Annotated in this window: 50 protein-coding genes, 2 tRNA genes and 4 pseudogenes (1 of these 56 cut by a window edge); 26 read left to right on the top strand and 30 right to left on the bottom strand. The window is 69.2% G+C overall.

Annotated elements, in window-relative coordinates:
- A protein-coding gene (locus FCI23_RS29940) for a PP2C family protein-serine/threonine phosphatase (protein WP_246144158.1) crosses the window boundary here: on the bottom strand, positions 1-234 show its 5' end (the start). It extends 864 nt beyond the left edge of the window; the window shows 234 of its 1,098 coding nt (coding positions 1-234); its start codon is at positions 232-234; its stop codon lies off the left edge, out of view.
- Positions 235-430: 196 nt separating this feature from the next.
- Here FCI23_RS29940 and FCI23_RS56770 point away from each other — a divergent pair, with 196 nt between their 5' ends.
- From FCI23_RS56770 to FCI23_RS29920, 5 genes are all read left to right on the top strand, one after another.
- The gene (locus tag FCI23_RS56770) at positions 431-598 is read left to right on the top strand and encodes a hypothetical protein (RefSeq protein ID WP_169316990.1); all 168 of its coding nucleotides are present in this window, start codon (positions 431-433) and stop codon (positions 596-598) included.
- Positions 595-1,257: a hypothetical protein gene (locus FCI23_RS29935; RefSeq protein ID WP_246144157.1), complete on the top strand. Its 663-nt coding sequence runs from the start codon at positions 595-597 to the stop codon at positions 1,255-1,257. Before FCI23_RS56770 ends, FCI23_RS29935 begins: the two co-directional genes overlap by 4 nt.
- Before the next feature lie 129 nt (positions 1,258-1,386).
- Positions 1,387-2,286, top strand: a complete 900-nt coding sequence (locus FCI23_RS29930) for a helix-turn-helix transcriptional regulator (protein ID WP_136727068.1) — start codon at positions 1,387-1,389, stop codon at positions 2,284-2,286.
- A complete protein-coding gene (locus FCI23_RS29925) occupies positions 2,283-3,338 on the top strand; it encodes an NAD(P)-dependent alcohol dehydrogenase (protein WP_136727067.1) in 1,056 nt (351 codons plus the stop codon). Before FCI23_RS29930 ends, FCI23_RS29925 begins: the two co-directional genes overlap by 4 nt.
- Before the next feature lie 15 nt (positions 3,339-3,353).
- A complete protein-coding gene (locus FCI23_RS29920; protein WP_136727066.1) occupies positions 3,354-4,325 on the top strand; it encodes an aldo/keto reductase in 972 nt (323 codons plus the stop codon).
- A 42-nt stretch (positions 4,326-4,367) separates the two neighbouring features.
- Here the strand turns inward: FCI23_RS29920 and FCI23_RS29915 are convergent, their stop codons facing one another.
- On the bottom strand, positions 4,368-5,507 hold the full coding sequence (locus FCI23_RS29915) for a hypothetical protein (RefSeq protein ID WP_169316984.1): 1,140 nt from the start codon (positions 5,505-5,507) through the stop codon (positions 4,368-4,370).
- A 131-nt stretch (positions 5,508-5,638) separates the two neighbouring features.
- Between FCI23_RS29915 and FCI23_RS29910 the strand changes: the two genes are divergently transcribed.
- Positions 5,639-6,007, top strand: coding sequence for a VOC family protein (locus FCI23_RS29910; RefSeq protein ID WP_136727064.1), 369 nt, complete (start codon positions 5,639-5,641; stop codon positions 6,005-6,007).
- 54 nt (positions 6,008-6,061) lie between these two features.
- Here FCI23_RS29910 and FCI23_RS29905 read toward each other — a convergent pair whose 3' ends face one another.
- From FCI23_RS29905 to FCI23_RS29885, 6 genes and pseudogenes are all read right to left on the bottom strand, one after another.
- Entirely contained in the window at positions 6,062-7,678 is a 1,617-nt protein-coding gene (locus FCI23_RS29905; protein ID WP_136727063.1) for a hypothetical protein, read from the bottom strand.
- A 188-nt stretch (positions 7,679-7,866) separates the two neighbouring features.
- On the bottom strand, positions 7,867-8,097 hold the full coding sequence (locus FCI23_RS29900) for a hypothetical protein (protein WP_136727062.1): 231 nt from the start codon (positions 8,095-8,097) through the stop codon (positions 7,867-7,869).
- A gap of 368 nt (positions 8,098-8,465) precedes the next feature.
- A complete protein-coding gene (locus tag FCI23_RS29895) occupies positions 8,466-8,732 on the bottom strand; it encodes a hypothetical protein (protein ID WP_136727061.1) in 267 nt (88 codons plus the stop codon).
- Positions 8,729-8,986 carry a phiSA1p31-related protein gene (locus FCI23_RS63940; RefSeq protein ID WP_407646046.1) on the bottom strand — a complete coding sequence of 86 codons (258 nt, stop codon included), beginning with the start codon at positions 8,984-8,986 and terminating at the stop codon, positions 8,729-8,731. Before FCI23_RS63940 ends, FCI23_RS29895 begins: the two co-directional genes overlap by 4 nt.
- A gap of 22 nt (positions 8,987-9,008) precedes the next feature.
- Positions 9,009-9,482, bottom strand: a pseudogene (locus FCI23_RS63935) (BN159_2729 family protein); the annotation flags it as partial.
- Positions 9,479-10,084 carry an RNA polymerase sigma factor gene (locus FCI23_RS29885; RefSeq protein WP_246144181.1) on the bottom strand — a complete coding sequence of 202 codons (606 nt, stop codon included), beginning with the start codon at positions 10,082-10,084 and terminating at the stop codon, positions 9,479-9,481. The gene FCI23_RS29885 and the pseudogene FCI23_RS63935, both read right to left, overlap by 4 nt.
- Positions 10,085-10,347: 263 nt before the next feature.
- Between FCI23_RS29885 and FCI23_RS29880 the strand changes: the two genes are divergently transcribed.
- Complete coding sequence (locus FCI23_RS29880; RefSeq protein ID WP_211265515.1) at positions 10,348-10,776, top strand: hypothetical protein; 429 nt, start codon at positions 10,348-10,350, stop codon at positions 10,774-10,776.
- Positions 10,777-11,230: 454 nt separating this feature from the next.
- Here the strand turns inward: FCI23_RS29880 and FCI23_RS60265 are convergent, their stop codons facing one another.
- The 3 genes from FCI23_RS60265 to FCI23_RS29865 all read right to left on the bottom strand — a co-directional run bounded on the left by FCI23_RS60265 (position 11,231) and on the right by FCI23_RS29865 (position 13,288).
- The gene (locus FCI23_RS60265; protein ID WP_246144156.1) at positions 11,231-11,839 is read right to left on the bottom strand and encodes a hypothetical protein; all 609 of its coding nucleotides are present in this window, start codon (positions 11,837-11,839) and stop codon (positions 11,231-11,233) included.
- A 45-nt stretch (positions 11,840-11,884) separates the two neighbouring features.
- The gene (locus FCI23_RS29870) at positions 11,885-12,445 is read right to left on the bottom strand and encodes a hypothetical protein (protein ID WP_136727058.1); all 561 of its coding nucleotides are present in this window, start codon (positions 12,443-12,445) and stop codon (positions 11,885-11,887) included.
- 285 nt (positions 12,446-12,730) lie between these two features.
- Positions 12,731-13,288 carry a hypothetical protein gene (locus tag FCI23_RS29865; protein WP_246144154.1) on the bottom strand — a complete coding sequence of 186 codons (558 nt, stop codon included), beginning with the start codon at positions 13,286-13,288 and terminating at the stop codon, positions 12,731-12,733.
- Positions 13,289-13,434: 146 nt separating this feature from the next.
- On the opposite strand from FCI23_RS29865, the gene FCI23_RS29860 reads away from it, so the two are divergent.
- From FCI23_RS29860 to FCI23_RS29845, 4 genes are all read left to right on the top strand, one after another.
- Positions 13,435-13,935 carry an Asp23/Gls24 family envelope stress response protein gene (locus FCI23_RS29860; protein ID WP_136727057.1) on the top strand — a complete coding sequence of 167 codons (501 nt, stop codon included), beginning with the start codon at positions 13,435-13,437 and terminating at the stop codon, positions 13,933-13,935.
- Positions 13,936-14,332: 397 nt separating this feature from the next.
- Positions 14,333-16,663 (top strand): FUSC family protein, encoded by a 2,331-nt coding sequence (locus FCI23_RS29855; RefSeq protein ID WP_136727103.1) that lies wholly within the window; start codon positions 14,333-14,335, stop codon positions 16,661-16,663.
- A gap of 151 nt (positions 16,664-16,814) precedes the next feature.
- Entirely contained in the window at positions 16,815-17,807 is a 993-nt protein-coding gene (locus tag FCI23_RS29850) for a L,D-transpeptidase (protein WP_246144152.1), read from the top strand.
- 262 nt (positions 17,808-18,069) lie between these two features.
- Positions 18,070-18,888, top strand: a complete 819-nt coding sequence (locus FCI23_RS29845; RefSeq protein ID WP_136727055.1) for an SAM-dependent methyltransferase — start codon at positions 18,070-18,072, stop codon at positions 18,886-18,888.
- A gap of 19 nt (positions 18,889-18,907) precedes the next feature.
- Here FCI23_RS29845 and FCI23_RS29840 read toward each other — a convergent pair whose 3' ends face one another.
- On the bottom strand, positions 18,908-20,374 hold the full coding sequence (locus FCI23_RS29840; protein WP_136727054.1) for an aminotransferase-like domain-containing protein: 1,467 nt from the start codon (positions 20,372-20,374) through the stop codon (positions 18,908-18,910).
- On the opposite strand from FCI23_RS29840, the gene FCI23_RS29835 reads away from it, so the two are divergent.
- On the top strand, positions 20,373-21,269 hold the full coding sequence (locus tag FCI23_RS29835; RefSeq protein WP_136727053.1) for a DMT family transporter: 897 nt from the start codon (positions 20,373-20,375) through the stop codon (positions 21,267-21,269). The genes FCI23_RS29840 and FCI23_RS29835 overlap by 2 nt on opposite strands.
- 45 nt (positions 21,270-21,314) lie before the next feature.
- Here FCI23_RS29835 and FCI23_RS29830 read toward each other — a convergent pair whose 3' ends face one another.
- Positions 21,315-25,328 (bottom strand): Pls/PosA family non-ribosomal peptide synthetase, encoded by a 4,014-nt coding sequence (locus FCI23_RS29830; RefSeq protein WP_136727052.1) that lies wholly within the window; start codon positions 25,326-25,328, stop codon positions 21,315-21,317.
- Complete coding sequence (locus tag FCI23_RS63930) at positions 25,285-25,785, bottom strand: twin-arginine translocation signal domain-containing protein (protein ID WP_407646045.1); 501 nt, start codon at positions 25,783-25,785, stop codon at positions 25,285-25,287. Before FCI23_RS63930 ends, FCI23_RS29830 begins: the two co-directional genes overlap by 44 nt.
- Positions 25,786-26,131: 346 nt before the next feature.
- On the opposite strand from FCI23_RS63930, the gene FCI23_RS29820 reads away from it, so the two are divergent.
- Positions 26,132-29,137 (top strand): S53 family peptidase, encoded by a 3,006-nt coding sequence (locus FCI23_RS29820; RefSeq protein WP_169316987.1) that lies wholly within the window; start codon positions 26,132-26,134, stop codon positions 29,135-29,137.
- A gap of 151 nt (positions 29,138-29,288) precedes the next feature.
- Here the strand turns inward: FCI23_RS29820 and FCI23_RS29815 are convergent, their stop codons facing one another.
- Positions 29,289-29,948, bottom strand: a complete 660-nt coding sequence (locus FCI23_RS29815; RefSeq protein WP_169316986.1) for a TetR/AcrR family transcriptional regulator — start codon at positions 29,946-29,948, stop codon at positions 29,289-29,291.
- Positions 29,949-30,049: 101 nt separating this feature from the next.
- On the opposite strand from FCI23_RS29815, the gene FCI23_RS29810 reads away from it, so the two are divergent.
- Positions 30,050-30,514: an SRPBCC domain-containing protein gene (locus FCI23_RS29810; RefSeq protein WP_169316985.1), complete on the top strand. Its 465-nt coding sequence runs from the start codon at positions 30,050-30,052 to the stop codon at positions 30,512-30,514.
- 51 nt (positions 30,515-30,565) lie between these two features.
- Here the strand turns inward: FCI23_RS29810 and FCI23_RS60260 are convergent, their stop codons facing one another.
- Positions 30,566-31,231, bottom strand: coding sequence for an MFS transporter (locus FCI23_RS60260; RefSeq protein ID WP_169316983.1), 666 nt, complete (start codon positions 31,229-31,231; stop codon positions 30,566-30,568).
- On the opposite strand from FCI23_RS60260, the pseudogene FCI23_RS29800 reads away from it, so the two are divergent.
- A pseudogene (locus FCI23_RS29800) lies at positions 31,154-31,750 on the top strand (NPP1 family protein); the annotation flags it as partial. The gene FCI23_RS60260 and the pseudogene FCI23_RS29800 sit on opposite strands and share 78 nt — an antisense overlap.
- A 61-nt stretch (positions 31,751-31,811) precedes the next feature.
- Here FCI23_RS29800 and FCI23_RS29795 read toward each other — a convergent pair.
- The 8 genes and pseudogenes from FCI23_RS29795 to FCI23_RS29760 all read right to left on the bottom strand — a co-directional run.
- Positions 31,812-32,264: pseudogene (locus tag FCI23_RS29795) on the bottom strand (MmyB family transcriptional regulator); the annotation flags it as partial.
- Positions 32,265-32,350: 86 nt separating this feature from the next.
- Entirely contained in the window at positions 32,351-33,484 is a 1,134-nt protein-coding gene (locus FCI23_RS29790) for a cytochrome P450 family protein (RefSeq protein ID WP_246144178.1), read from the bottom strand.
- Complete coding sequence (locus tag FCI23_RS29785; protein WP_246144149.1) at positions 33,466-34,902, bottom strand: cytochrome P450; 1,437 nt, start codon at positions 34,900-34,902, stop codon at positions 33,466-33,468. Before FCI23_RS29785 ends, FCI23_RS29790 begins: the two co-directional genes overlap by 19 nt.
- On the bottom strand, positions 34,899-35,504 hold the full coding sequence (locus FCI23_RS29780) for a GTP-binding protein (RefSeq protein ID WP_136727045.1): 606 nt from the start codon (positions 35,502-35,504) through the stop codon (positions 34,899-34,901). Before FCI23_RS29780 ends, FCI23_RS29785 begins: the two co-directional genes overlap by 4 nt.
- On the bottom strand, positions 35,482-35,841 hold the full coding sequence (locus tag FCI23_RS29775; RefSeq protein WP_136727044.1) for a DUF742 domain-containing protein: 360 nt from the start codon (positions 35,839-35,841) through the stop codon (positions 35,482-35,484). Before FCI23_RS29775 ends, FCI23_RS29780 begins: the two co-directional genes overlap by 23 nt.
- Complete coding sequence (locus FCI23_RS29770) at positions 35,838-36,272, bottom strand: roadblock/LC7 domain-containing protein (protein WP_136727043.1); 435 nt, start codon at positions 36,270-36,272, stop codon at positions 35,838-35,840. Before FCI23_RS29770 ends, FCI23_RS29775 begins: the two co-directional genes overlap by 4 nt.
- On the bottom strand, positions 36,269-37,675 hold the full coding sequence (locus FCI23_RS29765; protein WP_136727042.1) for an ATP-binding protein: 1,407 nt from the start codon (positions 37,673-37,675) through the stop codon (positions 36,269-36,271). Before FCI23_RS29765 ends, FCI23_RS29770 begins: the two co-directional genes overlap by 4 nt.
- Positions 37,676-38,324: 649 nt before the next feature.
- Positions 38,325-38,397: transfer RNA gene (locus FCI23_RS29760), tRNA-Lys, on the bottom strand.
- A 205-nt stretch (positions 38,398-38,602) separates the two neighbouring features.
- Between FCI23_RS29760 and FCI23_RS29755 the strand changes: the two genes are divergently transcribed.
- Positions 38,603-39,049, top strand: a complete 447-nt coding sequence (locus tag FCI23_RS29755) for a TOBE domain-containing protein (RefSeq protein WP_136727041.1) — start codon at positions 38,603-38,605, stop codon at positions 39,047-39,049.
- 27 nt (positions 39,050-39,076) lie between these two features.
- Here FCI23_RS29755 and FCI23_RS29750 read toward each other — a convergent pair whose 3' ends face one another.
- From FCI23_RS29750 to FCI23_RS29740, 3 genes are all read right to left on the bottom strand, one after another.
- A complete protein-coding gene (locus tag FCI23_RS29750; RefSeq protein ID WP_136727040.1) occupies positions 39,077-40,603 on the bottom strand; it encodes an amino acid permease in 1,527 nt (508 codons plus the stop codon).
- A gap of 59 nt (positions 40,604-40,662) precedes the next feature.
- Positions 40,663-43,701 carry an FG-GAP-like repeat-containing protein gene (locus FCI23_RS29745; protein WP_136727039.1) on the bottom strand — a complete coding sequence of 1,013 codons (3,039 nt, stop codon included), beginning with the start codon at positions 43,699-43,701 and terminating at the stop codon, positions 40,663-40,665.
- Between the two features lie 695 nt (positions 43,702-44,396).
- A complete protein-coding gene (locus tag FCI23_RS29740) occupies positions 44,397-46,634 on the bottom strand; it encodes a DEAD/DEAH box helicase (protein WP_136727038.1) in 2,238 nt (745 codons plus the stop codon).
- Positions 46,635-46,895: 261 nt separating this feature from the next.
- Between FCI23_RS29740 and FCI23_RS29735 the strand changes: the two genes are divergently transcribed.
- The 7 genes and pseudogenes from FCI23_RS29735 to FCI23_RS29705 all read left to right on the top strand — a co-directional run bounded on the left by FCI23_RS29735 (position 46,896) and on the right by FCI23_RS29705 (position 50,885).
- Positions 46,896-47,468, top strand: a complete 573-nt coding sequence (locus tag FCI23_RS29735; protein WP_136727037.1) for a hypothetical protein — start codon at positions 46,896-46,898, stop codon at positions 47,466-47,468.
- 96 nt (positions 47,469-47,564) lie between these two features.
- Positions 47,565-48,065: a fluoride efflux transporter CrcB gene (crcB, locus tag FCI23_RS29730; RefSeq protein ID WP_136727036.1), complete on the top strand. Its 501-nt coding sequence runs from the start codon at positions 47,565-47,567 to the stop codon at positions 48,063-48,065.
- A complete protein-coding gene (locus FCI23_RS29725) occupies positions 48,062-48,418 on the top strand; it encodes a DUF190 domain-containing protein (protein WP_136727035.1) in 357 nt (118 codons plus the stop codon). The genes crcB (FCI23_RS29730) and FCI23_RS29725 overlap by 4 nt, the downstream gene beginning before the upstream one ends.
- Positions 48,415-48,785 (top strand): annotated as a pseudogene (gene crcB, locus FCI23_RS29720) (fluoride efflux transporter CrcB). The gene FCI23_RS29725 and the pseudogene crcB (FCI23_RS29720) overlap by 4 nt, the downstream one beginning before the upstream one ends.
- Positions 48,786-48,795: 10 nt before the next feature.
- The gene (locus FCI23_RS29715; RefSeq protein WP_136727034.1) at positions 48,796-49,146 is read left to right on the top strand and encodes a metallopeptidase family protein; all 351 of its coding nucleotides are present in this window, start codon (positions 48,796-48,798) and stop codon (positions 49,144-49,146) included.
- Between the two features lie 42 nt (positions 49,147-49,188).
- Positions 49,189-50,733, top strand: a complete 1,545-nt coding sequence (locus FCI23_RS29710; protein WP_246144147.1) for a metallophosphoesterase family protein — start codon at positions 49,189-49,191, stop codon at positions 50,731-50,733.
- A 79-nt stretch (positions 50,734-50,812) separates the two neighbouring features.
- Positions 50,813-50,885, top strand: a tRNA-Glu gene (locus FCI23_RS29705).
- A 999-nt stretch (positions 50,886-51,884) separates the two neighbouring features.
- Here FCI23_RS29705 and FCI23_RS29700 read toward each other — a convergent pair.
- The gene (locus FCI23_RS29700; protein ID WP_136727032.1) at positions 51,885-52,799 is read right to left on the bottom strand and encodes an NAD(P)-dependent oxidoreductase; all 915 of its coding nucleotides are present in this window, start codon (positions 52,797-52,799) and stop codon (positions 51,885-51,887) included.
- 308 nt (positions 52,800-53,107) lie between these two features.
- Here FCI23_RS29700 and FCI23_RS29695 point away from each other — a divergent pair, with 308 nt between their 5' ends.
- Entirely contained in the window at positions 53,108-53,503 is a 396-nt protein-coding gene (locus tag FCI23_RS29695; protein WP_136727031.1) for a GlcG/HbpS family heme-binding protein, read from the top strand.
- A gap of 41 nt (positions 53,504-53,544) precedes the next feature.
- On the opposite strand, the gene FCI23_RS29690 is transcribed toward FCI23_RS29695, so the two are convergent.
- The gene (locus tag FCI23_RS29690; RefSeq protein WP_136727030.1) at positions 53,545-54,063 is read right to left on the bottom strand and encodes a MarR family winged helix-turn-helix transcriptional regulator; all 519 of its coding nucleotides are present in this window, start codon (positions 54,061-54,063) and stop codon (positions 53,545-53,547) included.
- A gap of 104 nt (positions 54,064-54,167) precedes the next feature.
- Between FCI23_RS29690 and FCI23_RS29685 the strand changes: the two genes are divergently transcribed.
- A complete protein-coding gene (locus FCI23_RS29685; protein ID WP_136727029.1) occupies positions 54,168-54,392 on the top strand; it encodes a hypothetical protein in 225 nt (74 codons plus the stop codon).
- Positions 54,389-55,027, top strand: coding sequence for an NAD(P)-dependent oxidoreductase (locus FCI23_RS29680; protein WP_136727028.1), 639 nt, complete (start codon positions 54,389-54,391; stop codon positions 55,025-55,027). Before FCI23_RS29685 ends, FCI23_RS29680 begins: the two co-directional genes overlap by 4 nt.
- A gap of 90 nt (positions 55,028-55,117) precedes the next feature.
- Here the strand turns inward: FCI23_RS29680 and FCI23_RS29675 are convergent, their stop codons facing one another.
- On the bottom strand, positions 55,118-56,008 hold the full coding sequence (locus tag FCI23_RS29675; RefSeq protein ID WP_246144177.1) for a D-alanyl-D-alanine carboxypeptidase family protein: 891 nt from the start codon (positions 56,006-56,008) through the stop codon (positions 55,118-55,120).
- Between the last annotated feature and the right edge of the window lie 276 nt (positions 56,009-56,284).

Genomic DNA, 56,284 nt, shown 5'->3' with positions numbered 1-56,284 from the left:
CACACCGTGGTAGGCCGCCAGCCCGACGGCGGCGACACAGGCTGCCGCTCCGGCGGCCAGGGTCGTCCGCAGCGGGAGCAGCGCCGCGGCGACCATGGGCGCCGCGGCGAACAGCGGCGAGGCGGTGAACTCCACCGGCGTCGTGAGGTCGAAGATCACCCCGCCGACGATGAGCAGCGCCGGTAGCCAGCGCAGCATGAGGCCGGCGTCGCCCTCATCGGGTCCCTTCCCCACCTGGTGCTCCTGCTCGTTCGCCCCGTCTGCATCCCAAGGCCGCACCTCCAGGCTGGCAGCTGTGGGCGCCTCCGGCGAGCCGGGCGTAACCGGCCGGGCGACACTGGTGTGGACACCGCGCGACGGAGGCGCTCTGGTGCGGAGCCGTGCGGCTGGGTCACCATGCTGGGAGCGCCCACATCTGCAGGAGGCTGCCATGAAACTCGGCAAGGCACTCGCCACCGGATTCGCCGAAGAAGTGGAAACAGACACGGAAGTGGAGTCCGGCCTGGCCCGGGTCATGGCCAAGGCCGCGGAAGGGGCGGCACCGGACACCGTGACCGTCCCCCAGGCCTACGAGGAGCCCGTGGCCGAGATCCGGTGACTCTGTTCCGGAAGCGGTTGCCGGAGGAGCGTCCCGCCGTACCGCCCACCGGATACAAGGTCGCGTTCCCGATGCTGTCCGGGGACGGCACCCGGGTGGGCTTCCGCGGGGTCTCACTCGGCGGCCGGCTCGTGTACGGGACGGTGGACGACGCCCGGTGCGGCTACGGGCGGCGGCATCTCAGCCCCGCCCGTGGCTGCGACTGCGGCTTCTACTGCCTGCACTCGTCAGCCGAGGCACAGGCGCTGACCTGCGCGACCGACTGCCAGGAGGCGGTCGTCCTCACCGTCAGCGTGCTCGGCGCGTACACCCGGTACGAGCGCGGGATGCGCTACGCCCGGCAGCGCATACGGTCCGTACGGGTAGGCAGCTGCGGCTGCGGGCGTCCGGCCGAGGCCTTCAGATACGCCGGCACCGGGCTGCCCGGCTGGCGGGCTGTCGCGGCGACCTGCCGGAATTGCGCGGCGGGGCTGAAGCTGCTGCCGTTCCCGGAGTTCGCCCGGCTCGCGGGGCCGGCCGTGATGCTGACGACCGACGCGGCGCCCGATCGTGCCGTAGGCCCTGACCTGCTGCTTCCGCAGCTCGCGGCCGAGGCGGCGCTGCTCCAGGCGCGCCTCGACCTCTTCCAGGAGAGGCTGAACCGGCTGGCCGACCCGTAGACCGGTGGGGTTTGCCCCCGGTCCGTGGCCTTCAAACGCCGGGCCGGCCGCCCTTGACGGCGTTACGGGGGTTTGACAGACCTACCTTGGACTGCCTGCCTGCCATGCCATCCACCGATACTGGATGGCATGGACCAAAATGCCGAGCTCAGGGAGTTCCTACGGTCCCGCCGGGCGCGGCTCAGCCCGGAGGACACCGGGGTTGCGACCACCGCGACCACCCGCCGGGTACCGGGATTGCGACGCGAGGAGCTGGCGCGGCTGGCCGGGGTGAGTACCGACTACTACACCCGCCTGGAGCAGGGCCGGCATCTGAATGTGTCGGAGACCGTGCTGGACGCCGTGGCCAGGGCGCTGCAGCTGGACGCCACCGAGCGGGCCTACCTCTTCGAGCTGGCCCGTCCCAAGCCGCGCCGGGCGGTACGCGCCCGTCCGCAGCGGGTGCGCCCGGGTGTGCACAGCATGCTGCGGATGCTGGACGACCGGTCGCCGGCGTTCGTGCTGGGGCGCCGGATGGACGTACTGGCGTCCAATCGGCTGGCGCGGGCGCTGATCACGGACTTCGACGCGGTGCCGCACCGGGAGCGGAACCTGGTGCGGTTCATGTTCCTGGACGAGACCGCCCGCGAGTTGTACCGCGAGTGGGAGACGTACGCCGCCGAGATGGTCGCCACCTTGCGGATGGACGCGGGCCGCCATCCGGACGACCGGCTGCTCAACCAGCTGGTCGGCGAGCTGGCCATCAAGAGCCCGGAATTCAGGTCCTGGTGGGCGGACCACAATGTGCGGGACAAGTCGCACGGTGTGAAGCTCTACCACCACCCCCTGGTCGGGGACATGACCCTGGCCTACGAGACCGTCATCTTCCCTGGCGACGACGACCAGATGATGTGCGTCTACACCGTCGAGCCGGACTCGCCTTCCGAGGCCGCGCTGCAACTGCTCGCCAACTGGACCGGCACCACCGGGGCGGCCGGCCCCCAATTCCCGCTTCGAGAGCGAATACCCCAGGGAGAAACCCACCCATGACGAGCGTCACCGCCACCGCCTACGCGGCCCCCGCACCCAAAGCACCGCTCGAGCGCACCACCATCGAGCGCCGCGACCTCCGCGAGCACGACGTGCTGATAGATATCGCCTACGCCGGCATCTGCCACTCCGACATCCACCAGGCCCGTGAGGAATGGGGCCGGGGTTCCTTCCCCATGGTGCCGGGCCACGAGATCGCAGGTGTCGTCAGCGAGGTCGGCCCGGGCGTGACCAAGTACGCGGTCGGCGACCGCGTCGGCGTCGGCTGTTTCGTCGACTCCTGCCGCGAGTGCGAGCAGTGCCAGGCCGGCCTGGAGCAGTACTGCCAGGTCGGCGGTATGACCGGGACCTACAACGACACCGATCGCCAGGGCGAGAAGACGTACGGCGGCTACAGCACCCATATCGTCGTCGACGAGAACTACGTGCTGCGCATCCCCGAGGGCCTGTCCCTCGACGTCGCCGCCCCGCTGCTCTGCGCCGGCATCACCCTCTACTCCCCGCTCGCCCACTGGAACGCCGGCCCCGGCAAGAAGGTCGCCATCCTCGGTGTGGGCGGCCTCGGCCACATGGGTATCAGGATCGCCCACGCCATGGGCGCCGAGGTCACCGCGCTCAGCCAGTCGCTCCGCAAGAAGGAGGACGCGCTACGGCTCGGCGCCGACCACTACTACGCGACCAGCGACCCGGAGACCTTCTCCGCCCTCGCCGGATCCTTCGACCTGATCGTCAACACCGTCTCGGCCGTCCTCGACCTGGACGCCTACCTCTCCCTGCTGAAGGTGGACGGCTCCATGGTCGTCGTCGGCGCGCCCGAGAACGCCAGCAGCCTGAATCTGTTCTCGCTCATCGGCGCCCGCAGGTCGCTGTCCGGCTCCTCCATCGGCGGTATCCGGGAGACCCAGGAGATGCTCGACTTCTGCGCGGAACACGGGTTCGGTGCCGAGATCGAAGTCATCAACGCCGACCGGATCAACGAGGCGTACGAGCGCGTTATGGCCAGTGACGTTCGTTACCGCTTCGTCATCGACATCGCTTCTCTGCGCGACTGACACCCTAGGGAGATCATGCGCTACGTAAAGCTCGGCTCCACCGGTCTTGACGTCTCACCGCTCGTGCTCGGCTGCATGAGTTACGGCAAGCCCCACCGCGGCAACCACACCTGGACCCTGGACGAGGAGGAGTCCCGTCCCTTCATCCGGCGGGCGGTCGAGGCGGGGGTCAACTTCTTCGACACCGCGAATGTCTACTCCGACGGCACCAGCGAGGAGATCGTCGGGCGCGCGCTGGGCGACTTCGCGCGCCGGGACGAGATCGTGCTGGCCACAAAGGTGCACGGCCGGATGCGCCCGGGGCCGAACGGCGGCGGGCTGTCCCGGAAGGCGATCCTCACCGAGATCAACCACAGCCTGCGGCGGCTCGGCACCGACTATGTGGACCTCTACCAGATCCACCGCTGGGACCCGCACACCCCCATCGAGGAGACGCTGGAGGCGCTGCACGATGTCGTGAAGGCGGGAAAGGCTCGCTATATAGGGGCGAGTTCGATGTACGCCTGGCAGTTCTCCAAGGCGCTCCACGTCGCGGAACGGCACGGCTGGACGCGTTTCACGACCATGCAGAACCACTACAACCTCCTCTACCGGGAGGAGGAGCGCGAGATGATGCCGCTCTGCATGGACGAGGGCATCGGCGTGATCCCCTGGAGCCCGCTGGCGCGCGGCAAACTCACCCGGGACTGGGACGAATCCAGCACCAGGAGCGAGACCGACGAGTTCGGAAAGACGCTCTATAAGGACGAGGACCGGGTCATCGTCGAGCGTGTCGCGGAGATCGCCGCCGAGCGCGGTATCCCCCGTGCGCAGGTGGCGCTTGCCTGGCTCGCCCAGCAGCCGGGGGTGACGGCGCCGATTGTCGGCGCGACCAAGGCGCACCATCTGGACGACGCGCTGGCGGCGCTTGATGTGCGGCTCACGGAGGATGAGTTGAAGCGGCTCGACGAGCCTTACACTCCGCGGGCGGTGGCGGGCTTCGCGTAGCCCGCGTGGGCCCGGTCCGCCGGGTGGACGGTGCACCGGGGTTCACTTGCGGTCCACAGCTGTGTAGACGGCGCCGATCTGGAAGCCGTCGTCCAGTGTGGAGAAGGTGAGGGTGAGCCCGGTGTCCCCCGGCGACACGGCGTTGTGGATGTCGAACTCGTCGGCGTCATAGCCGAAGGTGTTGACGTCGGCCGGGGTGCGGGACATGCCATCGGCCGTGGAGTTCATCAGGTCCCCGGCCGGATTGTCGGGGCCGGAGAGCGGGGTGGCCACGCCGGTCGTGGACCGCACCTCGGCGTGCTCCCCGCCGAGGGTGCGGTCGCCGTCGTAGGCGATGTAGTCCAGCTTGGCGCCGGTCGGACTCTCGGCCGGCACTCCCAGGCCGTCCAGGGTGAGGACGACGGGCGGTGAGTCGACTTTGACGGTGCGATAGCCGTCCCAGAGGTGGAGGTGGCGAAGGGGTTCGCGATCATTCTCGTACGCGACGACGAGGGTCCAGGAGCCCCAGGCGTACGGCATCACCACCGCGTTCAGATTCGCGACCGTATAGCTTCCCGCGCCGGCCGCGCGGACGATGGCCGTGACATCGGCGGTGGCCTGGTAGCCGTACTCCATCTCGCCCTTCATGTAGCCGACGTCGCTGTCGGCGGTGACGGTGCGGTAGAAACCTTCGCCAGGGATCTTGAGGGCGACGGACCGGACCTGCGCCAGGCCCAGCACCTGAGGGCCGTTCAGGGTGTCCATGCCACGCGTCGCACCCCAGTAGAGGCGGGCGTACTCGATCCGCTTCGCACCGCTCGGGAGGCGGAGGGCGGCCTCGCTGGCGGAGCGGATGGGGACGCCGCCCGGGCCGGTGGCACCGGGGTCGGTGTTGACGTACTTCATTTGGTAGTTGTTGTTGAGGATGCCCCGGCCGATGCCCTTGCGGGCGTCCGCGCACGTGGCCGTCCCGGGTACTCGGTACTCATCGAGGGCTTCGTCGCAGGTCACGACCGAATTGCCGGTGCGGACGATTCCACCGTGCAGGTCGGCGGCATAGCGGGAGGCGAAGGGGATGTCGTGCTGCTCCGGCTCCCCGGCCGGCGGTGGGGCGGCGGCCAGCAGGGCCGGAACGAGAACGACGACGGCGACGATACCGACGGCCCTTCTGGCCGCCATTGCCAGGCTTTGTGTACGGCGCATCCGGTGACTCCCCGTGCGAGCTAGCATGACATGACGTGACATGACGGACGGTTATACGACTATCACCTCTTGTCACTGCCCGCTGGATCATTGGGCCGCCCGGGGCGGTCCAGCCGTAGGAGAATCGGCGCATGCTGAGTATCGGGACGGTCATCATGGGCGTCGGCGATGTGCGCCGCGCCACCGAATTCTGGATGCGCGCGCTGGACTACGTGCCCCGGGAGGAGCCGGAGGACGACTGGGTGGTCCTCGTCCCCTCCCAGGGTCCTGGTACCGCGCTCGCGCTGGGCCTGAGCGAGACGCCGGTGCAGGAGCACCCGCGGATCCACCTCGACCTGTACGCCGGCGACGCGGCCGACCAGGCCGCCGAGGTCGCCCGGCTGATCGCCCTCGGTGCGGAAGAGGTCGACTGGGACCTCTATCCCGAGGACGCCGACTTCATCGTCCTCGCCGACACCGAGGGAAACCGTTTCTGCGTCATCGACACGGCGCACGGCTGAGGCCCCGGGCCCGGGAGCTTCACCCCCGGGCCCGGGGCCTCAAGTCCGGCCCGTTCAGGCCTGGGATCCCCGGACCTCGGCAACCGCAGCGCCGAGGGCTTCCTTGATACGCGGACCGATCCGGGCGAAGCCGAGCTCCTTCATGGCGGCGCGGAGGAGCTCGTCGTCCGTCCGCTCGACAAAGTCGCTGTCGATCCACCGTACGAGGCCGGCGAGCTCACTCGCCGAGTACGCGGTGATGGGACGCCCCGGCGTCAGGGACGGCTTCCGGGGCCGCCGCAGCCGCTGGGCCTTCGCCGCGGCCTCGACGACCTCGGCGGCCTCGACCGCCTCGGGCTCAGTCGACTCCGACTCCGGCTCGGCCGCCTCGGGCTCGGTGAGCGCGGACGCCTCGGGCTCGGCGGGCTCGGTGAGCGCGGACGCCTCGGGCTCGGCGGCCTCGGGCGCAGCAACGACCTCCGGCTCCGGCTCGGCCATGGGCGCGGCCTCGGCCGCAACAGCAGCCTCCGGCTCCGGCTCGCCGAGATCGCTAGCGGCCGCCTCGGGCACAGCAGCAACCTCCGGCTCCGGCTCGGCCATAGCGGCCGCCTCGGCCGCAACAGCAGCCTCCGGCTCCGGCTCGGCCATAGGGGCCGCCTCGGCCGCAACAGCAGCCTCCGGCTCCGGCTCGCCGAGATCGGCCATAGCGGCGGCCTCGGCCGCAGCAGCGACCTCCGGCTCCGGCTCGGCCATCGGGGCCGCCGTCGCTTCCGGGACCGGCGCGGTCTCGACCGCAGCCACAGCCTCCTCGGCGCGGTCGGCGCCGTACGCGGCCTCCGCTTCGGCGGCGTCGGCGCGGCGGGCGGTGAGTTCCGCCAGCAGGTCGGTGAGCCCGTGCTCGCTGAGGCGGTCGCGCAGTGTCCGGAGGGTGGGCAGCCGGTAGAGGGTGCCCTCGTCGGCCGCGAGGCCTTCGAGGCGGGCGGCGAGGTCGTCGAAAGAGAGGGTCTCCAGGCTGGGATCGGCCAGGAGGCGGCCCAGTTCGCGCAGGCCCGCACCGGCGGCCTCGGTGGCGCGGCCGGCGTCCTCCAGGAAGGCGGCGTCGGACGGAAGCGCGGGGTGGCCGCCTTCCGCGGCGAGCGCGGTCCACTCCGTACGCGCGGCGGCGGCGGCCACGAGGGCGGTGTGCAGGGCGTCCCGGCGGATCCGCTTGGAGAGGGCGAGGCCGCGCGCCTGGCTGGGGATGCTCCGACGTCGTATCCAGGAGAACTTGGCGTTCGCCGTGGCGGCGGCCAGGGCGTCCAGATCGGCCTCGTAGGCTGTGGGGCGCAGCGTCGTCAGGGTGTCCCGTACGCGCTGCAGCAGCGCGACGGCGCCGCTGGTCGCGCCGACGGTGGTAGTCGTGCCGAGGGCCGTCCCTTCGGCCAGCCGGGTCGCGGCGTCGCGGACGGCGAGCAGGTCGCGTCCGCGCAGCTCCGCTAGGACGGTTGATGCGGCGCGGGCCTCCTCGGGGCTGCCGATGGTGTCCACGGCCGCGTACCACGGGTGGGTCTGGGCGCTCAGCGTGAAGCCGCCGAGCTCGGCGTAGGTGCGCAGGTCCTCCCGTGCGCCCGGCTGGGCGCCGCCGTCCGGCGCTGCTTCCGGGGACGGGGACGGGGACGGTACGTCGGCGGTGCGCACGGGGATTGCGGTCATATGAGATCCGGTTCCTGGCAAGGTGGGCTGAAGCGGCGGCAGGTGACGAACGTGCGGCGGGCGACCCGATGTCGGGCGGCTCCCGTCAAGCGGAAGCGCCCGGCCCGCTCCGCCGTACCTCGCGAACGCCTACCATACGGGCGCGCCTCCGGCCCGCGCACGCGCCGGGGCCTCATATTGAGACCGGTTCAACCGGTACTGCCGCCGAAGCTGATGGCCCCGAGGACGGACTCGACCTGTCGAAGGGTCGCGTCGGAAGGTCTGTTGAGGCAGACGGCCACGTTGAACACCCAGTCCGGCGCGCGGCCGCGTCCGTCCTGCTCGCCGATTCCGCGCTGGTAGCCGCTCAGGGTGCGGCGTCGCCGCCCCCGGACCTCGGACGGCGTCCAGGGGCGGCTCCCGGGCCATGGCTCCGTCATCCGGACGGAGCGGCGTGCCTCGCGCCAAACACGCCGTTCCCGGCCCGCCCGGCCATACGCGCGCGTCGGGCGCGCGGACGGCCGAAGGCGGGCAGCCGGCCGGACGGACTGGAGTGGGAATCCGGCCGGCTGCCCTGCTTTTGGGGCGGGATGCCCTGTCCGGGCATCCCGCGTACGATCCTCGCCGCCAGGCCCGGTCAGGGCGATCTCCGCGGCGTCGCGTGCCCTGGCACCGGGGGCACCTCCCCAACCAAGCTCTCGGCTCCGGTCGAGCAGGGGGACCCCCATCGCGTCGCTTCCTTCCTCCGCCTTGCGATCGCAGGCACCAGACCCCGCTCCTTCTCCCACGGAGACCGCCCGGACAGGGCCTAGGGCGGGTCCGCGTCAACGAGGTAGCCGCAAAGGAACCGGACCAGGTACAGGTGCGAGGCGGACTCGGCGCGGTAGCGGTCGCAGCCCCGGACGGCGCGTTCCAGGCGGGTGGTGAGGCGGAGGCGGGCGCGCTCGGCCTGGGCCAGATCGTTCAAGTGGTCGCTGTACGCGTCCACGAGCACCTGGTTGAGCTCGCGGACGGTGTTCTCGTATTGCGTGACGGTGATTCTGTACCGACGGCTGGGTACGAGTCCGAACATCATGTCGCCCCTGTTGTGCTGTCAGCACTGACCGCGCCGACGGCGGCTGCCGCGCCGCGGATCACGGGACCGTGGGCGCGGCGCAGTGCGACGAGCGGCCCTGCCTGCTCGACGACGTTCGTGATCCGGCACGGTTCCGGTCTGCCGGCCAGGGAAAGCAGGGGAACTCCGTCGGACGCCTGGTCCCCGTCGTACTGCCAGTGGTTGCCCTGCGCGTCCTGGTGCGACGCCGCGAGATCGTAGACCTGATCCCACAGCCGGTACGGCAGCCACGGCGTCCAGCAGCAGGGGGACGCCGAAGCCGACGACCTGCAGGGGTACTCCGTCGTTCCCGCCGACGGCGACGCACGCGTCCTCGTAGAAGACCACGTCCTCGGCGCGGGCCCCCATCGCGGCCCGCCAGACGTACCAGGCTCGTAGCTCTGTGATCCGTACCGCGACAACCGCCTGGTCACCGTCCGCCGTCACGGACACCACATCGGGGTGGGCGCTGTAGGCCGCCGCCAGATCGGCGGCCGTGCGGCGTGCCCGGGCGCAGGCCAGGGCCCACGCCAGGGCCGCCTGTTCGAGCCGGCTGTTCGGCGGCGGGGCCGGTGTGGAGGGTCCGTAGGCGGCGTCCGCCGGGGCCCATCCCGTGGCGGTGCGCTTCAGGGGCGTGACCCGCGACGGCAGGGCGAGACGCTCACCGGGCCCGGCGGGCCCCGGGAACAGGGCGGGCGGCGGCCGGTGGAACCGGGGACGGATCCGGCTCATGCGAGTTCACCGACCTCGCGAGTCCTCATGGCACTGCGAAGGTCGCATGTCGCGCGGTGCTGCAGCGACTTGACGGCCCCTACCGAGCAGCCCATCCTCCGTGCGACCTGCCGACCAGGCAGGTCACGCCAGTAACGCAGCGATACGACGGTCTGTTTACGGGAGGTCAGACCGGCCACCGCCGCCAGGAGCCGGCGGTACTCGAACGCGTCGAGGACCTGGTCCTCCGGGCTGCGGGCTGCGGTCTGTCCGGACTCGGGCACCTCGTACATGGAAACCTCGCATCGCGAAGGCCAGGATCTGTAGTGATCGGCGACGAGATTGCGGGCGATGGTGATCAACCAGGCGCGGACACCGCACCGCCGCCAGGCGAAAGAACCGATGTGGCACAACGCGCGCAGGAATGTCTCGCTGACAAGGTCGTCGGCGAGATAGCGATCTCCGCGCACCCGCCGGTACACGTACTGGTGCACTGCTGCCTGATGTTCGTCATAAAGAATGGCGAAAGCTTCTCGATCACCGTTGCGAGCCCGCGTCACAAGGACGGGTTCACTTCCGGACACCCGAAAGGCGGCGCTCGCGCGAACGTGCACCACCGGCATCACCTCATTCACTCATGCCGTTCTTTTATGATCGTCCGCGATCGTGGGCACACAGCTAAGCACAGCCGGAACTCAGCTGTCCATAAACATGGACAGTCGATCGATCAGTAAGCTGTCCATCTCTTGCAAATACACGTGCACACCGCCTTGATCATGGAGAATGACCAACGGTTCCATTGCGGCCGAAGCCTTGACCTGCGCATTCCAATACGAAATAAATTGACTGTTCGAGTGGTCATCCGACCGGGGGTAAGGCGGTGCAAGTGGGTGAGCAGCAGCCGGGACAGCGGGACGCACTGACCGAGTTGGTCAAGTCCGTCGTCGGCAGAGGCAAGCGGTGGAGCACGCGGGAGTTCGCCACGCTCGCCGTCGACCCCGGGACCGGTTGGTCACCGAGCAAGTCACTGCTCGGGAAAATCATCAACGGCGAGGGCTACAAGGTCGAACCACGCCTGGTGTCAGCCTTCGCGGTCGGGCTGGGCCTGCCCCGCGAAGTCGTGGCGACCGCCGCTCACTGGCAAGTCATCGGTTACAAGCAGGAAGAGCTTGACGCACCCGCACCCGCGACGCTGCTGCGCCACTTGATGCCCGCCTGCGACGGCAACAGCAACGGCAACGTTGACCGGGCACCCCGGGCAGAGGCCGTGGCCGAACGCTGGAACGATGACGAAAACGAGACCATCGCGGAATAATACGATGACGCGCAGAGGATGACGCCAAGAGTAAGATGACGGGCGCAGTTCCGACGCGCCTATTCGGGGAATCCTCGGAAACCCCCCTAGAGTGACCAGATCTCGCGCTGACCGAATCCGCGTCCGCTCCCGCCGATACGGGAACGGACGGGAGAGGAAAGGACGTGACTGACGTCCACGTGGAGAGCGCTCGCCTTGATGACGGGGTTGCCCTCATGTACCGGGACTTAGGAGAGCGGGTCCGCCTCGCCTTTGATCCACGCCAGATAAGCGAGGACGCCGCTATCGCCGTCCTCTGTATCCACCTGCCCCAATTGATCGGAAGCGTCCGGGTGTACCGGTCCCCTCCGGACGCCCCGCCGCAGCGGTCCCGGTGAGGGGGGCAGCGCCGCGGCGCTGCCCCCTGGGCCGCCGCCGTCCGGGATCTCTGACCTCCGGGAACTCTGAGCAGGTATCAGGTGCTGAGGAGACGGACGAAGAAGGACCGGTACTGCCGCAGCGCTACCCGCAGATCCTCGGTGGGAACCTCCTCACCCCGGTGCCATTGGCCTTCGAGCCCCTGCTTGTGGTCGGCGAACGTGGTGGCGAGCAGCTGCATCACCTCGGCGACGAGCCCGTCCGCCGCGCGCACCGACGCCTGCGGGTCATCGACGAACCCGCCCTGGATCTCCTGCCACCGGGAACGGAGGTCCTCCGCCCTCTTCGATTCGAGGAGCGGCTCGGCCTCGGGCTCGCGGGACGACTGGTCCGAGGCCGTGCTCCGTTCGACCGATGCAGCCTCGGGCTTGCCTTTGTCTCCTGCCGTGTCGGCCGTGTCAGCCGTCCGGGTCCTCGGCTCCGCGCCCTCGGCGTCCCGGGCCGCGGCCGGGCCACCAGCCGGGCCACCCGACCTTGCGGGCTGCTCCTGAGCGCGGTCCTGGGTCGTTTCAGCCTGGGTCTTGCTCCCGGTCTCGGCCTGGGGGGTCTTGGTCTCGGTCTCGGTCTGGGCGATGTCCTCGGTGGACAGGGCCTTTTCGGCGGGCGCGGCTGCCCCGCGCTGCCCGAATCCGCCTTCTCGTTGCATGTACCTCACCTCAGTTGTGTGGTGACTGTCGTGTGACTGCGGCGCTCAAGAGCGGCCTCCGCCCGACGAGGCGGCGTCGTCCTTCAACAGCGCCTCGAACATCGCGCGGTAGTGGATCATCGCGTTCCGCATCTCTTCCGTCGAGCTGTCTCCGCCGCCGACGCGCCCGTTGATCTCATGGGCGATGCGGTAGTGCTTCAGCGTTTCGGCGTGTTCGACCGAGAGGTCGCGCTCCTGCTGCTCGTATCCCTCGGTCGGGTAGCCGCGCTCGCTCATCAGAGTGTTCACGAGCTGGTCCGCCTCGCTCACCGCCCGGTCCGGGCTGTCCACGAAGTGCTCCTGCACGCTGTTCCAGTCCTGGGCGTAACGGCTCCGGACGGTCGAGGGCAGTGGCCTGATCTTCAGGTCCTGGTGCCGCTGCTCCCGCTCATTCAGCTCGCGCTCGGCTGCTCGGCGGTTGTGCTCGGCGTCGACCGTGCGCTCGTACTCCGATCCGAACCGCTCCTGCAGGTGCCGGCGCCGCATCATGGTCCGCAGGGCCATCGCGACCAGCGCCACGATGACCACGACGGCCACGATGATGACGATGAGGATCCCTGTCGACATCGCATCCTCCACTCTTTGGCAGCAGGCCAGTGCGCCCCTTCCGGCCTCTCGGCCTGACAATTCGCTCATACCCTCAACAACAGATAAAGAACACACTAAATCGTCTCCCTTTGGGTACTCCTTGCTGATCCTTCACCGCGACCGAGGCGGCTATACACACTGCGTATACGTGGTGTGTATAGCCGTCGCCGACACCACTCGGCTGGTCGGTGCTCTGGCAGACCGCCATCCCCGTGGTGCTCGGTCTGGCCCTCTCGGTCGCGGGCCTCGCGCTGGGTTACGTCGTCACAGGGGTGAACTGGGCGCCGTGACGAAGGCCGCCGCCGCGGCGCGGACACGCATCTCCTCCAGGGCGGTCGCCTGCCGGTACGCCCGGTCGAGGAGGCCGGCCAGCTTCTCGGCCAGGCCTTGGTGGGTGTCCGCGAGCACGACGAGGGTGCGCCACAGACTCACCTTGCCCTCCACGCCCAGCCACAGGGCCTCCAGCTCGATCAACGTGTCCAGCCGGGTGCGCCGCAGCATGCTGCCGTGCGGCTTCAGGCGGGCCACCTTCTCGCCGACCCATCCGGCACCGACCTTGTAGTACCGCACCGGGACCGACAGCGCGGACATGATGTCCAGCAGCGCGGAGCGGTCCTGATCGATCTCCTCGGCGAGACGCTCCAGCGTCTCGCCGATCCCCAGCGATCCCCCGCGCTCGGCCTCGGCCAGGTGACGGCAGAGCTCGACGCCCGCCGTGGAGCCGGCCAGATGGTCATTGAGGTAGATGGCAAGGAACGTGGATTCATCCTGCTGACGATCACCGCGTCGAAGCATGGTCTGCGAGCCGAAACGGTCCTTCATGACTTCTCCTTCCGGATCCTTTCGGATGCTTTTCAAGGAGTCCCGGCTCCACACCTGCCCACTTTCTCAGGCATTAAGGATCAAATAAGCCTAATCTGGACGATGTACGGCAAGCCGCTTCTCATCTCGGAAGGGGATGACCGGCGATGACCGATACCGGACAGCAGAACCGCCATGAAGCCTCCGGCCCGGTGTCCACGGGCGACAGCGCCAGGAGGACCGACGGAGCGGAGCGCCGTGGTGAGCCCGGCTCCCGGGGTCGGACCACCATCGCCGACGGCGTGGTGGCGAAGATCGCCGGAATGGCGGCTCGCGACGTGCCCGGCGTCCATGCTCTGGGCGGCGGACTCACCCGGGCCCTCGGGGCCGCGCGGGAACGGGTACCGGGCACGGCCAAGTCCGTGTCGCGCGGGGTCAAGGTCGAGGTCGGGGAGGTGCAGACGGCAGTCGATCTGGAGATCGTCGTCGAGTACGGCGTCTCGATCAGGGACGTGACCAGTGCCGTTCGGGAGAGCGTGATCTCCGCCGTCGGATGGATGACCGGCCTGGAAGTCATCGAGGTCAACATCGCGGTCGGTGATGTGAAGCTGCCCGACGAAGGGGACGAAGAAGCCGGGGAGGAAGAACAGCCGCCACGCGTCAGGTAGCCGGACGCCAGGAATCCGGACGTCCGCTATCCGGACATCAGTGACCGGGATCCACGAGCGAATCGCGTCGGCACGGATACTCCCGCTACTCCCGCCGTCGTACGGCGAATGCCGCCCGCCGTACGACGCTCCGTGATCCGTCCCCCGGCAGGGTGGGTGTCATCACCCCACTCGGAGGAGCCCGACTGTGAGGACCTCGGCGGCCGACAGCGCACGGGCGGCCGGTCGCAAGTAGGGTGACGACGCAGTATGCGGGGCGGCAGCCAGCGGAAACAGCCGGCGCGGCGTCGGAGATTCCGTGAAGCATCGGTTGATCCGGGCCCCTGCGCGGCATCGCCGCCGATGCACAACGCCCGGCAAGCACACCGTCATCGGACACGAGGAGCGCGTCAGCGGTATGGGACGGCTACGGCAGGCGGGGGCAGATCTGTGGGACCGCTTCATTGCCTCCGATCCCGGGTTGATCCGGCTGCTGTCCGCGTTGAACACAGTCGGCGCGATCATTGTCACGCTCGGCGTCCTGGCGGCCCTTGGCACTTCGGTGACGCTTCTGGTCGCCGGGGCGCTGGCCGCCATGGTGTCCTCCTTCGCGATCAGCGAGCCGCGGCTCCGGGACCAGGCGGTGACCCTGGCCCTGGGGCTGCCGACGGCACTGGCATCGGTGAGCCTCGCGACGATACTGACCCCTTACCGCATCACCGCTGACCTGGTGTTCATCGCGTTGATCTTCGCCGCCGTCTACGTCCGGCGGTTCGGGGAGCGTGGCACCAGCCTGGGAGTGATCGCCTTTCAGCTGTTCTTCGTCGTGCAGTTCCTCCGGGCCGGTACGGCCCTGTTGCCGAAGCTGTGCGAGGTCGTGGTGATCGCCTTCTGCAGCTCCGGGTTCGTCCGCTTCGGCGTACTGCGGGCCACCCCCGACCGGGTGCTGGGACAGCTGCAGCGAGCCTTCCGGGTGCGCCTGGCCCGGGTCCTCGACGCGTATATCGACGTACTCGAAGCAGAGCCCGAGTCGGTGCCCACCGACCGGGCCGCCGCCGAGCTGCACCGGCACCTCACCCGGCTGCACAGGTGCGCCCTGATGATCCAGAACCGGCTGGAGTCCGGCGCCCATGACCCCAAAGTGGCCGATCTGGTCCAGCGCCGGGTGGCCGAGGCCGAGATCGCCGCGGAGCGGCTGGGCATCTTGCTGCTGCGGGCCCTGCGGCAGGACGACGCCGACTACACACTGACCCTGCACCTGCCCGGCCATCCCCCCGGGACGAAACCGGTGCCCGGCCCCGGCGAAGGGCGCGACGCCGCCGCCCTGCGGAAGCTGGCGGCAGAGCTGCGCGCGCTGCGCCTGCTCATCAGCCGCACCCCCCAGGAGAGCGCCGGAACCGGCAACGCCTTCGTACGCAACCGGCTGCTCGGCTACCGCGACGACGAGCGGATACCGGACGCCTCACCGGCGGTGCAGGACGCCTTCCGGGCGGTCGGCGAGTTCGCCCGGGCCATGCTCGGCCTGCGGATGGTGCTCGAAGAAGACGGCGTCTCGGCCGACGACAGCCCGGAGACCGTACGGTCGCGCGAGGAGCTGGAGGCGGAGGACGCCCTGGCGACGGCCGGAGAGGACAGGGAGGAACCGGAACACCGGACCGGTCTGTCCCGTCCGTCCACCCGCGCCGCCTTCCAGGTCGCGACCGGCTCCGCGCTGGCCATCCTCGGCGGCGAGCTCCTCTCCCCGCAGCGCTGGTACTGGGCCGTACTGACCTGCTGGGTGGTGTTCATCAACACCTCCTCCACCGGAGAGATCCTGATCAAGGGCTACCGGCGGCTGATCGGCACGGTGGTCGGTGTCGTCGCCGGGCTCGGGCTCGCAAGCCTGGTCGGCGGTGACACCTGGCTGGCCTTCGCGCTGGTGATCATCTGCGTGTTCGGCATGTTCTTCACCGCGCCGCTCTCCTACACGCTGATGTCGTTCTTCGTCACCATGATGCTGGGCCTGCTGTACACGCTGCTGCACACCTTCAGCCCCGCCGTGCTGGTGTTGCGAATCGAGGAGACGGCGCTCGGGGTCACCTGCGGGCTGATCGCAGCCGTACTGGTGCTGCCGGTCCACACCCAGGACCGGACCGACGCCCAGTTGCGCGAGGTCCTGCAGCAGCTGCGCGAGGTAATCGCCCAGGCTGTCGCGCAGCTGAGCGGCGCCCCCGCCGGCGACCTGCTGGACAAGGCCCGCGACCTCGACATCGCCCTGGACGGCCTGAACCGGACGCTGAAGCCACTCACCCACCCGAACAGCCCGCTGCGCACCCGGCGGCGCAACGCCCGCTACATTCTGGGACTGCTGGAAACCTGCGCCTACCACGCCCGGAGCCTGGCAGCCACCGCTGAACAGATCCCGGACAGCCTGCGGATCGGCGCCGATCCGCGCCTGGCGGAGGCGGCGCGCCGGATCGACCACAACCTCCAGACGCTGATCCGCCATCTGGCCGGCAACGGGGACAAGCACGCCAGACTCGAGAGCGAGCCGAGCATCGCGTCGCTGCTGAAGTCCGCCGACGGCGCGGACCGGGAATCCCCCGACGGCGACGTGCACTCCACCGTCACCCTGCGGGTGCTGCGCCACCTGCAGCGCCTGGACGAGCTCATCCTGGGCCTGGCCCGGCCGCTCGGCCTGACCACCTCGGACGGCGAGCCGCAGGAGAGCGGACGGCGGCCGAAGCCTCCGGAGCGGATCTCGGCATAAGAGGCCGCGCAAGGGCCCGCGCAAGGCCGGGTAGGTAAAAATCCGCCTTGCATGACCAACCTTTACTTGTCTCTCGCAACCACTTGCCCAGAGTCCGGTGTCTCTCGCGATGTCGGATCTCCGACGAAGTGACGCGGGAGGGAACACGGGCGTGGGACGGATCAAGAGCAACCTCGGGGTCGCACTACTGGTCGGCGCGATACTGGCAAGCGCGAGTGCCTGCGGCGGCAACGCCTCGGCCTCCGCCGCGAAGTCGTCTTCGCAAGCCGGTACGGGCAGCAACTCCGGTTCCAGCGCGAGTGCGAGCCCCTCGCCGACCCGGCCGCCCGGGCCACCGATGCTGCTGAACACGATCACCCCGCTGACCGGCGCCAGCGTCGGGGTCGCCATGCCGATCTCGGTCGTATTCACCAACCCGGTGGCCTCCTCGGCCCGGGCCACGATCGAGCGGCACCTCAAGCTCTCCACCTCGGCGCCGGTCAACGGCGCCTGGCACTGGTTCAGCAGCACCCGGGTCGACTGGCGGCCCGAGAAGCACTGGCCGTCCGGCACCAAAGTGACGCTGAACGCCGCCCTGGACGGCGTGAGCGACGGCAACGGCCGCTACGGCACCCACAGCTACCAGCACAGCTTCACCGTCGGGGCCGACGTGGAGGCCACCGTGTCCGTGCCCGGCCACTCCATGAAGGTCTACCGCGACGGCTCGCTGGTGCGCACGATGCCGATCGACGCCGGCAGCCCCAGCTTCCCCTCATGGGACGGCACCATGGCAGTGATCGACAAGCAGAGCGAGGTGCGGATGACCTCCTGCAGCGTCGGCATCACCTGCGACAAGAGCAACCCCAACTTCTACGACCTGACCCTGCCGTGGGACGTCCATCTCACCAATTCGGGCACCTACATCCACTACTCCACCGGGGACCCCTACCCGGGACACAGCTACGGCTCGCACGGCTGCGTCCACTTGTCGCTGTCCGACGCCAAGTGGTTCTACAACTACGTCAAGCAGGGCGACCCGGTCACCATCACCGGATCCCCGCGCGGCAAGGCCGCCGGGGACAACGGCTACGCGGACTTCAACCTCTCCTGGTCCCAGTGGCTGGCGGACAGCGCCGCAGGGCAGCAGACGACCGGCACCGCTTAGAAGCCGCGCGAATAGGTGGGGCGCGGTCAGATCAACGACGGGGGCCTTGTGCCCACTTGGATCAGTCCAGGTGGGCACAAGGCCCCCCGTCGGTCTGTCCTGACAGGGACATCTGCCCAACCGTCCGGGAGGGGAGAGCGGGGCTGCCGCTCCTCGCTCTCCCCCACGGGGTTGGCCGTCTTCCGCCGATAGACGTTGTGCTGAACGGACCACCACATAGGGTGATGTCAGCCGCGACAACAGGCAGGAGAGGCACGCGCCAATGGATGACGGAGACGTTCCCGGGATAGACCCGAACAAGCCGAGCATCGCCCGCACCTACGATGCTCTACTGGGAGGCAAGGACAACTTCGCCGTGGACCGTGCCCTCGCCGAGCGCTTCATCACGGACATGCCCGGTGCCCAGGCGATAGCACTGGACAACCGTGCGGTCCTGGTGCGTGCCATCCGCGAGATCGTCCTCACCACCCCGGTGCGGCAGTTCCTGGACTTGGGCAGCGGCCTTCCCACTGCGGACAACGTGCACCAGGTGGCGCAGCGCCACGCGCCCGACGCCAGGGTGGTGTACGTGGACAGCGACCCGGTGGTACTCGCTCATGGCCGGGCTCTGCTGGAGGAGAACGACCAGACCACCGTGATCCAGGCGGATCTGCGCGACCCGGGAGCGATTTGGGAGCAAGCGCGCGATTTCCTCGACTTCGACAAGCCGGTCGCTGTCATCCTCAGCGCCATCCTGCACCACATCAATGACGACGAGGACCCGGCCGGTCTTGTCCGCTACTGGCGCGAACACGTGTCGGCCGGCAGTTACTTCTTCGTCAGTCACTTCCGCAGCGAGAACGATCCCAGAAGCGCCGAGATGGAAGCAGTGCTCCAGGCATCGCTCGGCCGGGGGCGCTGGCGCACCAACACAGAGATCGAGGCGCTGCTCGACGGGCTGCAGATCCTGCCGCCCGGCCTCGTGCCGTGCGCCGAATGGAAACCCGACCAGCCGCACGGAGTCCCGGCCCTGTCCGCTGCGCGGCCGGAACTCACTGTCTGGGAACGGCTGATCGTCGCCGTGCTGGCTCGCAAACCGTGAACGGCGCGCTTCCCGCCCGTCAATGACACACCTCTGCGATTGTGCGGCGCAACTGGCGGATGCCTTCGCGGAGCTGGTCGGTGTTCGCGGCGCTGATGTAGCTGAGCCGTAGGTACGGTGCCGGCGGCTCGGCGGCGAAGTACGGACGGCCGGGGGTGACCGCGACACCGGCCCGCAGTGCGGTGGCGGCCAGCGCGCGCTCGTCGGCTCCGGCCGGCAGCCGTAGCCAGAGGTGGTATCCGCCCTGCGGGATCCGCTCCCCCAGCAGATCCGGGAGTTCTTGCCGGAGTGCGGTGACCATGGCGTCCCGACGGCTGCGCAGGGTGTCGGCCAGCGCGCGGAGGTGGCTTCGCCAGGCGGGGGAGCCGACGAGTTCGAGGGCCGTCTCCTGCAGCGGACGGGGAACGAAGAAGCTGTCGACCACCTGGCTCGCCCGTAGCCGTTCCATCGCCGGTCCCCGGGCCGTGAGTGCCCCGACCCGCAGATTGGGGGAGGTGGCCTTGGTGAGGGAACGTATGTGGACGACCACGCCGTCAGGGTCCTGGGCGGCCAGTGGTTGGGGAAGCGGAGACGAGCCGGCGTGGGCCAGGCGGCGCGCGAAGTCGTCCTCCACCACGAAGGCACCCGCTGCCCGCGCGATACGGAGCACTTCGAGCCGTCGCTCCGGGGACAGGGTCGTGCCCGTGGGGTTCTGGAACAGCGGCTGGCAGACGAACACCCTGGCCCGCGTGGCATGGATCGCCTCCTCCAGCAGGTCGGTCCGCACCCCGTCCGCGTCCACCGGGACGGGAACCGGCCTGAGCCCGGCGGCCCGCGCCACGGCCAGCGTTCCGGGGTAGGTGGGCGATTCGACGAGCACCGCTGCTCCAGGCGCGGTCAGCGAACGCAGTGCGGTGGTGAGCGCGCTCTGGCCGCCCGCCGTGATGAGGACGTCGGCACCGGCGAGGGCGCCGTCCGCCCCCGCGATGTCCCTGGCGAACCAGGCCCTGAGGTCCGCGATCCCCTCCACCGGAGGGCGGTCCCACGTTCCCGGCCGGCGCCCCGCCCTGGCGAGGGCGCCGGCGAGGGCGCGCTCCGGCTGCAGGGAGGGATGCAGATAGCCGCCGTTCAGGTCGATCACGTCGAGAGGCGGGGTGGCGAGGGTGGCCAGCAGCCCGGAGGCGTCCGGGCCCCGGGGGCTCCCGGCCGCCGGACCGGAATCGGAACCGGAACCCGAACCGGCGCTGAGCGCCACTTCCTGCCACGACACGTCCCCGGACGGCTCAGGCCCGGCGTGCGGCACGACGCGGAAGACACCCGCACCGGGGCGAGAGGTCACCGCCCCTTCGGCGACCAGGACCGCGATCGCGCGTGACACCGTCACCGGGCTCACCTGATACCGCTCCATCAGCGCCCGGTTCGACGGCAGTTTCTCACCTTCGGAGTAGTGCCGAAGATCCCGCCGCAGAGTATCTGCCAGATTCCCCGCACTGCTACTCTGTTGCATGACAGTACAGGATAGCGCTACTCCCCGACGGACGGTAGCGGTAAACAGCGGGACCCTCCTCGCCGCCCTGGGAGTGCTCGCCTTCTCCTTCAGCTTTCCCGCCACGGCATGGGCCCTGACCGGATTCGGCGCATGGGCGGCCACCGGCCTGCGCGGGGTCCTCGCCGCCCTGCTGGCGGGCGCCTGCCTGGCCGCCTACCGCGTCCCCGTCCCGGAACGGCGACACTGGCCTGGGCTGCTCACCATCGCCGGCGGATGCGTCATCGGCTTCCCGCTCCTGACCACCCTCGCGCTCCGGACATCATCGACCGCCCACTCCGCCGTCGTCATCGGCGCCCTCCCGCTGGCCACCGCCGCCATCTCCGCCGCCCTCACCGGAGCCCGGCCCTCCCGGCTGTTCTGGTGCGGAGCGGTGACCGGCGCCGGCGCCGTCATCGGCTTCGCCCTGCAACAAAGCCACGGCGAGCCGACGGTCGCCGACCTCTACCTCCTCGGAGCGCTCCTGGTCTGCGCCGCCGGGTACGCCGAAGGCGGCCGCCTTTCCCGCCACATGCCCGGATGGCAGGTCATCGCCTGGGCCGCAGTCGCGGCACTGCCGGTCTCCGCCCTGACCGCCGCCCTCGCCCTGACCTCGGAACCGGTCCATATCACCGCCCGGGCCGTCGCGGGCATGGCGTACATCGCCGCGATCTCCCAGTTCGGAGGCTTCGTCGTCTGGTACCGCGGCATGGCCGCCATCGGCGTCGCCAAAGCCAGCCAACTGCAACTCGCCCAGCCGCTCATCACTTTGCTGTGGTCAGTCCTGCTCATGGGCGAGCACGTCTCCCCCATCGCCCCGATCACCGCCGCGATCGTCGTCGCCTGCATCGCGGTGACTCATCGTGCGCGCAGCTGACCACCCGCCCCCTGACACCTGCGGGGTGCCGTCGGACCGCCTCGCCTAGCGGTGGCGGGACAGCGGTAGCGGTTCGTCGGCGCGCTGGTTGGCGACACCTTCGGCGGGGATGCCGCGCCAGCTCGTGCCCGGCGTGAGGCGCTCACCCTTCATGAGCAGCGACAGCGCGCCGAGCCGGACGCGCTCGCCGACCACGGCGTCGTAGAGCACGACCGCGCGCGTACCGACGCTCGCGCCGACCTGGACCGTGACTACCGACATCTTCATGACGCGGTCTTCGAACAGGTGCGTCTGCAAAGACACCCCCATACCGACAGCGGCGTCGTCGCCGACCACCACCAGGTCGAACTCGGTGAGGAAGGTGGTACCGATCCAAGTGCCCCTGCCGATGCGGGCGCCGAACCCGCGCAGCACCAGTGGCAGGAACGGCGTCCCGACCAGGAAGCCCACCCCGGCAGGTACCGCGGCCGCCTCGTACAGGCCGGTGACGAACTCGGTACGCCGCACGAACCAGCTCCACAGCGGTTCGACCCGCGGCCGGTAGGTCCCGACGACCAGGCGCTTGACCACGGCGCAGTACACGATCACCGCAAGCCCCGTGCCCATCGCGAGCACCGGCGACATGAGCACCGGCGCCAGCAGTCCCCGGCTGTGAGCCAGGCCGGACAACGCCAGCAGGTACAGGTAGGCGCTCAGGGCCAGCACCGATGCGGGCATCGTGGTGCGGAAGAACTCGGTGCCCAAGCGTTGGAGCACCGCTTTGCGGGTCGGCCGGAACGTACGCTCCTCGGGGAAGGAACCGCTGCTCTGGCGCACCGGCAGGCGTATCGCGGGCGAACCCAGCCACGAGGTGCCGTCGGGCACACCGTCCTGCGGCGGGACCGTGCCCACTCCGACCAAGGACCCTGGTCCCATCTGTGTTCCGGCAGGTATGAACGAGGCATTGCCGACGAAGGCCCGCCGCCCCACCTCGGTCGGACCGAACGCGACATGGCCTGCCGCATAAGTGGCGGCACCGACGCTGGCCAGGTCCGCGACGAAGCTGCCGTCGCCGAGGGTGAGCAGGTTCGGGTCGAGATGCGCGGCGGTGGCAACCTCGGCGCCGCGACCGACCCGGGCACCGAGCAGCCGCAGCCACGGCACCGCGTAGAGGGTGGCGTAGAGGGAATTGGTGAAGGTGAGGCTGAACTCCAGCAACTTGTCCGTCACCCACTTGCGCACGCCGAGCGAGGAACGCACCGGACGGATGCCGATCGGCACCTTCGGCAGGATCAGGCGCTTGCCGACGGCGACCACGCAGCAGACGGTGAGCACATACACCGGACCGGACAGCGTGGTGGCGGCAATGCCTCCCACAATGCCCCAGCTCAGCGATGCCCACCAGAACAATGCGACGGACGGGAGGATCATCATGAGCTCGGTGATCTCCAGGAACGCCAGGCCGAGCAGCGCGGCGGCCAGATGGCGCGGCCGCCACCGGTCCGCGCTGCGGTGAGCGCGCAGCATGGTCTCCACGCCGGGTGCGAGAGCGTCGATCGGGCACGGCGGGGATCCCGCCCAGCGCGCTCCGGCGGGCACCGCCTCGTCGTCCTGGCCGATGACGGACTGCTCGCCGAGCCCGGCCCGGGCTCCCATACGCGCGCCGGGGTCGAGGACCGCGTTAGCTCCCACGAAGGCGTGCGGGCCGATCTCGATCGGGGCGACCGTCACCCAGCCGTCCCCCACCAGCCACGGGCGCAGTGAGACTCCGTAGCCGACCGAGGCGTCACCGCCGATGCGCAGCATGGTCGGCAGGTTGACCATGCTCGTGGCGATCGTGGTGCGCGGTCCGATGCGCGCGCCGAGCAGCCTCAGGTAGACGGCCATCATGGGGGAACCACTGAGCACCGGCAGCGGGCTGACGCTCAGCAGCAGGTTGACCGCCCACAGCCGTAGGTAGACCCAGCCCCACAGCCGGTAGCGGCCCGGCCGGATACCTGCCGTCAGTGGACGCACAAGCACCACCGGTACGATCCAGCGCACGACGAGATAGCCGGCGAACGCGCTGATCATCAGCTGGACCGACGACTGGGCCTCGATCCGGCCGCCGTGCCGGCTGTACACGAAGGACACCGGCAGGGTGAGTGCGAGCAGCAGCAGGTAGATCGTCCCTCCCTGTGCCACCCCGGCGGCCGCGATCCGGCCGCTGCTGTGGCGGATCGGTTCCGGGCGGGGTGGCGCGGCCGATCGCGCCGTACGGGCCGGGGCGCGCAGCAGCGCCGCGAGGCGGGCCACGGTCGGGTTCGCGTAAAGATCGCGCAGAGCGGGACTCGCGCCGATGCCCCGGCCGCGCAGCAGCGACACCGTCTTGGCCGCGAGCAGGGAGTGACCACCGAGATCGGTGAAGAAGTCCGCCTCGGCCGACAGTGTCTCGGGCTCGATCCCGAGCACCTCTGCCCAGGTGTCCCGTATCCGCGTCTCGAGCTCGCCTTGGGCGGCCACCACCCGGCCGCCGGCCGCCCGGAGACGGCGGGTCGGCGCGGGCAGCCGCTTGCGGTCCACCTTGCCGCTCGGCAGGGCCGGGAGCTGGGGGAGGATGTCGAGAAAGGACGGCACCATGTATGCGGGCAGCTTGCGCCGCAGATGCCCGTGCAGCCGGGTGACGAGCTCCTCGCTATCGTTCGTGCCGCCCGGTGCCGGCACCACGTAGGCGGACAGCTCGCCGCTGCCCCCGTCCGCCTCGGGCCCGGCGACCACCGCGGTGACCGCCTCGGCCACTCCGGGATCTTCCAGCAGCACGTTGTCGATCTCGCCGAGATCGACCCGGTACCCCCGGATCTTCACCTGGGTGTCGGCCCGGCCCAGGAACTCGATCTGCCCGTCCGCGGTCATCCGGCCCAGGTCCCCGGTGCGGTAGAGCCTGCTGCTCCGAGGTGCCAGGGGGTGCTCGATGAACCGGTCGGCGGTCAGTTCCGGCCGCTCGACGTAGCCGCGGGCGACGCCAGGGCCGCCGACGCAGATTTCACCGACCGCGCCGTCGGGTACGGGCCGACGCCTCTCGTCGAGCAGCACCACCGAGTAGGTCGGCAGCGGCTTTCCGATGGTCACGGCCCGGCCCGGCAGCAGCTCCCCCCAGGTCGCGGTGACGGTGGTCTCGGTCGGCCCATAGGTGTTGAGCATGCGGCGCCCCGGTCTGCTCCACCGCTCGACGAGCGGACCGGGGCATGTCTCACCGCCGACCACGACGCTGCGGATGTGCGGGAGCTCCTGCGGGATCGTCTCCAGCAGGGTCGGCACGCAGTACAGCATCGTGATCTCACGGTCTTCGAGGAAGTCGCCGAGCTCGGCGCCGAGCCACCCGGAGCCGGGCGGGCCCGCGACGACTATGGCTCCGACCGACCATGTCGGCCAGATCTCTTCGATGGAGAAGTCGAAGGAGATCGTCATGCCCTGGTAGACCCGGTCGTGCGGCTGCACGTCATAGATCCCGGAGATGACGTCGAGGAAGTTACAGATGCTCGACTGGGCGATCTGCACGCCCTTGGGTCTGCCGCTTGATCCAGACGTATACATGACATATGCCAGCGGATCGCCGTCTCCCCAGCCGGGCGCGGAGGCGTCGGGAGGCGGGCGAGTGGTGGGTAGGCGCGCGAGTTCGCGAATGCACGAGTCCAGCTCGATCACCCGGCACGAGAGCCCTTCCACGCCTGACATGAGACCGGACGTCGTCAGCACCGCGTCGACTCCGGCGTCCGCCGCGATGTAGGTGGCCCGGCCCGGCGGCGAGGCCGGGTCGATCGGCACGAACGCCGCACCGGCCTTCCCCACCCCGAGCAAGGAGACATACATGTCCACCGATCGCGGCAGCAGGATCGCGACCCCGGCACCCTGGCCGATGCCGAGACCACGGAGGTAGCGGGCGAGCTGATTGGCCCGCGCGTCGAGCTCTGCGTAGGTCAGTGCGTGCTGCTCGCACTCGAGCGCTGTCGCCGCGGGCGTACGGTCACACGTGGATTCGAAGAAGTGATGCAGCCGCTTACCCGCTCCTATCGGCAACGTTCCACTCGGAATAACGCGCATCTCTATTCCCCGTTTCCGTTCCCCCCTTCCGTTCCCCGCTTCCTTCACCGCTTCGCGAAGACAGGACGCAGGGACGGGGGGCTGTGACCCGTCCTTCGTGTGGACCCGGTGCGGCGGAACGGTGGGTGGCCATGTCTCCATCCCAACACCGATCACCAGCTATTGCATCTGTGGGCCTCCCCTCGCCGGGCTCGCGTCCGCACGTTTCCCCGGTTCCACAGCCCCTGGAACCGTTCCGTGGGGCGCGGCTCGACCCCGGCGACCAGAATCCCGAGGTGCAGGCGCAGGATGGAGAACCCGCCGGAGTACTCCTTCCCGTCGGCGATCTCCTGGTGTCGCCCTGAGCGGTAGCTGCCGCAGCCACGCCGTCCAGGGCGAAGCCGGTGACCGCGGGTGCCGCAGCGGCTACGGCCGACCAGCGCAGGAGATCCCTGCGAGTGAAATCACATCCAGGCATACGTCCTGGATTAATCGCGGGCGGTGAACGTGCCATGAACGGCATCGCCCCACAGGACGGCGATCACAGCTCGGGGACAGGGAGGATCGCTCGGCGCTCGGGTGCGGATCGCCGGCTCTGCTGACCCCCCCGTTGCGCTGCGGTGTCGTAACGATCCATTTGGTTCCCGACGGACAGAAGACAAAAACTATCTGTTCCTGATAGGAAATGTGCACACTTCTGGTTTAAGGGGGAGGATTCCTGAGCGCCCAGTCGCACGGATGCGCCCGCCGCCAGAGTGAGGCTTCGACCACCGTTCCTGCCCACGGGTATGACGGAGCATCAGTTTCTAGGGGAGAGATTCTGCATGGCCAAGAAGGTCCACGCCGCGCCGGGACGTCCCGGACCCGCGGCGGGCAAGACCGGCAGACGGGCCAGGGTGATCATGGCGGCGTCCACCGCCGTCGTCGCCCTCACCGTCGTCACCGCCACCGCCAATTCCGCGGTCGCCCAGGGGGGCACGGCCGGATCGAACGCGCCCAAGCGAATAGGTACGGCCCCGCGTGCCCCGGCCGGCGCGACCGCGACCGGCGCGACCGCCTCGGGAACCACGCTGCATCTCAGCGTGAACCTCGCCCCGCGTGACCCGCAGTCACTCGCGGACTTCGTCACCGCGGTATCCACCCCGGGCAATTCCCTGTACCACCACTACCTGGCCAAGGGGCAGTTCGCCTCGGTCTTCGGCCCGACCCAGGCCACCATCACCGAGGTCTCCCAGGCGCTGAAGACGGCCGGCCTCACCCCCGGCAAGGTCAGCTCGGACGGCCTGTCCATCCCGGTCACCGCCACCGCCGCGAAGGCGTCCCACGCCTTCGACACCGGCTTCCGGAACATCCGGCTCAAAGACGGCACCACGGACTACCTGAACACCTCGGCCCCCGCGCTGCCCGGATACGTAGCGGCGTCGGTGACCGGGATCGTCGGCCTGAGCAACTTCAACGCCATCACCAGCCACCACTCTGCGGTGCGCAGCGCGAGCAAGCCCAGCGCTGCCGCCGGACGCAGCTCGAACACGGTGGCCCCCCACGCGTACAGCCCGGGGCTGTGCAGCGACATCACCAGCCCGTTCCCCGGCTCCATCGACGGCACCGACTACTACAGCCCCGGCAAACTGGCCGGCGCCTACAAGATGACCAGCTCCGCCACCGCCGGTGCGGGACAGACCGTGGCCGTGTTCGAGCTGGAGAACGTCGACGCCGCCAGCATCGCCGCGTACCAGTCCTGCGTGGGCACCAACACCTCGGTCTCCAACGTGTTCGTCGATACGACGTCAGGGGCCGGCGCCCCACCGACCGACGGATCGGTCGGCGTGGAGTCGGCGCTCGACATCGAGGACCTGATCGGTCTGGTGCCGGGCGCGAGCATCATCGACTACCAGGGCCCGGACGCCACGTCCGCGACCGACCAGAACGTGATCGACGTCTACCAACGGATGGTCACCGACGACCAGGCGCAGGTCATCTCCACCAGTTGGGGTGAGTGCGAGGGCGTCGAGAGCAGCGCGACCGCGAACGCCGAGAACACCATCTTCGCGGAGGCCGCCACGCAGGGCCAGAGCGTGGTCGCCGCCTCGGGCGACAGCGGCTCCAGCGACTGCTATTACCAGAACGGCTCCACTGCCAAGGCCGTCGACGACCCCGCGAGCCAGCCCTACGTCACCGGCGTCGGTGGTACCACGATGACCACCTCGGGCAGCACCACGACGCAGAAGACGTGGAACGTCAATGGTGGTGCCACTGGTGGCGGCGCCTCCTCGCGCTGGGCTCCCGTGGTCTACCAGGGCGGCATCGCCGCCACGACCAAGCGTGCCGTCCCGGATGTCTCCGCCCTGGCGGACCCGTACACCGGCTATCCGATCTACTACCAGGACGACGCCCGTTCCACCAACCCCTCGCCCGACATCATCGGCGGCACCAGCGGTGCGGCTCCGACCTGGGCCGCCGCCATCGTCCAGGCCAACGCCGGCACGGCCTGCCAGGCCAACGGCCAGGTCGGCTTCCTCAACAACGCCCTCTACAAGGCCGCGCGGAGCAGCTACCCGACGAACTTCTGGGACGTCACCAGCGGCAACAACTCCGTGTACGCCACCGGCTTCACGGCGGCGGCCGGCTACGACCAGGTCACCGGCCTGGGCTCGCCCAAGGAAACCGGCCTGACCACCGCGCTGTGCGCGGCCAAGGGCACGGCGGCCACCGGCGCCTCCACCTTCCACCCGCTCAGCAGCCCCAAGCGTCTGCTGGACACCCGTAACGGCACCGGCTGGGGCCTCAGTTCCATCCCGTCCACCAAGCCCCTGGTCGCCGGCGGCACCGCCCCAGTCAAGGTCGAGGGCGTCGGGGGGATCCCCAGCAGCGGCGTGACCGGTGTCGTGCTCAACCTCACGGTCACCGGCACCACCGGCGCGGGTTCGGTGATTGCCTGGGCCGACGGCACCCGCAAGCCGTCGACCAGCAACCTCAACTGGACCGGCGCGAGCCAGACCATCGCCGCCTCGGCGACCGTCAAGGTGGCTGGTGACGGCGTGGTCGACCTCTACACGAACAGCGCCACCCACCTGATCGCCGATGTCCAGGGCTACTACACCAGCGGTACCACGGGGTCCAACTACACGGCGCTGACACCGGCCCGCCTGCTGGACACCCGCTCCAAGGTCGGCATCCCCACCAACACCAAGATCTCCAACGCGGTGGTCAGCCTCAAGGTCCGCGGCCACGGGGGCGTGCCGACCGGCGCCACCTCCGTGGTGCTCAACCTGACGGCGACGCAGACTGTCGGCGGGGGCTACCTGGAGGCCTACCCCGAGGGCGCCACCCGCCCGACCGCCTCCAACGTCAACTGGTCGGCCACCGGCACCACCATCCCCAACCTGGTGGTCGTGCCGATCGGCAGCGACGGCAACGTCAGCCTCTACGTCCACGGCACCAGCCACGTGATCGCCGACGTCTCCGGCTACTTCTCCACCAGCGGCTCGGCTTTCGACACGGTCACCCCGCTGCGCCTGCTGGACACCCGTAAGACGACGCCGCTGGGCTCGGGCAAGACGCTGGCCCTGCAGATCTCCGGTGCCGACGCCATTCCAACCGGCGTCAAGGCCGTCGTGCTGACCGTCACCGTCACCGGCACCACAGGCTCCGGCTACCTCACCGCCTGGGCCGACGGCGGCAGCCGTCCGACGGCCTCCAACCTGAACTGGGTCAAGGGCAAGACGATCTCCAACCAGGTGATCGTGCCGGTCGGCTCCAACGGCAAGGTGGACTTCTACACCAACAGCACCACCAACGTGATCGCGGACGTGGCCGGCTACATCGGCTGACGCGTAGCGACGCCACAGCGGCGATGCCCCGCCGACCACCGCTTGAATTCTGGTGGCCAGCGGGGCATCGCCATTCCCGGGCGGCGAAGAGGCCGGCAACCGGCACCTGCGGGAGTCAGAGTTCGCCGCCCCACGCTTCTTCGCCTCCGACTCACCCATCCGTTCCCGGACCGGCTCCCCGGCCAGAGCCGCATGACGAGCCATCAGCCACGAGCTGGGCGGTCAGCGTGCCGAAGTAGCGGCGGTACATCGCAGCGAGATCGACGGTCTCAGGGTCCAGCAGCCACTGAACGGCCGCGCCCTCCAGAAACGCTGCGACCTCGACCGCTGTCGCCTCCGGGTGGGCGTCGGGCCGCAACTCGCCCGCCTCGATCCCCTCCCGAACGGACTTCGCCAGCAACTCGCGCAAAAGCCGGTTCCTGCGCAGGAAGTAAGAATGCAAAGGGGCGTCGCCATTCAGGTTCTCCACCGTGAGCGTGATCTGCAAGGCGAGGAGCTCCGGGGCGGCGGAGGACATCTGTTCCGCGTGCTGGACCATCCGGGTCGCGGCGGCGTGCCATCCCGGGCTGACGAGGTCGTCGAGCCTGGCCAGTGACTGAAGGTCCATTTCCTCCAGCACGGCCTGAAGCAGACCTTGCTTGGTGCCGAAGTGGTGGGTGATCAACGAGGTGGGTGCCCCGGCCACTGCCGCCACCGCGGCCAGCGACGTTCCGCGGTAACCCTGCCGGGCAAACAGATCCATGGCCGCGTGGACGATCTCGCCGCGCCGCTCGACGCCGCGCCGCTGCACCTGACCTTTGACCCCGACCATGGATCGAGCATAGCTGCGGGACTCTTTTGACTGTATGGTCGTACAAGAAAATGGCATCTCCCCAGCGGAACACCTCATCCGAAGGAAGATCGCGGACGACCATGACCAGCAGGCAGCAACTCACCGTGCGCACGGCTATATACATCGCCGCCGCCCCCGAACAGGTCTGGAAGGTCCTCATCGACCTTGCCGGCTACCGGCAATGGCACCCGAGTATGGAGCTTCTCGGCAGATCGGACGGCGACGACCAGCCCTTGCGGGAAGGCTCCGTCCTGCGTCTGCGCACCAATCGCGGAACCGCCCTGGAACTCGACTTCGAGGTGACCGTCACCGAAGTGCTCGAGGGCAGCACGCTCGCGTGGCAAGGAGGTGATCCCGAAGTCTTCTTCGGCCGCCACACCTGGACCCTGACATCCGAAGGGGAGGGCACCCGCGTGGTCAACGAGGAGACCTTCACCGGGGCGATGGCCGAGGCGGTATTCGCGGAACACCGCCACACACTCGAAACCCAGTACGCAGCCGGCGATGCCGCGCTCAAATCAGCGGCCGAGAACCCAGGTACCTGACCGCGCTGACCGGGGTTTCCCGGTTCCCCGAAAACCCCGGCCGTATGACGGTTACCGCACCGCCGTGGTCGGCGCGACACCCACGGGCACCTCACGCGCCGCCGGGATCGGTCGCGCCAAGCGCGCGCCCACGATTCCCGCCACGCTGGTGAGCACGATCCAGCCCGCGACCGGCCACCAGTGGCCGGCTCGCGCGAACAGCGCTGTCGCGATCAGAGGGGCCAGCCCGCCGCCGATGATCGTGCCACCTTCTCGTCCGATCGAGACGCCGCTGTAGCGGATCCGGGTGCCGAACATAGCGGTGAAGTAACCGGGTTGGATCGCGTCGTTGGAGGCGTTGACACCCGCGATCATCACCGTGGTCGTGACCACGATGAGCAGTGCCGACTTCGAGTCGAAAGCCATGAAGAGCGGGAAGGCCAGAAGAGCGGAGGCGACCAGGCTGCCTGTCATGATCCCGGTGTAGCCGTGCCGGTCGGCCAGGGCTCCCCAGAAGGGCGATGCGATGGCGGCCGCAGCGGATCCGACCAGCAGCGCGGTGAGCGTGACCCAGTTCCGCATGCCCAGGGTCGTGGTGGCGTACGAGAGGCAGAATACCGAGATGGTGTAAAAACTGGTGTTCTGGCCGAGCCGCACAGCTGCTACGCCACCGCCGCCATCGGCGCGGACGGCACCATCAACCCCGGCCTGTCCCTGGGCGGAGATGTGAACGGCCACTGCCACGACTACGCCCAACTGGCGAACGCCAACACGTACTCGCGCGAGAAGTGCAACAACGGCTGGTGCGCGGTCGTGTACGCCAGCTACTTCGAGAAGGACCAGGCCACTCTGGGGCCCGCGGCCATTGGGCACAGGCACGACTGGGAGCACGTCGTGGTGTGGATCAACAACAACCAGGTCCAGTACGTCTCGGTGTCGCAGCACACCAGCTATCAGGTGTCTGCCGCCTCGTCGGTGCGCTTCGACGGAACCCACCCGAAGATCGTCTACCACAAGGACGGCGTCTCAACTCACGACTTCCGCTTCGCGAACACCAACGACGAACCGCCGGAGAACGCCACCGGCGGCTGGTTCTACCCGCGCCTCGTCGGCTGGGAAGGATACCCGGCCGGTTTTCGCGACAAACTTATGAACGCCAATTTCGGCTCGGCCACCATCAAAATCACGGACGGCACCTTCAACTCCACCCTCGCCAACTCCATGCCTTCCGGAATTCCGTTCGACCCCAACGCCTGACATATTCCGCACGACGGCGGCCGACCCCAGATGCGATGGGGTCGGCCGCCGCAGCTGTGTCTCAGCGCGGGGGCGAGAGGTGAGGACGGTGCGGGGTGGCTGGTTCGCTGGTCCAACTGGCGAGGAGGCGCAGCGCCTGCTCGGAGGGGGTGCCGGGTTCCGCGCTGTAGATGCCGAGGATCTGGTCGCAGTCGCCGGTGACGGCCAGAGCTTCGTAGTCGAGGGTGAGGTCGCCGACCAACGGGTGGTGGAAGTGTTTGGTGCCGTACGTACGGCGCTGGATGTCGTGGTCAGCCCACCAGCTGCGGAAGTCGGGGTCGCGCAAGGAGAGTTCGCCGATGAGTTCGGCGAGCTGGGGGTCGTGGGGGTGCTGACCGGCGTACAGGCGCAGGGCGGCGACGCTGGTGCGGGCGATGGCTTCCCAGTCGTCGTAGAGGGTGCGGGCTGATTCGTCGAGGAAGATGAAACGGGTCATGTTCCGCTCACGCCGCGGCAGGGCGTCGAAGTCGGTGTAGGTGGCTGTGCCAAACGCCCCGCCCGTGAGTCATGCTCGCGGGCGGGGCGCTGATCCTTCAGCAGGACACTGTACGACGGAGCCGGTCAGCCGGCTTCCCGCGTCGCTCCGTCCAGGTGAACGGGCAGGCTGCGGTGACCGTTGGAGATGAACGACTCCACGGGAAGCAGCTCGTCCGCCGGGACGGCCAGCGCCAGGTCCGGAAAGCGCCGGAAGAGGGCGGGGAGCGCGATCGCGGCTTCCAGGCGGGCCAGGGGTGCCCCGAGGCAGAAGTGGACGCCGTGCCCGAAGGCGAGGTGTTCCTTGTTGACCCGGGTGACGTCGAAGCGGTCTGCGTCCGCCCCGTGAAACGCCGGACTGCGTCCAGCCGCGGCGTAGGCGGCGAGGATCGCATCGCCCTTCTTGAAGGTCACCCCGCCGGACTCGATGTCGTCGACCGCGTAACGCAGGGGCAGGCTCGCCACCGGCGCCTCGGCACGCAGCGTCTCCTCGATCACATCGTTCCAGGAGGCCCGGCCCACCCGGACCAGTTCGAGCTGGTCCGGGTGGGTGAGCATGGCATGGATCGCGTTGTCGAGCAGATTGACCGTGGTCTCGTGCCCTGCGCTGATCATCAGCAGCAGGGTGTCGACCAGTTCGCCCTCGGTCAGTCGCGAGCCGTCCTCCTCCCGGGCGGCGATGAGCCCGCTGGTGATGTCGTCGCCCGGGGTCTTCCGCTTCAGAGCGACGAGATCGGACAGGACGGTGTGCATGCCCTGGAAGGTGGCCGCGGCCTCCTCCGGAGTGGCGGCGGTGTTGAAGATGCTGTCCACCAAACGGCGCAGCTCCTTGCGTGTGTCCTCATTAGAGACACCGAAGAGCTCGCAGATCACCTGGATCGGGATCGGGTAGCAGTACTCCTCGCGCAGGTCCACCGCCTCCCCCCGGGGGGAGGCGGCGAGGCCGTCGAGCAGGTCGGCTGCCATGACCTCGATGCGCGGGCGCAGGGCCTCGGTACGGCGCGCGGTGAACGCTGTGGAGACCAGCTTTCGCAGCCGCCGGTGGTCGCCCCCGTAGGCGGTGAACATGTTCGTCACCGCGACCCAGGTGAACAGCGGCCACTCCGGGGTGATCTCTCCGTTGGCCCACGCGGTCCAGTGCTGGCGGGGGTCCTTCGATACGCGAGGGTCGGTGAGCAGTTCCTTGAGCAGGGCTTGGTCAGTTACTGCCCACGCCACCACCTGCCCAGGAAGCTCCACCAGTGTTGCCGGTCCGTGTTCGCGGAAGCGGGCTCCCTCTCCGTGGATGTCACTGCCGGAGGGGTCGATGACGACGGGGCGGGATTCGGGTTCCATTCGCTGACTCCAGAAGGTGTGTCCGTGGCGACCCGCACGGTAATCGGGGGAAAGCGCACTGGCAGAGCGGCCAGTGCCCGGTGAAAGGGACCCTGCCGCCACTCCAACCGCTCTACCCCGGTCGCGAGTTGCACATCCGGAAGCCGGTCGAGGAGTTTCTCCACCGCGACCGCGGCGATCAGCCGGGCCGGGCTCTTGGCAGGGCAGGTGTGTGGGCCCGCGCTCCACGCCAGATGCGCGCGGTTGCCGCCGCGCCGGTCGGCGACCAGGCCGGGGTCGGTGTTCGCGGCGGCCAGGCTGATCAGGATCGGCTCGCCCTCGCGCAGTAGGGTGCCGTCGAGCGTCAGGTCGTTGAGCGGGTAGTGGATGGCGTAGTTCGCCATCGGCGGGTCCGTCCACAGCACCTCGTCGAGCGCGTCCTCCACGGGGAGGCTGCCACCGGCCAGGTCGCCGGCGAACCGGTCGTCGGACAGCAACAGGCGCAGCCCGTTGCAGATCAGGTTCTGTTGCGGCTCCGTGCCCGCACCCATGAGTACGACGAGCTGATGCATCATCTCCTCATCGGTGAGCTGCGCGGGGTGGGCCATCATCCAGGACGTCACATCCGCCTTCGGCGTCTTGCGCTTGAGCGAGACCAGCTCGGCGACACCCTCGACGAGCACCATGTTCGCCTTCTCGGAGTCGGCGTCGGCGTCGAAGATCCCGGACATGCCGAAGACCAGCTTCTCCCCGATGTCGGGTGGGCAGCCGAACATCCGGTTGAAGACGAGCAGAGGCAGGATGGCGCCGTATTCGCCGAGGAGATCCGCCTCCCCCTTCGGACCGATCCGGTCGATGAGGGTGTCGGCGCTGTGCTCGACATAGCCGCGCAGCGCGTTCGGGTCCACGCGGGCGAGGCTGTCGGTGATCGCCCCGCGCAGCCGAGCATGATCGTCACCGTCGGTCCACAGAGCGTTCGGCCGGTACATCATCATCGGTACGACCGGGCTGTCCGCCGGCACCGTGCCATTGGCGAGGGCGCGCCACCGGCGCGGGTCCTTGCTGAACCGCTCCGGGCTGCGCAGCACTTCCAGGGCGGTCTCGTAGCCGATGACGAGCGAGGCGCGGACACCGGGGGCGATCTCCACCGGGGTGACGGACCCGTGCTTGCGCAACCGCGCGTAGGTCGCGCCGGGGTCGGCGGCGAACTCCGGTCCGTACAGTTGTGCGGCCGTGCTCGTGCCGGGCGCGTCGTTGTCATGGCCGGTGTGGGCCGGGCACCCGGGCGGCGGCACCGCGCCCGGTACGGGGGCGGGAGTGGTCATCTGTGCTCCTGGGCGGGCGCGGTACGGGTCTGGAGGTGCTCCACGAGGGAGATCAGCGCCTTGGTGGAGGAGGCGGTGTCGCGGGCGTCGCAGGTGACGAGGGGGGTTTCGGGGAGCAGGTCGAGGGCCTCCCGTATCTCCTCCTCAGGGAAGACCGGTGCGCCGTCGAACTGGTTGACGGCGACGGCGTACGGCATGCCGTGCTCCTCGAGCAGGCCCATGATGTCGAAGGACTGGTCCAGCCGCCGGGTGTCCGCGAGCACCAGCGCGCCCAGCGCCCCGTACATCATGTCCTTCCACAGCTGGGTGAAGCGTTTCTGGCCGGGGGCACCGAACAGGTACAGCACCAGGTGCTCGCTGAGGGTGAGGCGGCCGAAGTCCATGGCGACGGTGGTGGTGGTCTTGTTCGGGATTCCGGCCAGGTCGTCGATGAGCGCTCCGGCCTGCGTCATGGTCTCCTCGGTGCGCAGCGGCTTGATCTCGGACAGGGTCCCGACGAACGTGGTCTTGCCGACCGCGAAATGTCCCACGATCAGAACCTTGACCGCGGTCCTGACCGTGTCCGAGACATAGACGTGGTCAGAGACGGGAGCGGAGCCCATCGAGCACCTCCTGCAAAATCTGGGCCTCGGGGAGTTGAGCCTTGGGGATCGAAGCCCGGGCGGTGATGTGACCGCTGTCGATCAGATCGCTGAGCACCACCTTGGTGACGCTGATCGCCAGCGTCAGGTGCCCTGCCACTTCGGCGACCGACAGCGCGCCTCCTCGACACAGCTCCATGACGCCGCGCTTTTCCGGGCTCAGCCCGCTCAGCGGGCGATTACTCACGGCCGTCACGAGCGTCACCAGGTCGAGTGTGTTGCGCGTCGGATGGGCACGGCCGTCAGTGACGACATACGGCCGTACCAGTCCACGCTCGCGCTTGCGCGGCGGGGTCATGACGGACCGCTGATACTCGGCTGGGAGAGGGCCGCGTCCAGGCGCGGTGGGCTGGTCAGCTCCTTGCCCAGCCGGTCGACCAGCTTGTGCATGCGGTAGGTGACCGTCTCCATGTCCACGTGCTGTGTGGAGGAGACCGCCAGGTACGCACCCGCCCCGGCGGCGACCAGGAAGACGTACCCGTCGGCGAACTCGACCAGGGTCTGCTGCCAGGGCGAGGACTCCGGGGCGCAGAACTCGGCGGTACTGCGGCTGATCGACTGCAGGCCCGACAGCGCGGCAGCCTGCCGCTCGGCCTCGTCACGGGAGATGCCCTGGGAGTGGGACCGGAGCATCCCGTCCGCGGAAAGCAGGATCGCGTGGCGCGCCTCCGGCACCTTCAGGACCTCGTCGAGCATCCAGCCCAGTTCGTTGGCCATATGGTCGTTCATTCTTGAGGGGTCCCTTCATCAGCTGGAGTTGCGGCGCGCCCCGTACGGGTGCCGCGGGCAAAAGCACCCATGCGGGTGGCGGTCTCGTAAGCCGGGCGGGTCGGCGCGGGTTCGCCTCCGGGCGGTACAGCCGGTTCCTGGACGGCCGCTGCCGGTTCGGCGGCGGTTCGGCGGCGGCGCTTGGGCAGGCCTCCAGCAGTGGACGAGGTGGTGGCCGAGGCCGCAGCGGCGGCTGAGGGCGCCGGCTCGGCGGAGAGGGGGGCGGCCGGCGCGGGTTCCACCGGGCTCGGCAGTGGCGACGCCGCCCGGGCTACCGGGGCGTCGGGCGTGGCAACGGCTCTGGTCGCCGTGGCCGGCAGGGACACCGCAACGGGGGCCTGCGCCTGCCGGGCGGGGGCCGCTATGTCGGAACCCGCGCCGACAAGGAGCGACTTGGGCAGGAATAGCACGGCTCGCACACCTCCGTAGGGGGACCGGGTATCGACCGAGACGCTGAACCCGTACCGAGCGGCGAGCACACCCATAACGGCGAAGCCGAACTGCGCAGGGTCGCCGAGCCGGTTGATGTCGATGTCCTCACGGCCCGACAAGCGCTGGCTCGCTTCCTCGACCTCGCGCGTGTCCATGCCGACGCCGGCGTCGTCGATCACCACGGAGGTGCCGTTGTGCGCGGGCCGGATGTTGACCTCGACCGTCGTGTTGGGCTGTGAGTGCCGCGCCGCATTGTCCAGCAGCTCGGCTATCGCCAGGACCACCGGCTCCACCGCCCGGCTGGTCACATCGATGTCGACCCGCGAGTGGATCTCGACGCGCTGGTAGTCGCGGATCCGCGACTTCGCCCCGCGTACGACGTCGATCAGCGGCGAAGCGGCCCGCTGCCGCCCGGGCCACGAACCGCAGAGGACGGCGATGGCCTGCGCCCTCCGGCCGAACTGGGAGTTGGCGTGGTCGATTTCCAGCAGATCCTGCAGTACGTGGGGATTGTCATGCCGGTCCTGCATATCCGATATGGACAGCTGCTGCTCGTTCGCCAGGGCCTGCAGCGCGCGCATCGCCGCCTTGAGGGTGGCCCTCGTCGAGTGGTCGGCGCGGGATCGTGCCGTATCGGCGGCCCCGGTGAACAGGTCCACGACCTGCTGCAGGCTCTGCGCGTACGCCGTTCCGGACAGTCGCCTGTCGAGAAGTCCGGGCAGGGGTTGGTGCTGGGCCTCCTCCAACGCGGGAAGACGGACGTCGACCAGGTGCCGGGCCTCCTCATCACGACCGCGCAGGCTCTCTTCGGTCGCCGCAAGGCGCCTGCGGAGCGCAGAGGTGATCTGGTGTTGGCGTATCAACAGGATCAAGCCCGCGAGCGCACCGGCGACAAGGCACCAGAACACCGCCTCCGGTATGTGTCGTGTCATTGGATCCTCAAGAACTGGGGGAGAGGGGAGCAGACCGAGACAGGGCGAAGCAGACCGGCCGGAAAAGAGAGCGCTTGAAAATTCCGGCTGGGCACCCTGTCGGATTCCGACAGATACGAGCCGGAATACGGCACATGGGCGATGTGGGGTTGCCCGAACGCCCGCGTCCACCAAGGGAATCGAGTGTTCCGATCATCCTAATCATGGCAGAGAGCTTCAAGAGGCACACGGTGTGGAAGTTACTATTGACAAACAAGTGACCATACGGCGCGCCTCCTCCGGCATAGCGCGCGGTGTCGGCGACGCCCGTGAAGCGCGTTGCGAGCCTCGGCGGCGGCGCCCTCGGCGAGGTGAGTTCCAAGCTTCCGGATAGCGAGAGCCGTTGGCGCTGGAACGCCATCACCCGAGTGTCAGAGGCATGAGGTATGCCTCAGTGTGTGGACTTGAAAACGCACATTTTTACTCGCCGCGGGTGGCTTCGCCACGATGAGGTACAGATCGGCGACGAGACGTGATCCGCCTCCGCTCGGCCCGCCCGCTCACGCATCGCTCACGCACGAGGCCGAAATCGAAGCCGCGCCCCAGGTGGTCTAAACCACCTGAGGCGCGTTCACGCAGGACGGCGGTGGCGAGACCAACCGCCTGCGGGTAGGCCGTGTGGGACTCGAACCCACAACCAATGGATTAAAAGTCCACTGCTCTGCCAATTGAGCTAACGGCCCTCGTGACACGGATGCCCGTCCCGTGCTGTTCAGAGGCTACCTGGTCCCCGGGCTCATCTCACCTACCTTCTCATGAGAGGCCCCGGGCGGTGCGGGGGGCCTGCCATAAGCGGGCGGTCGGCAGGGGTCAGTCAGCCGGTGACCTTGACACGGCGGGCGCCGCGCTCCACAGGCGGGAAACGCCCTAAATGTCTACTCTCCTGTTATGAGCCTCACCCCCTGCCACGGTCTCAGCATCCGCAACCAGCTGCCCGGTGTCGTCACCGCCATCACCCCCGGGGAGGCGATGGCCACCGTCCGGGTCCGGCTGGCCGGGGTCGGGGTGATCACCGCCGCGGTGACCCTGGAAGGGGTGGAGGCGCTCGGCATCGAACCGGGCAGCGAGGTGCGGGCGCTGGTGAAGGCGACGGAGGTTGCGCTGGCCACGGGCCCGCTGGAACGGCTGAACGGGTTGAGTATCCGCAACAAGATCCCCGGAACGGTGGAGTCAGTGGTCGCGGGGAATGTGATGGCGTCGGTGAAGGTGGCGGTGGAGGGCGCGGAGATGACGGCGGTGATCACCCGGGAGGCGGCAGAGGAACTGGGGCTGGCGGAGGGATCCCCGGTGGTAGCGCTGGTGAAGTCCACCGAGGTATCCCTGGCGACCGCGTAGCTCGGGCGCGTAGCTCAAGCGTGTAGCTCAGGCGGCCGTGCGGTCGTCCGCCGGTTTCAGGAACCAGTGCCGGGCCGAGGCCGTCCACCAGGCCGTGGCGAAGCCCAGTACGACCAGCACGGCGACCGGGGCGTAGTTGAAGTTGCTACGGGTGACGGGGCTGAGCTGCGGCAGCATGAAGAGGACGGTGATGAGGACGACCCAGATGACGGCCAGTACGCCGATCGGCCGTGACCAGCGGCCGAGGTGCCAGGGGCCGGTCTCGAAGGCGTCGCCCTTGCGGAGACGGAGGAAGGTGGGGATGACGTAGGCGATGTAGAGGCCGATGACGGCGATGGAGGTCACGGCGGCGTAGGCCGTGTAGTTGATGAGGTACGGCAGCCCGAGGGCGAGGGCGCCGAGGGCGGCGAGCCAGACGGCGTTGGTGGGGGTCTTGCTACGGGGATTGATGCGGTGCCAGACCCGGGAGAAGGGGAGGGCGCTGTCGCGGGAGAAGGCATAGATCATGCGGCTGTTGGCGGTGACCGACGCCATGCCGCAGAAGAGCTGGGCGACGATCACGACGAGCAGGAGCAGCTTGCCGCCCGTCGCGCCGGCCGCGTCGATCAGGATCTGGGCGGGCGGGACACCGGTGGGGCTACTGAGGGTCTTGCCGTAGCTCTGGATGGCGTAGGTGAAGCCGAGGAGCAGGACGAAGCCGGCGATCCAGGAGATCCAGATGGAGCGGACGATGCCGCGCGGGCCGGCCGTGGCGGCGTCGTGCGTCTCCTCGGTCATGTGGGCGGAGGCGTCGTAGCCGGTGAAGGTGTACTGCGCCATGAGGAGGCCGATGAGGACGACGTAGATGCCGCTGTGCCAGCCGGTGTTGTTCACGAAGTGGGTGAAGACGAAGGCCGTCGACTGGTGGTGGTCGGGTACGAGGGCGAGTACGGCGACGATCAGCGCGACGCCCAGCACATGCCACCACACGCTGATGTCGTTGAGCAGCGCCACGATCCGGACGCCGAAGGTGTTGAGCAGGCCGTGCAGGACCAGGATCGCCGCGAAGAGGATGACGGTGTGGCCCGGAGTGACCGTGAAGCCGGTCTGCAGGTCCAGGTAGGCGTTGAGGAAGCTCGCCGCCCCGAAGTCGATGCCGGCCGTGACCGCGATCTGGCCGATGACATTGAAGTACCCGGCGAACCAGGCCCAGGCGGCGGCGCTGTCCGGGGGCGCCAGCTTGTGCGCCCAGTAGTAGAGACCGGCGGAGGTTGGGTACGAGGAACAGATCTCGGCCATCGACAGGCCGACGATCAGCGTCATCAGGCCGACGCCGACCCAGCCCCACATCATGACGGCCGGCCCGCCGGTGTTCATGCCGAAGGCGTAGAGGGTCAGGCAGCCGGACAGGACGGAGATGATCGTGAACGAGACGGCGAAGTTGGAGAACGCGGACATCCGGCGGGCCAGCACCTGGGTGTAGCCGAGTTGGCGGAGCCGTTCCTCGTCGGACACAGTGCCGGGCACGGTGCCCGGCACTGGTTCGGGCACAGGTTTGGACGTAGGTATTGTCATGCCCCCAGCGATTCCCTCGCTGGGGGCATGACATGCGTCACAGACGTGACCGGAAGTGGCTAAAAAATGCCCTTGTACGCCTTCCAGCCCGTCGCGATCTTCGTACGGGCTCCGAACCCGCCCTTGCCGTTGCCGCTCTGACGGTAGAGATTGCCAGAAGTGTCCCGGGCCACCAGATCTGCCTTGCCGTCACCGGTGATGTCCCCGACGCCGACGACCGCGTTGTACGACGCGCCCCAGCCGGAGGCAACCTTCACCCGGGCCGCGAGCTTGCCCGACGCCGTGCCGTTGTAGCGCCACAGCACATTCGCCTTGTCCTGGACCAGCAGATCGCCGTAGCCGTCGCCGTTCAGATCCCCGGCACCAACGATCTTCTTGTAACCGGTCCACTTCGAGGCGATCTTCACCCGGGTCGCGAACTTCCCGGCCGAGGTCGCCGCGTACAGATACACGTCCCCGGTCGAGGACTGCCGCGCGATCAGATCCGCCCGGCCGTCACCCGTCACATCCCCCGGCGAGGTCAGCACGTTGTACTGGTTCCAGCCGGTACCCAGGGAGGTGTAGGCGTCCTTGGGGACGAAGGCGGTGTTCCCGCAGTCGCCCTTGTACGCGCGCAGTTGGCCGCCGGCCATCCGCACCAGGACGTCATTGCAGCGGTCGCCGTTCAGGTCTCCGTAAGGCACCGGAGTGACGGTGGTCGGCCAGCCGGCTCCCGTCGACTTCCCGGAGAACTTCCCCGAGCCGTTGCCGAGCTGGACGGTCAGGCCACCGGAGGAGTTCAGCGTCAGCAGGTCGCCGATGCCGTCGTTGGGCCCGTAGGTGCCGTCGAAGTCCCGGCGGACTGCGGCGCCCAGGAAGAGCTTGGTCGTGCCGGAGGACGTCAGTGCCGCGCCCGAGCCGTCGGCCGGTCGGACGGTCAGCTGCCACGTGTAGTCCCCGTTGGGGACGTACGCACCACTGGCGGACCGGCCGTTCCAGCGGGTGTCGAGGAGGCCCGAGGTGGCGCCGCCGGTGAGGGTACGGGCGACGGCGCCGGTGGCCCTGTTGCGGAACGTCAGCGTCCAGGAGGCGGCCGGCTTGGAGAGCGTCCAAGTGCCCTGCCACCAGTCCGACTCGTCACTGCTCGACGCCACGCTGAAGGTCGTCGCCGGACGCAGGTAGGTCATCGGCTGGGTGGCCACCCCGCTGGGCACCAGGTGGATCCGGTTCTGGGCGTCGACATACGCGGCGGGGCCGCCGAACTTGTCGACGGTCCAGGTGATTCCGCGCCCGTCGGAGCTTCCGGCGAGGTCGCCGATGGCCCGGGTCGAGGCCGTACCGTCCGCGAAGTCGGTCAGCAGCAACTGCCCCGCGGTGGTGTCGTGCCGTACGAGATAGCCGTCGCCGACCGCCGCCGTACCGGACGGGACGGTGATGTTCTTCTTCGCCGTGCGGTCCCAGATCCCGGCCTTGCCGGTCGGCCCGCAGGACCAGTAGATCCACCGGCCCACGGCCTGGAGCTCCGTGGGCACGCAGGGCGCCCCGGTGCTGAGGGTGCCGGTGGTCTCGTCGCTCTGGAGGTTCGTGGCCTTCAGGACGCCCTTGGTGGAGGTCGCGGTCCACAGGGTGACGCCCCACACCGAGGCGGCCGAGACCGAGCGGGTCACCGTCTGCTCCCCGTCGAGGTCGCCGACGTACTGCTTGGTGGGATTGGTGCCGTTGACGATCACGAAGCCGCCGGTGACTTCGGCCACGGTGCCGGAGGTCGATCCGGTGCGCAACAGCCCGGAGGCGTTCGGGTCGAGCGGCTGCACGGAGGCGCCGTCGGGGTCGGTGAACACCGTGACGCTGCGGCCGTCCCCGGTGGCCCACGGACCCGTCTCCCCCCCGTGCGTCCATTGGCGCCAGGTGGCCGCGCCGGGCGTGACGGTCGTTCCGCTCGTCGCGACCGGCCGGGTGTAGTACGCGCCGTAGAAGCTGCTGTTGGCTTCATCGGTCGCCAGGGTGCCGTTTTCGAGCGACAGTCTGTTGATCGTCGCGGCTACCGGCGAAACGGCCGTCACCTCGGAGAGGACGGGCACGTCCGCGCCGGTGGCGGTCACCCTCCGCACCGCCCAATGGGCGGAGTCGGCGCCGCCGACGACGAGCACGCTGCCGTCCTGAGCGGCGGTCACCGAGGTGTTGGCGTGCCGCAGCAGGGTCTGCGGGTCGCCGCCCGCGAGCGGTACGGCCATCAGGGGCTCGCCCGAGACATCGACCATGTTGTGCGGATCGGAGGGGACCGACCGGGCGGTCACGAGCCACCCGCCCGCGATGGCGAAGTGCGGCGTGCCCTCCGTCCCGGGCAGCGTCACGGTCGTCTCGGCAGCGGCCAGGTCGTCGCGTTGCAGGACGTGGGCGGTGTTGCCGGACGCGTACCAGACGAGCCGGTCGGCGCTCAGCGCCACGGCGGTGGGGGCGGCGCTGACGACCATGTCGCCGGTGACCTTGGCGGCGGCCAGGTCGACGAGCGCCAGGTGTTGCGCGCCCGCCAGGGCGTAGCTGACGACGGCCGTGCCGCTGTCCCCGCCCAGAACGTTGAAGTTGGCGGTGATACCGGTGGGCCAGCCGTCGACGAGCGTGCCTCCGTCGGGTGCGCCGCCTCCGTACAGCCACAGCACCAGGTGGCCGTCGGCGTCCGCGGCCTGGGTGAGGACATGCGCGCCGAGGGTGGACCAGTAGGTGCCGTGGGTGATGGGGACATCCGTCGCGGTACCGGCGGCGAGGTCCTTGAGGACGACCTTCTGCGTGGGCGAGGTGACATAGTCGGCCACGACATCGGACGACGAACCGAGGTACGCGGGGATCTCCACCCGGTTCAGCTCACCCAGTTCGGTGGTCGTACCGTCGTCGTAACGGGTCCACAGGTAGCCGGACCCGCCTTCCTGGGCGTGCAGATAGCCGGTCGGCCCGGCGCTGTAGATCCGGTCGGCTCGCGGGGCGTACCGGTCCGACTGGAACACGGTCTCGGCGGAAGCCGTCGTGGCCGCGCGGGCGGGCGCGGACAGAGCTCCCGGGCCGGTCACGGCGAGAACGGCGAAGGCGGCGATGCCGCCACGGACGAGGGCACGACGGGCCACCCGTTCCTCCTGTGATTCACGAAGAAGGCATGGCAGGGCAGCGCAGCGACACTGCGGAATTCTCAAGCCCCCCGGCCGGCCCCCATGCAAGTGGCGTGAGCATAACAGCAGTCACATAGGTAATCGAAGGCAAATACGCGCGCCCGCCCGGCACCGCTGCGGGCCGTGCCGCCCGAAGGCGCGTACACCGCATTGCTGACGGCTCACGGGGCGGACTGAGAAAGCCCGCAGCGTGCCCAGCTGTCTCAGAGCCCGAGCGCGTGCGTGAGCGCGCTCACGAAACCTTCGGGCGGCGGCGACCCGATCGGCGTCGGCGTGTGGGCGGTTCAGCTCACCGATGATGTACGCCCGTGGACACCGGCCCCGATCACGCAGCCGTAGCCGGGGACGACGCGCCGTCGTTTGCGCCGTCCGAGCTGCTCTCGGCTGTGGAGAGCAGGCCGCCGGAGAGCGAGGGCCCGGTGATCGGGCGCCGGTCGTGATGTCCGCGGACGTGATCGCGGTGTCGGCTGCGGCTGACGCGCTCAGTGGGCCGACACAACCTGCCACAAGTGCGAGCGTCATTCCCGCGGCGGCTCTGCCACGTACGTAGCGAGCGGATCATAGCGGCGCCACGCATACAGCAACAGAACGGGCCCGGACCGACGAGGTGCGTCGGTCCGGGCCCGTTCAGCGGGTCAGCGGGTCAGCGGCGGTCAGCCGTTGCGCTTCCAGCGCGGCTTGCGCTCGATGTTGCCGGCGCCGGTGGTGCCGGTGCGGTGGCCGGCGGGGCGGGCGGCGGGGCGCTCGTCACGACGGTCGCGGTTGAAGGGGCGGTCACCGGCGGGGCGGTGGTCGCGGTTGTAGGACGACGGGCGGTCGTCGCGGCGCTCGTAGGAGGACGAAGCCGGCGCCGCCGACGGCGCTGCCGAGGACGGACGCGCGGCGGGACGCTCGTCGCGACGGTCACGGCTGTTGTAGGACGGACGGTCGTCACGACGCTGGTACGACGAGGAAGAGGACGACGGACGGGCGGCCGGGCGCTCGTCACGGCGGTCGCGGCTGTTGTACGACGGACGGTCGTCACGACGCTCGTAGGAGGACGAGGACGACGGACGGGCCGGGCGGTCGTCGCGACGGTCACGGCTGTTGTACGACGGACGCTCGTCGCGGCGGTCGCGGCTGTACGAGGGGCGCTCGTCGCGGCGGTCGCGGTTGTTGTACGACGGACGGTCGTCGCGGCGGCGGTCGAAGCTGCCCCGGTCGTCGCGGCGGTCGCGCTGCTCGGCGGCGGGCTGCTTGGCCTGGGCCGGGACAGCGGCTGCGGCGGCCTCTGCGGCCAGCGCGGCTTCGGCGGCCTTGGCGGCGATCGCCTCGTCCGGGTCCTCGCCGCGCTCGCGGGCGGCGCGCCCGGTGAGGCGGTCGGCCTCCTCTCGCAGCTCGGTGGCACGGCGCTGGGCGCGCTCCAGCTGGCGGTTGAGGTCGGCGACCTCGCGCTCGGCCTGCTGGGCCGCGTTCTGGACGGCGTCGGCCTGGACGTCGGTCAGCGACCGGGCGCCGGTGATGCGGGAGACGTCCTCGTCGAAGGCGCCGCCGCCACCGATGATGTGGCGCGTGGCGTCGACGCCCGCGTCCTCCATGAGGCGGAAGATCTGTTTGCGCTGGTGCGGCAGGGCGAGCGAGACGACGGTACCGGACTCACCGGCGCGGGCGGTGCGGCCCGAGCGGTGCAGGTAGTCCTTGTGGTCGGCGGCCGGGTCGACGTTCAGCACGAGGCCGATGCCGTCCACGTGGATGCCGCGGGCGGCGACATCGGTGGCGACGAGCACATTCACATGCCCGTCCTTGAAGTCCTCGAGGGTGCGGGTACGGGCGCCCTGCGTCATACCGCCGTGCAGCGCGTCGGCACGCACACCGGCCTCGATGAGCTGCTCGGCGACGCGGTCGGCGCCCATCTGGGTCCGCACGAAGATGATCGTGCGGCCCTTGCGGGAGGCGATGGCGGCGGTGACCGGCGCCTTGTCCTTCGGCTTCACGACGAGCACGTGGTGGCTCATGGTGGTGACCGCGCCCTGGGCCGCGTCGACCTCGTGGGTGACCGGATCCTTCAGGTAGCGCTTGACCAGCGAGTCGATCTCGTTCTCCAGCGTGGCGGAGAACAGCAGGCGCTGGCCGCCCTGCGGGATCTGGTCGAGGATCTCGGTGACCTCGGGCAGGAAGCCCATGTCGGCCATCTGGTCGGCTTCGTCCAGGACGGCGATCTGGACCTGGTCGAGCGAGGCGGCGCCCCGGTTCATCAGGTCACGCAGCCGGCCCGGGGTGGCGACGAGGACGTCGACGCCGCGCTCGAGGGCGTAGATCTGGTTGGACATCGAGGTGCCGCCGCAGACGACCTTCATCTTCAGGCCGAGGACGTCACCGTACGGCTGGAGCGCGTCGGCGACCTGCATCGCGAGCTCGCGGGTCGGGGTGAGGATGACGCCGCGCGGGTGCTTCCTCTCGGTGTGGCCGCCGGACAGCAGGGTCAGCAGCGGCAGGCCGAAGGCGAGCGTCTTGCCGGAGCCGGTGCGGCCGCGGCCGAGGATGTCCTTGCCGGCCAGGGCGTCCGGGATGGTCGCGGCCTGGATCGGGAAGGGGTCGGTGACGCCGTTCTGTGCCAGCTTGCGGACGATGGGCTCGGCCAGGCCGAGGTCGCCGAAAGTGACGCTGGGGGCGTCATCGGGAGTCTCATCGGTGATGTCGTCGGCGCCCTCGGTGATGGCGTCGTCGATGGTGGTGCTGTCGGCGCCCGCAGCGATGTCGGCGGTGTCGGTGACGACATCGGTGACGACCTCGGGGGTGGCGTCGGCGGCAGTGTCGGCCGTTGATTCGGCTGTCGCCGCGGAGACGGACTCGACGATCTCGATGGAGTCGTCCGCAGGCGTGGCAGAACGGTCGGCAGTATCAATGGGCATGCTTGAGCAGAACCTCTCGGAGTGACGGCACGCGCCAACTCCGCAGTTCGCACACGACCGCCTCAATGCGGTCAGCCACCGGAGATAAGGAACGCGCCACGCGCCGCGCTTCGCCCTCTTTCAAAAGGAACAGCGGCGCCGGGCATGGGGATCAAACGATCTCTCAGCATACGCATCGACTCCCGCTTTGGCCAATCGACGACCAACCAACGGCCGATCGACCGCACCGGGCGTGATTCACGTCACGGCGCACCCGCTCCGGTGGCCGGCGGAGCACTCGACGGCGACGGCTCCGGGGACGCCGGCGGCGACGATTCGGGCGGCGACGGCTCCACATGGCTCGCCGACGGCGACGGCTCCGGCGGCCCGCCCGGACCGGACGGCTTCCCCGGCCCGGGGTCCGATGGCTTGGCGGACGGCTTCCCGGCCGACGGCTGCGCGGACGGCTTGCCCGGCCCCGGAGCCGACTCCTGCGCGCTCGCCGACGGCGACCCAGAGTCCTTGTCGGCGGACGACGGAGCGCCCCCCTTCCCCGGCCTGCCGCCGCCGTCGCCCGGCTGCCCCCAGTTCGCGCCGCCGACCGACTGCGGCCCGTCGGCCCCGCTGACGGAGCCCGTCGCCCCGCCCTGGCCCGGCGGCCTGGAGTCGTCGTGCGCCCGCACACTCATGCAGCCGGTCACAGCCAGTACGGGCAGAAGCAGGGCGGCCACGGCACGGGCGCGTACGGGGAGGGGTTTCATGACGGCCACCTCTGCGGAGTTCGGGAGTGTCGCGCTGCCCAACGCCCCCACGGCCCGCCAGGACACGCGGCGGGCTCCTCCGGTAGCGTTGTGACCATCGGCGGTGGGGCCCGCCGCACCCGAATCGCGGCACACACGCCGCCAACGATCCCTACTGGTGACGGCCCGCCGTGCGAAGTAGGAGACGTATATGAGCGGCCCCGAACCCGGGCTGACGACCGGCCCCGGCCACGCCGCCGACCCTTTCCGCCCCGCGCCCCCCGCACAGCGCGGCATCCGACTCCCGGTCCTGGCCGCCGTCTCCCTGGGCGGTGCCCTCGGCGCCGCGGCCCGCTACGGCGCGGGGCTGCTGTGGCCCGACGGGCCCGACGCCTTCCCGTGGACCACGTTCGGGATCAATGTCCTCGGCTGCGCCGTGATCGGCGTCCTCATGGTGCTGATCACCGAGGTCCGGCCCTCCGCCCACCACCTCGTCCGCCCCTTCTTCGGCACCGGCGTGCTCGGCGGCTTCACCACCTTCTCCACGTACGCGGTGGACGTCCAGCGCCTGGTGGACCACGGTAGGCCCGGCCCCGCCCTGGCCTACCTGGCCGCGACACTGCTGGCCGCGCTGGTCTCCGTATGGGCCGCCGCGGCAGCGACTCGCAGCCTGTTCAACAGGAGCACCCGATCCAGCAGGAGCAGCCGATGAGGCTCACCGGTCCCGCACTCCGGCTCACCGTCTTCATCGGCGAGAGCGACACGTACCACCACCGCCCGCTGCACAGCGAGATCGTCCACCGCGCCCACGCCGCCAGGCTCGCCGGAGCCTCTGTCTTCCGCGGCGTGGAGGGCTACGGAGCGTCCTCGCTCATCCACACCACCCGGCTGCTCTCACTCAGCGAGGACCTGCCGGTCGCCATCGTGATCGTCGACACGGAGGAGCGGGTCCGGGCCTTCCTGCCCGTGCTGGACGAACTCGTCACCGAGGGCCTGGTGATTCTCGACACGGTCGAGGTGATCCATTACACCGGCCGGGCGGACCGCGAGGAGCCGCGGAAGTGAACTGGCTGCTCGTGATCGCCGGCGCCATGGTCGGCGCCCCGCTCCGCTATCTCACCGACCGCGCCGTCCAGGCCCGCGTGGACGGTCACCACGGGGTCTTCCCCTGGGGCACCCTCACCGTCAACATCACCGGCAGCCTCGTCCTCGGCATCGTGACCCGCGCCGCCTCCTCGGCGGACGTCCGGCTGCTCCTCGGCACCGGCTTCTCGGGGCCCTGACCACATACTCGACGTTCTCGTACGAGACCCTCCGCCTCGCCGAGGAGGGCGCCCGCTTCTACGCCGCCGCGAATGCCGTCGTGAGCGTCGTCGCCGGGCTGGGCGCGGCGTTCACCGGAGTGGCGGTGGCGCGGGCCCTGCGGGGGTGACAATGGCCCCGTGCTGGAGATGACACGCGACACGTTCGAGGGTCTGGTCAGCGATGCGCTGGACACCATTCCCCCCGAGCTGACCCAGGTCATGGACAACGTGGCCGTCTTCGTGGAGGACGAGCCCGACCCGTCCGACCCCGATCTGCTCGGGCTGTACGAGGGGACTCCGCTGACCGAGCGCGGCGAGTGGTACGCCGGGGTCCTGCCGGACCGGATCACCGTCTATATGGGCCCGACACTGCGGATGTGCCGGACCTCCGCCGAGATCGTCACGGAGGTCGCCACCACCGTGGTCCACGAGGTCGCCCACCATTTCGGCATCGAGGACGAACGGCTGCACGAGCTCGGTTGGGGCTGACCGGTCCGCATGGTCCGCCCGCCTTACGGGCATACGAGGCCAATGGTCGAGCTGGTCCGAATCCGTCACGCACCCAACCCGAGCCCCACCCCCACCCCCCGTCTCTACGTCCGCGCGATCATCCTCATCGCTGTCACCCTTCTCGGCGGGTGGCTGGGCCTGGTCGTCCTCGGCACCACCGACGAGCCGGTCGGCCCGATGAACACCCGGATGTCACTGCACCCGGCCCTCAGCGGCGGCACACAGGTGAACGTAAGCCCGCTCGGCTCCCTCTCGCTGGCCAGTCACGAAGGCCCGCTGCGGCTCCAGGTCGACATCAACACACTCGACCCCGTGCGCGCCCAGGCCCTCGTCAAGCACCCCGAACGACTCAGCGGCCTCCAGAGCGAAGTCACCCACGATGTGGCGCACAGCGCCGTCCAGTTGGCCGTCCAGTCCTCCGCCGCGGTCCTCCTCGGGGCCACCACGCTCGGCCTGGTCGTCTACCGCCGTCCGCGCCGGGCACTGGCCGCCGGGGGGCTGTCACTGGCCCTGCTGGCCGGCTGCGCCGGATCGGCGTACGCGACGTGGAACCCGAAATCGGTCCTGGAGCCGAAGTTCTCGGGGCTGCTGAGCAGCGCGCCCTCAGTGGTCGGCAACGCCCGCAGCATAGTCAGCGACTTCGACGTCTACCAACAGGAACTGGCCCGCCTGGTCACCAACATGACCCGGCTCTACGACGTGGCCTCCACCCTCCCCGCGTACAACCCCGACCCGACCACCCTGCGGGTGCTGCACGTCTCCGACATCCATCTCAACCCCGCGGCCTGGCCGATCATCCAGTCGATGGTCGCCGAGTACAAGATCGACATGATCATAGACACCGGCGACCTCATGGACCACGGCACCACCGCCGAGAACGGCTTCACCGCCTCCATCCCCAACCTCGGCGCCCCCTACGTCTTCGTCCGCGGCAACCACGACTCCCTCTCCACCCAGCAGTCCGTCGCGAGCCGCAAGGGCGCCTACGTCGTCGACAACGGCAAGTCCGTACTGGTCAAGGGTGTCCGCATAGCCGGCATCGGCGATCCGCAGTTCACCCCCGATCGCACCGTCGTCGCCGCCGGCGACCCCGCCGAGCGCACCGCCGGCCGCAGCCTCGCCGCCGCCATCCGCCGCCAGAACGCCACCGGCTCGTCCGTCGACATCGCCATCGCCCACAACCCGGTCGCCGCCGCCGAGACCGACGGCACGGTGCCGCTGGCACTGGCCGGCCACCTCCACCACCGCGAGACCTCCGTGCTGGCGCACGGCACCCGGCTGATGCTCGAGGGCTCCACCGGCGGCGGCGGCCTGCGCGCCGTCCAGAACAAGAGCCCCGAAAAGGTCGAGGCGTCCGTCCTCTACCTCGACCGCGACACCCACCGCCTCCAGGCCTGGGACGAGATCACCCTCGGCGGCCTCGGCCTCACCACCGCCGAAGTCAGCCGCCACCTGCCGGGAGAGATCAAACCCGGCCACTCCGCCTCCCCCACACCAGTGGCCACGCCGGTGCACACGCCGGTGCCGACACCGGAGCCCACGCCTGTGCCGACACCGAAGCCCTAAACCGTTTTGGCGATCTCCCAGGACATCCCATATGCTTCTCACGTCCCCGACGGCCGCAAAACCGCCCGGCGGGCCATCAGCCCTCATCGTCTAGTGGCCCAGGACGCCGCCCTTTCAAGGCGGTAGCACGGGTTCGAATCCCGTTGGGGGCACGCAGTCGCAGTGCGTTACCGCAGGTCAAAGATTGTTTCGATCTTGGACCTGCGGTTTTCGCATTATGGGGCACCACGCGGACCGATCTCAGCGAAAGCCGAACGCCGCAGGTCCTAGGCTAGATCGCGACACCGAGCGCAGCGCACGGGTTCGAACCCCACCTTTGCCCTGAATGTTCTAATTTTCATCCTCTGTCGCCAATCGGGCAACCTGCGAATGTGACTCTCCGTAGATCTCCGAGATCTCAACCTTGTACGCACTGCAGATGGCCACGAACCGGAGCACACCTTGAGGCATGCGGAACTGTAGGCATGCGCACGCTCCATCCGCACGCGCAGTCCGTCTCGCATGGCGTAGTGCAACGCAGGTCATCGCGCCGCCAGGTAGAGGCGATCTTGATCTGGCACCGCCATCGAACAGTCCACAGCATCACCCCTGACCTGCTGAAGGCATTGACCAGCCACACGCACAATCGGTTCGGTGTCCATAGCGATGACGACACATGTCGCAGATGCCGACCGTCCTCCAAACGTCCGGCCCCCTGGCATCGCCCTGCTCGACGTCAGTCCCGACCGGGCGGCTGGCCCAGCCCTCCCGACCTGATCAGCCAGCAGGTCGCAATTGCTCAGGTCGGGCACCATGGAGTGCAAGATATCGCGTTCCCAACAATAGCCCTATAACCGACAAATCAACCGCTGGAGCCACTAGGGGAGCGACCCACGGTGGCACGCCCAAGCGCAACGCGAGGGTCCTGACATTCCCGAAACCGAACAGGAATGTGCTCGAAGGGACCCTTCACCGAGGTCGCCCTGGAAGTGGACATCGACCGGTTCAAGCGGCTCCTCATCTCACGCCTGTCGGCCTTTCCCGCTCCCGCGGAGAGCTGACGCGAACCGGTCGCCCTGACCGGTGCCAGGCGTCAGCCCCCGGACGCTACGCCGAGCCTCTGCATCTGATCGGGCTGTTCGGCGGGCGCGGTGCCCTCTCAGGTCGGTCGATCACGCCGACCCGCCGCCGCGGGAGGCACCCGCGCCGTCAGGCGCACCGCTCATCCGCGCGAGCACCTGGAAGAGGGCAGCGAGGTCGCGCCCGCCGTAGCCCTGTTCGCGTGCCACGGTCAGGATCTCGTCCGTGGTGGCCGTCGCGGGCAGCGGCACGCCGAGTGCGTGGCCGGCCTGCAGGGCGAGGCGGATGTCCTTCTGCATCAGCTCTACGTCGAACCACGCCTCCTCAGGCAGATCCAGCATGAGCGGGACGCGGGCCTTCAGGGCCGGCGAGCCGATCGCGCTCCCCGTCATCACATCGGCCGCCAATTTCGGATCGATTCCACCGCGCTCGGCAAGCAGCAGGCCCTCGCTGAAGGCGAGCGTCTGGACGCCGAGGCTGATGTTGATGGCAAGCTTCAGCACAAGCCCCTGACCGTTGTCGCCGACGTGGGTGACGGTACGGCCGAGTTGCCGCAGCAGTGGCTCGACCGTACGGAAGGCGTCCTGCGGGCCGCCGACCATGATGGCGAGGCTGCCGTCCTCGGCCGCCGGGACGCTGCCGGACACCGGGGCGTCCAGCATCCGCGCGCCGCGCGACCGCACCCGTTCCGCCAGCTCTTGGCTGGTCTGCGGGCTGACGGTGCTCATGTCGACGTAGATCTTGCTCGGGCCGAGGCCGGCCAGGATCCCGTCCGGGCCGGTGGTGATCGCGTCGAGTGCGGTGTCGTCGGCCACCATGCTGAAGACGACGCTCGCCGCCTCGGCCACCTCGCGCGGCGTGTCGCGCCACCGCATACCCCGTTCAATGAGCCCGGCCGCCTTCGACGCGGTGCGGTTGGTCCCGTACACCTCATGGCCTGCGGCGACCAGGCGGCCGGCCATCCTGCCGCCCATCGCCCCGAGACCGACGAATCCGATCGTGATCATCTTCCCTGTCCTCTCGGCTGCCGTTCCCCCAACCGTTCTCGATCTCCTTCACATTCTCGTCGGAGAGCTCCAGCCCCGCAGCCGCGACGATCGGCTCGACCCGGAAACCGCTGGTCAGACCTTCAACCGTTCATCCGGCATGAGGGCAAGATCGCCGCTCACACCGCGGACCGCGCCCAAAGTGGCGGTCGTACCTACCGCTGCTCACTGCCGGTTTCCAACGCTTCAAGATCGGGAATTGCTCATCACCCTGAATCCCCGTCACCCACCGTTTCCTGTCCACGACGACCCTCGAAGGGATCACCGAAATGACCGCGCTCACCTTGCAGAACGCCATCGCTCGAACTGAGGCCGGCCGCGCCCGCGCCGCCGAACTCGCAGTGGCCATGAACATCGCGATCGTCGATGCCGGCGGGCATCTGCTGCACTTCTCCCGGATGGACGACGCGGAGCTCGGCACCGTCGACATCGCCATCAAAAAGGCCAGAACCGCGGCGCTGTTCAGGAGGCCGTCCGCAGCGATCGGCGAGGACTCCCAACCGGGAGGCCCCCTCTACAACATCGAGAGCACCAACGGCGGGCTGGTGTCCTTCGGCGGTGGCCTGCCGATCACTGACGAGGGAGGCCGCACCATCGGCGCTGTCGGCGTCTCCGGGGGCACGGTCCCGCAAGACGTCACAGTCGCGGAGGCCTGCCTTACGTGACAGTCCGCGATTGCCGGCCGGTCCCCTGCCGTCAGCTGTTTTCAGGGGTGGCGTTTTCTGGACAGTTGTCCATACCCCGGGTGGACGCCCGGGGTAAGGCCCTGCTGGCCGACGACGAGTTCCAACAGCGCGGTCAGTTGTGCCCGCTGATCGCGGTCCAGGGCGGCGCAGATGTCGTCCTCGTGCGCGGAGGCCAATTGCCGCACCTCGTCCAGTACGCGATGGCCTTCGGCGGACAGGTGGAGCGCGTGATGACGGCGATCCTCGGTGCTGCGCCGCCGCTCCACCAAGCCCTTGTGGTCCAGGTTGTCGATCAAAGTGACGACGCGGCTGGGCACGACTCCCAGATCGGTGGCCAACGATCTCTGACTGCGGCCCGGTTGGCCGGCGATCATGCGCAGTAGCCCGACATCCGGCGGGGTCAGCCCGAGGTGGCCGACCCGTTCGGCGAAGCGGCCCGCGGCGTGCGCGCCGACCTGGGCGAGCAGGAACGCCGCACCCCCCCTTGGCCGTGGGGCCGACGCGTCGCGCTCTTCGCTTGCTTGCCGCGGTGTGGTCACCCAGCTATGGTACGTGAAGCAGAATGATTCTCTATTGTGAACTGTTCCCTTGAGAGAACGGAGTGGGCCGATTCCCCGTCACCGAGCCCGAGCGAAGGAATGACATGAACGCCGATATGACCGAACGGCTTGTGCGGTTCCAGCAACCCGAAAAGACCCTGACCTACCTCGGGGGACTCGCCGAGTTCCTGCGCGCACAACGGGAACCCACCCTCGACACCAGGGCTGTCACCAGCGGGCTGCATCTCGACGACGGCCTGCACCTCACCCTGGCCGGGCAGCGGGCCATAGCCGTCGCTCTGGTCCACGCCCTCGCGGAGCTCTCATGAAGCTGCTGATCTTCGGCGCCACCGGCGGCACCGGCGCCCACCTGCTCACCCAAGCCCTTGACGCCGGGCACAATGTCACCGTCATCGCCCGTGACCCCGGCAAGGTCGTCCCCAAGGAGCACAGCAGCCTCACCGTGCTCGGCGGTGATGCACTCGCCCCCGGGACATGGCAATCAGCCGTCGCCGGCCACGACGCGGTCCTGTCGTGCCTGGGCAGTACGGACCGCAAGCACCCCACAACGGTCTACTCGCAAGGCACGGCGAACATCGTCAAGGCCATGCGCGAACACACGGTGCGTCGCCTCGTCTGCCTGTCCTCGGCCGGCCTGGAGATACCGCCCGGCATCCCGCTGTCCCAGCGCCTGGTGACCAAGCTCGTCGTCCAAAGGCTCTACCGCCACGGCTATGCCGATATGGCCGAGATGGAACGCGTCGTCACCAGCAGCGACACCCATTGGACGATCATCCGTCCACCGATGCTCACCGACGGACCGCTCACCCGCCGCTACCGGACCGCAGAGAACGCCCACGTGTCCCATCCGACATCCCTGCCCCGCGCCGATCTTGCCCACTACATGCTCACCCACACCGACGACCCGCACACGTGGAAAGCGATCGTCGAGATCACGCGCTGAACCCATCGAGCCGGTCGGCCCGGAGACGACGAAGGGGTCTGCCCTCGACCGGCTGGTCGAGGGCAGACCCCACGTCTGGCCCTGGTCGGGCTACTTCTTGAAGCCGTAGTCCATCAGCTTCTTCGCATCCGCCGTGCGGGTGGTCACAGAGGAGGAGGCGAGGACCGTGCCGATGACCGTCTTGCCGTTCCGGGTGGCGGCGAAAACCAGGCAGTACTTGGCTTCCGGGCCCGAGCCGGTTTTGATGCCTATGGTGCCCGAGTAGCTGCCGAGCAGCGTGTTGGTGTTGGTCCACGACATGTAGCGGTAGCCGCCGCTCTTCGTCGTGACCTTCTGCTTGGTCGACTTCGTCTTCACGACCGTACGGAACGTGGAGTACTTCATCGCGTTGCTGGCGAGCTTCGTCAGGTCGCGCGGCGTCGAGTAGTTCGAGTTATTACCTATGCCGTCGAATGAATCGAAATGCGTGTTTTTCAGGCCAAGGCCACTGGCCGTTGAGTTCATCTTGCCGATGAACGATTTCACGCGTGCGGCCCGCGTGGACCCGCTGCCGTACTTGTCGGCCAGCGCGTACGCCGCGTCGCAGCCGGACGGGAGCATCAGCCCGTACAGAAGCTGGCGGACGGTGACCTTGTCGCCGACGATCAGATGGGCCGACGACGCGTTCTTCGCGACGATGTAGTCGCTGTACGCCTTCTGGATGGTGACCTTGGAATCCAGGTTGAGGTTCTTCTGGGCGAGCACCACCCGGGCGGTCATGATTTTGGTGGTGGAGCCGGTGGAACGACGGGTGTCCGCGGCCTTGGTGAAGAGGGTCGCCCCAGTGCCGTTGTTCATCACGAAGCCGCCGGCGGCGACGATCGTGGGTGTCGCGAGCGTGGCGGCCTGCGCCGAGGCGGCGAACGCCCCGGCCGTCAGGACGGCTCCCGCGGTGACGATAACCGCAGATACGCGACGAATGCTCTTAATGCCGGTTTTCAAGATGAATTCTCCCAAATGCCCCTGCAATGCGGTCACACAAAAATGCCGCTTGCTCATAAGACGCATGGGATTGGCGAATGGATGTACGACCTACGAAGCTTTTTCGGCCCCGTCCGGCGTTGTGAACTCCTACGAACAGCACGGACGTACGCCGCGAGGCGGGTCAGCGGCATGGAGCCGCTGTCCCGCCTCGCCTGTCTGTTGGACCTGTTGGGCCTGTGGGCCCGGTGGGCCCTGCGGCTGCGGTCAGCCGCCGATGGGGCGACGCGGCGTGTG

This window comes from Actinacidiphila oryziradicis, assembly GCF_005047355.1.
Classification (GTDB): Bacteria; Actinomycetota; Actinomycetes; order Streptomycetales; family Streptomycetaceae; genus Actinacidiphila; species Actinacidiphila oryziradicis.
Note: the sequence above shows the minus strand (reverse complement) of the source record. Positions and strands in the feature narration are given on the sequence as shown.

Coding starts and splice junctions, on each gene's coding strand:
- FCI23_RS56770 (WP_169316990.1), top strand. CDS start 431: ATGAAACTCGGCAAGGCACTCGCCACCGGATTCGCCGAAGAAGTGGAA.
- FCI23_RS29930 (WP_136727068.1), top strand. CDS start 1,387: ATGGACCAAAATGCCGAGCTCAGGGAGTTCCTACGGTCCCGCCGGGCG.
- FCI23_RS29925 (WP_136727067.1), top strand. CDS start 2,283: ATGACGAGCGTCACCGCCACCGCCTACGCGGCCCCCGCACCCAAAGCA.
- FCI23_RS29920 (WP_136727066.1), top strand. CDS start 3,354: ATGCGCTACGTAAAGCTCGGCTCCACCGGTCTTGACGTCTCACCGCTC.
- FCI23_RS29915 (WP_169316984.1), bottom strand. CDS start 5,507: ATGCGCCGTACACAAAGCCTGGCAATGGCGGCCAGAAGGGCCGTCGGT.
- FCI23_RS29910 (WP_136727064.1), top strand. CDS start 5,639: ATGCTGAGTATCGGGACGGTCATCATGGGCGTCGGCGATGTGCGCCGC.
- FCI23_RS29905 (WP_136727063.1), bottom strand. CDS start 7,678: ATGACCGCAATCCCCGTGCGCACCGCCGACGTACCGTCCCCGTCCCCG.
- FCI23_RS29900 (WP_136727062.1), bottom strand. CDS start 8,097: ATGACGGAGCCATGGCCCGGGAGCCGCCCCTGGACGCCGTCCGAGGTC.
- FCI23_RS29895 (WP_136727061.1), bottom strand. CDS start 8,732: ATGATGTTCGGACTCGTACCCAGCCGTCGGTACAGAATCACCGTCACG.
- FCI23_RS29885 (WP_246144181.1), bottom strand. CDS start 10,084: ATGCCGGTGGTGCACGTTCGCGCGAGCGCCGCCTTTCGGGTGTCCGGA.
- FCI23_RS60265 (WP_246144156.1), bottom strand. CDS start 11,839: ATGCAACGAGAAGGCGGATTCGGGCAGCGCGGGGCAGCCGCGCCCGCC.
- FCI23_RS29870 (WP_136727058.1), bottom strand. CDS start 12,445: ATGTCGACAGGGATCCTCATCGTCATCATCGTGGCCGTCGTGGTCATC.
- FCI23_RS29865 (WP_246144154.1), bottom strand. CDS start 13,288: ATGAAGGACCGTTTCGGCTCGCAGACCATGCTTCGACGCGGTGATCGT.
- FCI23_RS29860 (WP_136727057.1), top strand. CDS start 13,435: ATGACCGATACCGGACAGCAGAACCGCCATGAAGCCTCCGGCCCGGTG.
- FCI23_RS29855 (WP_136727103.1), top strand. CDS start 14,333: ATGGGACGGCTACGGCAGGCGGGGGCAGATCTGTGGGACCGCTTCATT.
- FCI23_RS29845 (WP_136727055.1), top strand. CDS start 18,070: ATGGATGACGGAGACGTTCCCGGGATAGACCCGAACAAGCCGAGCATC.
- FCI23_RS29835 (WP_136727053.1), top strand. CDS start 20,373: ATGACAGTACAGGATAGCGCTACTCCCCGACGGACGGTAGCGGTAAAC.
- FCI23_RS29840 (WP_136727054.1), bottom strand. CDS start 20,374: ATGCAACAGAGTAGCAGTGCGGGGAATCTGGCAGATACTCTGCGGCGG.
- FCI23_RS29830 (WP_136727052.1), bottom strand. CDS start 25,328: ATGCGCGTTATTCCGAGTGGAACGTTGCCGATAGGAGCGGGTAAGCGG.
- FCI23_RS63930 (WP_407646045.1), bottom strand. CDS start 25,785: ATGCCTGGATGTGATTTCACTCGCAGGGATCTCCTGCGCTGGTCGGCC.
- FCI23_RS29820 (WP_169316987.1), top strand. CDS start 26,132: ATGGCCAAGAAGGTCCACGCCGCGCCGGGACGTCCCGGACCCGCGGCG.
- FCI23_RS29815 (WP_169316986.1), bottom strand. CDS start 29,948: ATGGTCGGGGTCAAAGGTCAGGTGCAGCGGCGCGGCGTCGAGCGGCGC.
- FCI23_RS29810 (WP_169316985.1), top strand. CDS start 30,050: ATGACCAGCAGGCAGCAACTCACCGTGCGCACGGCTATATACATCGCC.
- FCI23_RS29785 (WP_246144149.1), bottom strand. CDS start 34,902: ATGACCACTCCCGCCCCCGTACCGGGCGCGGTGCCGCCGCCCGGGTGC.
- FCI23_RS29780 (WP_136727045.1), bottom strand. CDS start 35,504: ATGGGCTCCGCTCCCGTCTCTGACCACGTCTATGTCTCGGACACGGTC.
- FCI23_RS29775 (WP_136727044.1), bottom strand. CDS start 35,841: ATGACCCCGCCGCGCAAGCGCGAGCGTGGACTGGTACGGCCGTATGTC.
- FCI23_RS29770 (WP_136727043.1), bottom strand. CDS start 36,272: ATGAACGACCATATGGCCAACGAACTGGGCTGGATGCTCGACGAGGTC.
- FCI23_RS29765 (WP_136727042.1), bottom strand. CDS start 37,675: ATGACACGACACATACCGGAGGCGGTGTTCTGGTGCCTTGTCGCCGGT.
- FCI23_RS29755 (WP_136727041.1), top strand. CDS start 38,603: ATGAGCCTCACCCCCTGCCACGGTCTCAGCATCCGCAACCAGCTGCCC.
- FCI23_RS29750 (WP_136727040.1), bottom strand. CDS start 40,603: ATGACAATACCTACGTCCAAACCTGTGCCCGAACCAGTGCCGGGCACC.
- FCI23_RS29740 (WP_136727038.1), bottom strand. CDS start 46,634: ATGCCCATTGATACTGCCGACCGTTCTGCCACGCCTGCGGACGACTCC.
- crcB (WP_136727036.1), top strand. CDS start 47,565: ATGAGCGGCCCCGAACCCGGGCTGACGACCGGCCCCGGCCACGCCGCC.
- FCI23_RS29725 (WP_136727035.1), top strand. CDS start 48,062: ATGAGGCTCACCGGTCCCGCACTCCGGCTCACCGTCTTCATCGGCGAG.
- FCI23_RS29710 (WP_246144147.1), top strand. CDS start 49,189: ATGGTCGAGCTGGTCCGAATCCGTCACGCACCCAACCCGAGCCCCACC.
- FCI23_RS29700 (WP_136727032.1), bottom strand. CDS start 52,799: ATGATCACGATCGGATTCGTCGGTCTCGGGGCGATGGGCGGCAGGATG.
- FCI23_RS29695 (WP_136727031.1), top strand. CDS start 53,108: ATGACCGCGCTCACCTTGCAGAACGCCATCGCTCGAACTGAGGCCGGC.
- FCI23_RS29685 (WP_136727029.1), top strand. CDS start 54,168: ATGAACGCCGATATGACCGAACGGCTTGTGCGGTTCCAGCAACCCGAA.
- FCI23_RS29680 (WP_136727028.1), top strand. CDS start 54,389: ATGAAGCTGCTGATCTTCGGCGCCACCGGCGGCACCGGCGCCCACCTG.